General features: G+C 44.1%; 40 protein-coding genes and 1 other RNA gene. 18 read left to right on the top strand and 23 right to left on the bottom strand.

Annotated features, from left to right (window positions below):
* The 6 genes from PSI15_RS09125 to xseB form a co-directional block, all read right to left on the bottom strand.
* The coding region (locus PSI15_RS09125; RefSeq protein ID WP_273583260.1) for a helix-turn-helix domain-containing protein at positions 1–260 on the bottom strand (260 nt) is incomplete at its 3' end.
* Between the two features lie 84 nt (positions 261–344).
* Complete coding sequence (locus PSI15_RS09120) at positions 345–1571, bottom strand: MFS transporter (RefSeq protein WP_273583259.1); 1227 nt, start codon at positions 1569–1571, stop codon at positions 345–347.
* Positions 1572–1588: 17 nt separating this feature from the next.
* Positions 1589–1726, bottom strand: a complete 138-nt coding sequence (locus PSI15_RS09115) for a 2OG-Fe dioxygenase family protein (RefSeq protein WP_273583261.1) — start codon at positions 1724–1726, stop codon at positions 1589–1591.
* A gap of 189 nt (positions 1727–1915) precedes the next feature.
* Positions 1916–3781 (bottom strand): 1-deoxy-D-xylulose-5-phosphate synthase, encoded by a 1866-nt coding sequence (gene dxs, locus PSI15_RS09110; RefSeq protein WP_273583258.1) that lies wholly within the window; start codon positions 3779–3781, stop codon positions 1916–1918.
* Positions 3782–3857: 76 nt separating this feature from the next.
* Positions 3858–4790 (bottom strand): (2E,6E)-farnesyl diphosphate synthase, encoded by a 933-nt coding sequence (ispA, locus tag PSI15_RS09105; protein WP_273583257.1) that lies wholly within the window; start codon positions 4788–4790, stop codon positions 3858–3860.
* 4 nt (positions 4791–4794) lie between these two features.
* Positions 4795–5052 carry an exodeoxyribonuclease VII small subunit gene (gene xseB, locus PSI15_RS09100; protein WP_273583256.1) on the bottom strand — a complete coding sequence of 86 codons (258 nt, stop codon included), beginning with the start codon at positions 5050–5052 and terminating at the stop codon, positions 4795–4797.
* A gap of 242 nt (positions 5053–5294) precedes the next feature.
* Here xseB and thiI point away from each other — a divergent pair, with 242 nt between their 5' ends.
* Positions 5295–6743: a tRNA uracil 4-sulfurtransferase ThiI gene (thiI, locus tag PSI15_RS09095; RefSeq protein WP_273583255.1), complete on the top strand. Its 1449-nt coding sequence runs from the start codon at positions 5295–5297 to the stop codon at positions 6741–6743.
* A gap of 93 nt (positions 6744–6836) precedes the next feature.
* Here the strand turns inward: thiI and panE are convergent, their stop codons facing one another.
* Complete coding sequence (gene panE, locus PSI15_RS09090) at positions 6837–7751, bottom strand: 2-dehydropantoate 2-reductase (protein WP_273583254.1); 915 nt, start codon at positions 7749–7751, stop codon at positions 6837–6839.
* A 172-nt stretch (positions 7752–7923) separates the two neighbouring features.
* Between panE and PSI15_RS09085 the strand changes: the two genes are divergently transcribed.
* Positions 7924–8415 carry a YajQ family cyclic di-GMP-binding protein gene (locus tag PSI15_RS09085; protein WP_045968918.1) on the top strand — a complete coding sequence of 164 codons (492 nt, stop codon included), beginning with the start codon at positions 7924–7926 and terminating at the stop codon, positions 8413–8415.
* 71 nt (positions 8416–8486) lie between these two features.
* Here the strand turns inward: PSI15_RS09085 and PSI15_RS09080 are convergent, their stop codons facing one another.
* From PSI15_RS09080 to PSI15_RS09040, 9 genes are all read right to left on the bottom strand, one after another.
* Positions 8487–9854, bottom strand: a complete 1368-nt coding sequence (locus PSI15_RS09080; protein ID WP_273583253.1) for an MFS transporter — start codon at positions 9852–9854, stop codon at positions 8487–8489.
* 142 nt (positions 9855–9996) lie between these two features.
* The gene (gene cyoE / locus PSI15_RS09075) at positions 9997–10881 is read right to left on the bottom strand and encodes a heme o synthase (RefSeq protein WP_045968922.1); all 885 of its coding nucleotides are present in this window, start codon (positions 10879–10881) and stop codon (positions 9997–9999) included.
* Between the two features lie 12 nt (positions 10882–10893).
* Entirely contained in the window at positions 10894–11226 is a 333-nt protein-coding gene (locus PSI15_RS09070) for a cytochrome o ubiquinol oxidase subunit IV (RefSeq protein WP_045968924.1), read from the bottom strand.
* The gene (locus tag PSI15_RS09065; RefSeq protein WP_045968926.1) at positions 11226–11837 is read right to left on the bottom strand and encodes a cytochrome o ubiquinol oxidase subunit III; all 612 of its coding nucleotides are present in this window, start codon (positions 11835–11837) and stop codon (positions 11226–11228) included. Before PSI15_RS09065 ends, PSI15_RS09070 begins: the two co-directional genes overlap by 1 nt.
* The gene (cyoB, locus tag PSI15_RS09060) at positions 11837–13819 is read right to left on the bottom strand and encodes a cytochrome o ubiquinol oxidase subunit I (protein ID WP_045968928.1); all 1983 of its coding nucleotides are present in this window, start codon (positions 13817–13819) and stop codon (positions 11837–11839) included. Before cyoB ends, PSI15_RS09065 begins: the two co-directional genes overlap by 1 nt.
* Before the next feature lie 4 nt (positions 13820–13823).
* Complete coding sequence (gene cyoA, locus PSI15_RS09055; protein ID WP_273583252.1) at positions 13824–14789, bottom strand: cytochrome o ubiquinol oxidase subunit II; 966 nt, start codon at positions 14787–14789, stop codon at positions 13824–13826.
* 350 nt (positions 14790–15139) lie between these two features.
* Positions 15140–15907, bottom strand: coding sequence for a nucleoside-specific channel-forming Tsx family protein (locus tag PSI15_RS09050; RefSeq protein WP_273583251.1), 768 nt, complete (start codon positions 15905–15907; stop codon positions 15140–15142).
* A gap of 254 nt (positions 15908–16161) precedes the next feature.
* Entirely contained in the window at positions 16162–17691 is a 1530-nt protein-coding gene (ampG, locus tag PSI15_RS09045) for a muropeptide MFS transporter AmpG (RefSeq protein ID WP_273583250.1), read from the bottom strand.
* A gap of 65 nt (positions 17692–17756) precedes the next feature.
* Entirely contained in the window at positions 17757–18344 is a 588-nt protein-coding gene (locus PSI15_RS09040; protein WP_273583249.1) for a lipoprotein, read from the bottom strand.
* A 239-nt stretch (positions 18345–18583) separates the two neighbouring features.
* On the opposite strand from PSI15_RS09040, the gene bolA reads away from it, so the two are divergent.
* From bolA to PSI15_RS08995, 9 genes are all read left to right on the top strand, one after another.
* Positions 18584–18907 carry a transcriptional regulator BolA gene (gene bolA, locus PSI15_RS09035; protein ID WP_273583248.1) on the top strand — a complete coding sequence of 108 codons (324 nt, stop codon included), beginning with the start codon at positions 18584–18586 and terminating at the stop codon, positions 18905–18907.
* A 399-nt stretch (positions 18908–19306) separates the two neighbouring features.
* Positions 19307–20611 carry a trigger factor gene (gene tig, locus PSI15_RS09030; protein ID WP_273583247.1) on the top strand — a complete coding sequence of 435 codons (1305 nt, stop codon included), beginning with the start codon at positions 19307–19309 and terminating at the stop codon, positions 20609–20611.
* A 271-nt stretch (positions 20612–20882) separates the two neighbouring features.
* Positions 20883–21506 (top strand): ATP-dependent Clp endopeptidase proteolytic subunit ClpP, encoded by a 624-nt coding sequence (gene clpP / locus PSI15_RS09025; RefSeq protein WP_045968942.1) that lies wholly within the window; start codon positions 20883–20885, stop codon positions 21504–21506.
* Between the two features lie 150 nt (positions 21507–21656).
* Positions 21657–22928, top strand: coding sequence for an ATP-dependent protease ATP-binding subunit ClpX (clpX, locus tag PSI15_RS09020; RefSeq protein ID WP_273583246.1), 1272 nt, complete (start codon positions 21657–21659; stop codon positions 22926–22928).
* Between the two features lie 205 nt (positions 22929–23133).
* The gene (gene lon, locus PSI15_RS09015; RefSeq protein ID WP_273583245.1) at positions 23134–25488 is read left to right on the top strand and encodes an endopeptidase La; all 2355 of its coding nucleotides are present in this window, start codon (positions 23134–23136) and stop codon (positions 25486–25488) included.
* A gap of 257 nt (positions 25489–25745) precedes the next feature.
* Positions 25746–26021 carry a nucleoid-associated protein HU-beta gene (gene hupB, locus PSI15_RS09010; RefSeq protein ID WP_273583244.1) on the top strand — a complete coding sequence of 92 codons (276 nt, stop codon included), beginning with the start codon at positions 25746–25748 and terminating at the stop codon, positions 26019–26021.
* A gap of 174 nt (positions 26022–26195) precedes the next feature.
* A complete protein-coding gene (gene ppiD, locus PSI15_RS09005) occupies positions 26196–28076 on the top strand; it encodes a peptidylprolyl isomerase (protein ID WP_273583243.1) in 1881 nt (626 codons plus the stop codon).
* 148 nt (positions 28077–28224) lie between these two features.
* On the top strand, positions 28225–28611 hold the full coding sequence (locus PSI15_RS09000; RefSeq protein WP_273583242.1) for a ComEA family DNA-binding protein: 387 nt from the start codon (positions 28225–28227) through the stop codon (positions 28609–28611).
* Between the two features lie 148 nt (positions 28612–28759).
* Positions 28760–29167, top strand: coding sequence for an acyl-CoA thioesterase (locus PSI15_RS08995; RefSeq protein ID WP_273583241.1), 408 nt, complete (start codon positions 28760–28762; stop codon positions 29165–29167).
* 112 nt (positions 29168–29279) lie between these two features.
* Here the strand turns inward: PSI15_RS08995 and queC are convergent, their stop codons facing one another.
* Complete coding sequence (gene queC, locus PSI15_RS08990) at positions 29280–29978, bottom strand: 7-cyano-7-deazaguanine synthase QueC (RefSeq protein ID WP_273583240.1); 699 nt, start codon at positions 29976–29978, stop codon at positions 29280–29282.
* A 32-nt stretch (positions 29979–30010) separates the two neighbouring features.
* The gene (locus PSI15_RS08985; protein ID WP_273583239.1) at positions 30011–31063 is read right to left on the bottom strand and encodes a PLP-dependent cysteine synthase family protein; all 1053 of its coding nucleotides are present in this window, start codon (positions 31061–31063) and stop codon (positions 30011–30013) included.
* Positions 31064–31185: 122 nt separating this feature from the next.
* On the opposite strand from PSI15_RS08985, the gene PSI15_RS08980 reads away from it, so the two are divergent.
* The 5 genes from PSI15_RS08980 (at position 31186) to amtB (ending at position 37011) form a co-directional block, all read left to right on the top strand.
* Entirely contained in the window at positions 31186–31656 is a 471-nt protein-coding gene (locus PSI15_RS08980; protein WP_045968961.1) for an Lrp/AsnC family transcriptional regulator, read from the top strand.
* A 56-nt stretch (positions 31657–31712) separates the two neighbouring features.
* Positions 31713–33461 (top strand): SmdA family multidrug ABC transporter permease/ATP-binding protein, encoded by a 1749-nt coding sequence (locus PSI15_RS08975; protein WP_273583238.1) that lies wholly within the window; start codon positions 31713–31715, stop codon positions 33459–33461.
* The gene (locus PSI15_RS08970; RefSeq protein ID WP_273583237.1) at positions 33445–35223 is read left to right on the top strand and encodes a SmdB family multidrug efflux ABC transporter permease/ATP-binding protein; all 1779 of its coding nucleotides are present in this window, start codon (positions 33445–33447) and stop codon (positions 35221–35223) included. Before PSI15_RS08975 ends, PSI15_RS08970 begins: the two co-directional genes overlap by 17 nt.
* A 156-nt stretch (positions 35224–35379) precedes the next feature.
* The gene (glnK, locus tag PSI15_RS08965; RefSeq protein ID WP_045968966.1) at positions 35380–35718 is read left to right on the top strand and encodes a P-II family nitrogen regulator; all 339 of its coding nucleotides are present in this window, start codon (positions 35380–35382) and stop codon (positions 35716–35718) included.
* A 12-nt stretch (positions 35719–35730) separates the two neighbouring features.
* On the top strand, positions 35731–37011 hold the full coding sequence (amtB, locus tag PSI15_RS08960) for an ammonium transporter AmtB (protein WP_273583236.1): 1281 nt from the start codon (positions 35731–35733) through the stop codon (positions 37009–37011).
* Between the two features lie 78 nt (positions 37012–37089).
* On the opposite strand, the gene tesB is transcribed toward amtB, so the two are convergent.
* Entirely contained in the window at positions 37090–37947 is an 858-nt protein-coding gene (tesB, locus tag PSI15_RS08955; protein WP_273583235.1) for an acyl-CoA thioesterase II, read from the bottom strand.
* A 649-nt stretch (positions 37948–38596) separates the two neighbouring features.
* Between tesB and ffs the strand changes: the two genes are divergently transcribed.
* Positions 38597–38693: signal recognition particle sRNA small type (ffs, locus tag PSI15_RS08950), an RNA gene on the top strand.
* 88 nt (positions 38694–38781) lie between these two features.
* Here the strand turns inward: ffs and PSI15_RS08945 are convergent.
* The 4 genes from PSI15_RS08945 to PSI15_RS08930 form a co-directional block, all read right to left on the bottom strand.
* Positions 38782–38985 carry an HHA domain-containing protein gene (locus tag PSI15_RS08945; protein WP_045968972.1) on the bottom strand — a complete coding sequence of 68 codons (204 nt, stop codon included), beginning with the start codon at positions 38983–38985 and terminating at the stop codon, positions 38782–38784.
* Positions 38986–39032: 47 nt separating this feature from the next.
* Positions 39033–39401, bottom strand: coding sequence for an Hha toxicity modulator TomB (tomB, locus tag PSI15_RS08940; protein WP_045968974.1), 369 nt, complete (start codon positions 39399–39401; stop codon positions 39033–39035).
* Between the two features lie 629 nt (positions 39402–40030).
* Positions 40031–43180 carry an efflux RND transporter permease subunit gene (locus tag PSI15_RS08935; RefSeq protein ID WP_273583234.1) on the bottom strand — a complete coding sequence of 1050 codons (3150 nt, stop codon included), beginning with the start codon at positions 43178–43180 and terminating at the stop codon, positions 40031–40033.
* Between the two features lie 14 nt (positions 43181–43194).
* Positions 43195–44394, bottom strand: a complete 1200-nt coding sequence (locus PSI15_RS08930; RefSeq protein WP_273583233.1) for an efflux RND transporter periplasmic adaptor subunit — start codon at positions 44392–44394, stop codon at positions 43195–43197.
* 141 nt (positions 44395–44535) lie between these two features.
* Between PSI15_RS08930 and acrR the strand changes: the two genes are divergently transcribed.
* On the top strand, positions 44536–45183 hold the full coding sequence (gene acrR, locus PSI15_RS08925; protein ID WP_148886028.1) for a multidrug efflux transporter transcriptional repressor AcrR: 648 nt from the start codon (positions 44536–44538) through the stop codon (positions 45181–45183).
* Positions 45184–45387 lie beyond the last annotated feature (204 nt).

Raw genomic sequence — 45387 nt, 5'->3', positions numbered from 1 at the left:
GCCGGTGTCATGGCGGGATACCGGCCTCCGGCATGGCCACCCAACAGACCCGCGATACCGAGGTGATGCCAGGTGTGAACCCAGTTATAGACAACCCGGACACTGCACCCGGTCTCAGTGGCGATCTGGCGCGGTTTTAATCCTCTGCCCAGCATGAGCAAACCTGTTCCTCGCGTACGGACGTCCCGATGCTGATGATTCAAAGCAAGTTGTTGCAACGTAATTCGTTCAGGTTCAGAAAGCACTATCTTTGATTTCATGAGTAGAAGCAGTCAGTGGGTTTATTAGCATGTCCGTCATTATAACAAAAGTGCAAATTATTTCATTGGTTTACTTACCAAAAATTACATATTGTTTGTGGTTAAACTCCGTACCCACAATAAAACCAGCACTAATACCGTCAACGGCAAGCCGTGGAATATCAGGATTACGATGGAAGGCGGCAGCCAGACGTAAAAGGAAGCGACCAGCAGCATTCCTATCCCAAAGCCTGTCATTTGCAATAGCGTCAGCAAACTGAAAATCGGCAGACGTAAATTTTCTGGTTCGCTTTGTGCTCGTGATATCAGGCTGACTTCTGCGATCCCATCCCCGATTCCTGCCCAGACGGCAAACAGGAGTAACCAGAATACGCTGCTTTGTTGGAATGTGAGGATAAATCCGGTTGACATCAGAGCGACGCCGACAAAGAACAGTTTTTCCATCTTTAACAGATTGCGGCTGCGTAGCAAGTAGCTCGCCAATCGTGCACCGCTGAATTTCCCTATTGCCCATGTCGCCAGCAGTAATCCCATGGTAGTACTGGCATTATCAGGAGTAAGGAGTTTCGAAATGATGGGAAAACCGACGTTATGGGCGGCACTGCCCAGTGTGTCGGCCAGGCTGAGAAATAACATGCCCGCCAGCATGGGGGCACCGCGCAGGCCGTGGCGCAATTCACGCCATTCGTTACCAAGTTCTCTTGGTGTTTTTTGCTCAGGCAAAGAGAGGAAACGCAGGGGCATAATCAGGATCGCTGCCAGCAGGTAAGTCATGATATTGACGGTAAATACTGTTTCATAACCGCTGCTTGCGACCAGCAATCCCGATACCAGACTGCCGAATACTGCCCCCGTGGCCGCAACGGAGGTGAGCCAGGAGTTGGTTGATATGCGTTGTGAGGCGTGTACCCAATAGGGTAATTGGCTGTTTAGCCCGATAGCAAACATTGAATTGCCTAAACCAATACCGAAGGCGATTATCGGTAAGATCAGCAGTTGCTGCGATGTGGGGATCAGCAATAGTAGGGACAGCAAAATAACCCGCACCAGATCAAAAAAGACCAGCGGCCATCTTCCCGCAAATCGTCTGAAAAACGGCGTTCCGATCAAGCTGGCGATGATACCACCGGCAACACGGCAGGCGAGAAATAGACTGACGTGCATGACGCTGTTACTGAGCAGATAAACGTAGGTGGAGAGTGCCACCATATTCAGGAACGCGCCAAAATCAGAGACGAATCGGGCACTGACGATCAGTAAGCCATTAAGGCTGGACCAACGCAAATTCAAACTATTTTCCTGATTTGACATTATGATTAGCTCACTGGTTATTGCGGAAGTTGCCGGAAAGTGACCAGCAATAGATCCCGAAATGCCGCGTTTGTAGGAGATATTTGCCGAACATTGCTTGCTCGATGATAAAGTTGTTTATCATTTATTGCGAGTGTTTCAAGAAAGTGTTTCATCGCGGCATGTAACATTATAATTAGGAGTTCTACCCGATAAACTTCAAGTTGCAGATCGTAAAATGAAAGTTGCTTATTATCTCCCCGCGATGCGGAGAAATAATAAAAGCGTGTTGCAATACGACGAATATATTTGAAATAGAAAAAATAGATGAATGTTTCTATTAAACATTCATCCATGATTAAAGATTATTTAGCCAGATATTTTTCGATATGATGTTGAATACCCGCTGCATCGAGTCCGAGATCAGCATAAAGCTCTTGTTGTGTTCCTTGCGGGATAAAGTAATCGGGTAAACCCAAATTCAATACGGGAATGGATAACTTTTCCTGCATCAGCAATTCGTTAACGCCACTGCCGGCACCGCCCATGATGGCATTTTCTTCCAAAGTCACCAGTAAGTTATGGCTGGCGGCCATTTCCAGTACCCGTTCTTTATCCAGCGGTTTGACAAAACGCATATCCACAACTGTTGCATTCAGGGCTTCAGCCGCTTGCTGTGCATAAGGTAATAATGTGCCAAAGTTAAGGATTGCAATGCGTTCTCCCCGACGGCGGATCACACCCTTGCCGATGGGGAGCGTTTCCAGCGGTTGAAGTTCAGCGCCGGTGCCTGTTCCACGAGGATAACGGACAGCCGCCGGGCCTGCTTGGTAATGATATCCGGTATGCAGCATCTGGCGGCATTCGTTTTCATCGCTGGGCGCCATAATGACCATATTCGGGATACAACGCAGGAAAGAGAGATCGAATGCCCCTTGGTGGGTTTGACCATCTGCGCCGACGATGCCGCCACGGTCGATGGCAAACAAGACCGGCAGGTTTTGGATGGCGACATCGTGGATCACCTGATCATAAGCGCGTTGCAGGAAGGTGGAGTAAATGGCGACGACAGGCTTGTAACCGCCAATGGCCAGACCTGCGGCAAACGTGACGGAATGCTGTTCGGCAATCGCGACATCAAAGTATTGCTCAGGATACTCGCGGGAGAAACGCACCATGCCGGAACCTTCCCGCATGGCCGGAGTGATCGCCATCAATTTCTTATCATGCGCGGCTTGTTCACACAGCCAGTCACCGAAGATCTTGGAGAATGTCGGGCGAGTCTCTGCGCTTTTTGGCAAGGAACCAGTCGCGGGATCAAATTTGGGGACGGCATGCCAACTGATGGGATCTTTTTCCGCTGGCGCATAACCCCGGCCTTTTTTCGTCATGATATGCAGGAATTGTGGCCCTTTCAGTTCACGCATGTTTTTCAGCGTCTGGGTCAGCGCCAGTACGTCATGACCATCAACCGGCCCGATATAGTTGAAGCCAAGCTCTTCAAACAGCGTTCCGGGAACCACCATGCCTTTCAGGTGCTCTTCTGTTTTTTTCAATAACTCTTTGATTGGCGGCAGGTTGGAAAACACTTTTTTACCGCCTTCGCGTAGCGTTGTATACAGCTTGCCTGACAGAATTTGTGCCAGATGGTTATTCAATGCGCCGACGTTTTCAGAGATAGACATTTCATTATCATTGAGGATCACCAACATGTCAGGGTCGATAGCCCCGGCATGGTTCATGGCTTCAAACGCCATACCCGCGGTAATGGCGCCATCCCCGATGACACATACGGTCTTGCGGCCTTTGCCTTCGTGTTTGGCCGCAATCGCCATCCCTAAGCCCGCACTGATGGAAGTGGATGAGTGACCGACGCATAAGGTGTCGTATTCACTTTCTTCTCGCCAGGGGAAGGGATGAAGGCCATTTTTTTGGCGAATGGTATTAATGCGATCACGACGTCCGGTCAAAATTTTGTGTGGGTAGGCCTGATGACCCACATCCCAGACTAAATTATCAAAGGGCGTTTTATAAACATAATGGAGTGCGACGGTTAATTCGATAGCGCCAAGGCCGGAAGCAAAGTGACCACTGGAGCGGCTGACACTGTTCAGCAAAAATTGACGCAGTTCATCGCATAACTTTGGCAAGGTGTCTTTGGGTAGCAGGCGAAGCTCTTCTGGAGTTTCCGCCAATGCCAATGTTGGATATTTCGCTATATCAATGCTCATGCTATGCCTGTATAAAATGCTATACCCGTTAGAAATTGGTTGAGGGTGAATTCGGGAATTAATGTGACCGACTTTTTTAGCTGTTTCTCTCAATGATAAAACCAGCCAGTTTTTTTAAGATTGCGGTGTTATATGACAATTTTTCCAGTTCTGTCAGGGCGGCAAGCGCTTCTTCATACAGCTCCTGGGCTTTTTCCTGGGCTTGTTCCAACCCTAATAAAGCCGGGTAGGTATTTTTGCCGAGTTGCTGATCGTTGCCCTGACGTTTTCCAATCACTTCTGTATTGCCAATGACATCCAGAATATCATCATGTACCTGGAATGCCAGACCAATGGCTTGGGCGTATTGCTCCAGTAAAGGCAATACTTCACGGCCACGTTGCCCCGCACTGTAAGCGCCCAACCGGACGGCTGAACGTATTAATGCCCCGGTTTTATGCCTGTGGATCTGTTCCAGCGAGGCAAGGTCGATCTGTTTACCTTCGGCTTCCAAATCCAGTGATTGCCCACCACACATGCCGGCAAACCCGCTGGCGCTTGCCAATTCAGCGATCATGGAAAGGCGATCGGATAGGGCAACATTGGGCATGTCCTGTTTTGCCAGAATTTCAAAGGCCAGTGATTGTAAGGCATCACCGGCTAAAATAGCCTGACTTTCACCAAATTTGATATGGCAGGTAGGCTGCCCGCGACGTAAATCGTCGTTATCCATTGCAGGTAAATCATCATGGATCAATGAATAGGCATGGATGCACTCTACTGCGAGGGCGGCGGCGTCAAGACTCTGTTTGGGGAGGCCAAATATTTCCCCCACGCTGTAAACTAAAAATGGGCGCAGCCGCTTTCCACCCAGTACCGCACCATACTGCATGGCTGTGCCTAATGGGCTGTTTAAAAAAGGCAATGCAGAAAATGTTGCCAGCAGCTTGTCATTAATATGTTGCTGACAAGAGAGTAATCTTTCTGCAAAAGATTGCGCTTCCAAAGGCGTCTTATATTGTTCGGACATAAATTTACTCAGCATCGGAAGAAAATTCATCAAGTGGCGATTGTGCATCATGATTCAATAAAATTTGCACTCGTTGTTCCGCCTGTTGCAGCGTTTTCTGCCCCTGTCTTGCAAGTTGAATACCACGTTCAAATTCATTCAACGCATCTTCTAAAGGGAGTTCTCCGGATTCCAGCCGAATCACAATTTCTTCCAGCTCTTTGAGAGAGGTCTCGAATGTCGGCATTTGTTCAGTTGCTGATGTTTGATTTGCTTTAGACATAATGACTTAACTTATGGTTATTTAACGAATTACAGCAAAGCAAGTTCGTTACAGACTTGCCCAGTACCCTACTACACCAAGAAAAATAAATCATGCGTTACCGCTGTTTTTTTACGGGTGATTTTTTACGGGTGATATAGCGAGATGATGTTATACTCTGCGCCCTATCCAACTGAACATTTAAGAACAATCATTGATATTGTTTGTGATAGTTCAACATTGAATGACTACTATATCTTACTATGAAGTTTATCATTAAATTATTCCCAGAAATTACGATCAAGAGCCAGACCGTCCGGTTGCGTTTTATTAAAATTCTTGCCAGCAATATCCGCAATGTATTGAAAACATTTGGCGAAGGCATTGCTGTTGTTCGTCATTGGGATAATATCGAAGTACGGGTCAAGAATGATAACCTCGATGCCGAAATTTGTGACGCACTGACACGTATTCCCGGTATTCACCATATCCTGCAAGTAGAAGAGCGGGATTTTCGTGATCTACATCATATCTTTGAGCAAACCTACGAAACCTATGGCCATTTACTGCACGGTAAAACATTTTGTGTGCGCGCAAAACGCCGTGGTAAACACAGCTTTACCTCTAATGAAGTCGAGCGTTATGTCGGTGGCGGGCTGAACCAACATATCGAATCAGCCAAAGTGAAACTGACCAAGCCTGATGTGACGGTGAATCTGGAAATTGATCAGGACACGCTGATCCTGGTGAAAGCCCGTTATGAAGGAATTGGCGGTTTTCCTATCGGTACGCAGGAAGATGTGCTGTCATTGATCTCCGGTGGCTTTGATTCCGGTGTTTCCAGTTATATGTTGATGCGTCGTGGCTGCCGTGTGCACTACTGTTTCTTTAATCTTGGTGGTTCCGCTCATGAGATTGGCGTCAAGCAGGTTGCCCATTATTTGTGGAACCGGTTTGGCAGTTCACACAAAGTCCGCTTCGTTGCGGTCGATTTTGAACCAGTTGTTGCTGAAATTCTGGAAAAAGTGGATGACGGCCAGATGGGGGTTGTGCTGAAAAGAATGATGGTCAGGGCAGCGTCTCAAATTGCAGAGCGCTACGGGGTGCAGGCGATCGTCACCGGGGAAGCCTTGGGGCAGGTATCCAGCCAGACTTTGACTAACTTAAGGTTGATCGATAATGCCTCCGATACGCTGATCCTCCGTCCCCTGATTTCTCATGATAAAGAACACATTATTAAGCTGGCGCGTGAGATTGGCACCGAAGATTTTGCCCGCACGATGCCAGAATTTTGTGGTGTGATATCAAAAAGCCCGACCGTGAAAGCGGTTAAAGCCAAAATTGAAGCAGAAGAAAACCATTTTGACTTTGAGATTTTAGAGCGGGTCGTGCGTGAAGCCCAGAATCTGGATATTCGCCAGATTGCCGAGCAAACCAGTGAGCAAGTGGTAGAAGTGGAAATGGTATCGGCACTTTCCTCTGAGGACGTGTTGCTGGATATCCGTTCCCCTGATGAACAGGATGATCGTCCGTTAAATATAGAAGGTATTGAAATTCAGTCATTGCCTTTCTATAAACTGAGCACTCAGTTTGGCGATCTGCCGAAAGAAAAAACCTATCTGCTGTATTGTGAACGTGGTGTGATGAGCCGTTTACAGGCACTTTATCTGCGTGAACAAGGCTTCGATAACGTGAAGGTGTATCGGCCTTAATTTGTCTAATTTGTCATAAAGCATAGGGCTGCTTACGGAACCGATCCGGCAGGCAGCCTGTGTCCCTCTATCGTCGTGATGGCCTCAATGTCTTCACTGCCGTGAGCGGGGCAAATAAGGGCTGAGGTGCTTATATTCTTCCTCTTTGCGCTTAATGTAATGATAAACATTGATATTTTCTGTGATTGGCAAACCATGAACACGGGCCCGACGCATTAAAAAGCCAGTGATGTAGTCTATTTCTGTATGCCGCTGTGCCCGTATATCTTGCAGCATGGATGAGTAATTTTCAGCAGTTTGCTCAATGACGTTCATAACATAATCAACCAGCGTTTGTTGGGTGGTATGGATATTGTCATGCTTCATCACTTGATAAATTTCATCACAGAGTGCCTGAATTTGTGCATGATGATGCCGTAATTCACCGTTTTTGCAGTCATAGATGACGGTGAGTGGGTTAATGACACAGTTAACGGCAAGTTTCATCCAACTGACAGCCTGTATTTCATTGTGCCAGGCGACATCGGGCAAGGCGCAGTGTAAAACATCGGCCAGATTGCTGAATTTGTTAGCATTGGCAGTGATGGCTCCAATGTGAGTCATGCCTTGTGACTTATAGTGCACAATGCCGTTTTTTCGATAGGCACCATGGGTGGTCACACCCAGTAAAATCGGGTTGGGCAACGGCGCGAACTCTTCTTGGGTTCCCATTCCATTATGCAATAACAGGATTGGGCAATGAGGGGAAAGTTTGTCAGCAATATGATTAACCGCATCAGAAACTTGCCATGCTTTTAAACAAACGAGGAGTAATTTGCTTTCAGCAAGGTGTTTTTCGTTATTGGCGGGAAATTGTTGTTTAAAGACCTGTCCATTAAAGTTTTCGATCTGGACGGAAATAACAGGCTGTGGAACTCTTAACCATCCCTGAACATGATGATTTTGTTGGGATAGGGCGGCAAGCCACAGTTTACCTATCGCACCACAGCCAAGAACGGTTATTTTCATATTTCTTCCTTGAGGGACGCTTTCATGGGGAACCCCGATCGTCATTAACGCTAATTGATCCCGAAATAGGATAATTTCGAAAAGATCGCTGAGCTTCCCGAGTATAGAGCTTTTGCCAATAATAGAAAGCGGTTATCATGCCGATTTATTGATTAGCAGGAGGTGACGGGCAATGCCATCATTCGATATTGTTTCTGAAGTTGAGATGCCGGAAGTGCGTAATGCAGTAGAAAATGCACAGCGGGAGTTAAGCAGCCGTTGGGATTTCCGCAACGTCAATGCAAGTTTTGAATTAAATGAAAAGAATGAATCGATCAAAATTGCCAGTGAATCTGATTTTCAGGTGAACCAACTGGTCGATATTCTGCGTGAAAAATTTGCTAAACGTGGAATTGATGGTGCGGTACTCAATGTTTCTGAAAATATGGTTCATAGCGGCAAAACCTACAGTGTAGAAGCGACTTTGCTGCAAGGTATTGAGACGCCATTAGCGAAAAAAATTGTGAAGCTGATTAAAGACAGCAAGCTGAAAGTACAAGCCCAGATTCAGGGTGAGCAAGTGCGGGTAACTGGCAAGGCGCGCGATGATTTGCAAGGGGTTATTGCATTGATTCGCGGCGCAGAATTGGGGCAGCCCTTCCAATTTACGAATTTCCGCGATTAATCTATCAATAATAGTACGGTGTTTGCCAACACCGTACTTGTGACAACCGTACTTGTGACAAATAGCGCGGGCTATTTATGGGATAAGACAAGCTGTTCTAACTGCTCGCGATTGGTCAGTTTGGTATCGACTTTGATATAGGCACTGAGCTCTTCGGGTGCAATAACGACATCTTTTACCCCGGCTTGCGCCAATAGCTTTTTCGCTAAAATCTTAGGAGTGCTCAGTTGCTCCGGCAAAATGATCCTAATACTGCTGACATAGGGCGGTTGCCGTAATGTCAGACTGACAATAAACCAGAATGTCGTCAGCGCGATGCCTCCCATAAAGACGAAGGATGCGCCTTGCCATTCATAAAGCATTCCTCCAAGGCTGCCTCCCAAAGCAACGCCAAGGAATTGGCTGGTGGAGTAAACGCCCATCGCAGTGCCTTTATAACCCGCCGGTGCTTCTTTGCTGATCAGTGAAGGCAAAATAGCCTCCATAATATTAAACGCAAGGAAGAAAATTTGAATGCCGGCAAAGATCCCCCAAAGATGTGAACCCTGAGACCACAAAACGACTTCCGCAATGAATAGCAGTGCGATACACAGCAAAAATACCTGCTTCATGCGACGTTTTACTTCTGCATAAATAATGAAGGGCAGAACAGCGACAAAAGAGATCAGGGTGGTAATTAAATACACTTTCCAGTGTTGTTGTGGAGGAAAGCCCACTTTTTCCATAATCAGGGGAAGGGCAACAAAGCTCGACATCAATAAGGTATGCAGGCAGAGAATACCAAAATTGAGTTTTATGAGTTGAGGATCTGAAAGCACCCTTTTGAAGCTGCCGCGTGCGATACCTGATTCGCGATTGAGCAAATGTTTATGTGTACTCGGCACAGCAAACAGTGTGATAAAAATACCGCAACCGGCAAGGAGTGCAATGGCGCCAAACAGGCCATTTAAACCGATTTGGTGGGTAATAATCGGGCCGACAACAATCGCAAAAGCGAAGGTGATACCGAAGCTAATGCCGATAAATGCCATGGCTTTTGTTCGATTCTGCTCACGAGTCAGATCTGAAAGTAGTGCCATGATAGCGGCGGATATGGCACCTGTGCCTTGCAAGGCGCGGCCAATAATAATTCCCCAAATAGAGTCGCTTAAGGCGGCAATAAGACTGCCTAATACGAAAATGAGAAGCCCGCCGATGATTAAAGGCTTTCTGCCAATTTTGTCTGAAAGTAGCCCAAAGGGGATCTGGAATATTGCCTGTGTTAAGCCGTAAATACCGATGGCAATGCCGATAAGCGCTTCTGTCGCATCACGTAATTCTAAGCCATAGGTCGTCAGAACAGGCAGAACCATGAACATGCCTAACATGCGCAGAGAGAAAACGGAACCTAAGCCCCATGTCGCCCGAAGTTCAAGCGGAGTCATTTTATTATCGTTCACGGATACCTCAAAAAAATCTGATATGACATTTCAATTAAGTGAGAGGCAAACGGAAAAGCAGCGTTTGCAACCGAATAAGTTGTCATTGAATAGAGATAAAGGAAAGGAAAAAGATGGCAGGGTTTACCCTGCCATCTAAAGATTACCAGACGTAAGTCAGGAGGTTTTCTGGCGATGCTGCTGAATCTACAGACATCATGACGCTTAATGACATAATAGCGACGATAGAAAACAGAAATAGCTTACGGGCCCAAATACGGTCATTGGAGGTTTTATAACCTGATAATGCCATACCCAGCCACCAGATACTCACTGCGGTAGCGACGATAAGGTATTTATAACCGGCATAACCACTGATGGCCAGCATCAAGGTGGCAATCATAAAGGCCAGAATATACAGAGTGATATGGTTTTTCGCGACGGAAATACCTTTAATCACGGGTAATACTGGAATATTGGCCGCTTGATAATCTTTGAACCGAAAAATAGCAATGGCATAAGAATGGGGCATCTGCCACAAGCTGAAGATCAACAACAAGATCAACGCGCCTGTGTCAAAATGTCCCGCTACTGCACAGTAACCGATCACGGGAGGAGCTGCGCCTGACAAGCTACCAACCAGCGTGCCATAAACAGATTTTCTTTTCATGTAGAGGCTATACACCCCAACATAAATGATGAACCCAATGAGAGCTAACTGCATTGCTAAGGCATTGGCTGCTACATAGAGCAGCACGATGCCAGCAATACCTAACACTGAGGCGTAAATCAGGCTGATTTTCGGATCGATAAGCCCTTTCACAAGGACCCTTTCTTTTGTTCTTTCCATGATACGGTCAATATCGCGGTCGATATAGTTGTTGAATACACAACCTGATGCTACCACCAGCGATACCCCGACCATCGTTGCAAAGAACAAGGGGTAATCTATCACGCCCCTGGAAGCGAGTAGAAAACCACCAATCGCAGAAATTAGATTTCCGAAAATAATTCCTGGTTTGGTCACTTGCAGGTATTGCTTAATCATTCAAATCAACCCTTAATCAACCATCATATTGATGTTCAGGTTGTACATGATCCACAGGGAGCCAACAACAACGATAGCGATGACCAGTAATGTGAATAGTAAGGCAAGGAGATTCCAACGCTCTTCAGATGATGTATTCATATGCAGGAAGTAGATGAAATGAACAAAAACCTGAATAACAGCCATGGCAACGACTGTCACCAAAATTGTGCTGTGTGAAGCTGTACCTTCCATCACCATCCAGAATGGGATCACGGTCAGGATAACTGACAGTACAAAACCAATCATATAGGTTTTGAAACTACCGTGGCTGGCGCCGGAATGAGAAGTATTTGGATGACTCATTACATCGCTCCCATCAGATAAACGATAGTAAATACACAAATCCATACGACGTCAAGGAAGTGCCAGAACAGGCTCAGGCAGTTCAGACGCGTACGGTTCACGTCAGTCAGACCACGGCGTGAAACCTGAACCATCAGCGTGATGATCCAAATCAGGCCGAAGGTGACGTGTAGACCGTGAGTGGCAACCAGTGCAAAGAAGGAAGACAGGAATGCGCTGCGGTCAGGGCCATAGCCTTCAGTGATCAGTTTATGGAACTCGTAAACTTCCATTGAAACGAAGCCAAGGCCAAACAAGAAGGTAATGAACAGCCACAGGTTAACCTGACCCGCTTTACCTTTGTTCATGTTCAGCATGGCGAAACCATAGGTAATACTACTGAACAACAGCAGGAAGGTTTCGACCAGAACAAAATCCAGTTCAAAAATATCTTTACCGGATGGGCCACCGGCAGTGCCATTAACCAGCACTGCATAGGTCGCGAACAGACTTGCAAACAGAACCAAGTCACTCATCAAGTAGATCCAGAAGCCAAAGACTTTGTTAGCCCCTGTATCGTGGTGCCCATGAGCGTCATGGGCGGCTGTGTTGTTAAGGGTTTGAGTCGACATTATTTCACACCTGCCTTTCTCAGTTCTTCGTAACGCTGATTCTCAACTTTTTCGACTTCAGCGACAGGGACGTAGTAATCAACGTCTTCGTCAAAACTTTTCACGATGCAGCTGATGACGATACCTGCGAAACTTGCGATAGCCATCCACCAGATATGCCAGATCAAAGCAAAGCCTAATGTCAGACAAAATGCGCTGATGATCACGCCTGCACCTGTGTTTTTAGGCATATGAATTTCTTCATATTTAGCAGGGCGCTTATATTCAGTGCCTTTTTCTTTCATATCCCACCATGCATCACGAGTCTGGATGTGTGGAACTTCGGCAAAGTTATAGAACGGCGGTGGAGATGAAGTTGACCATTCCAGAGTACGGGCACCCCACGGATCGCCAGTCAGGTCGCGGTTTTGGTCACGGTCGCGGATACTGACGTAAAACTGGATAATCTGACACAGAATACCTAAGGCGATTAAGACAACGCCGCCTGCGGCAACAACCAGCAGTGGGTGGAATTCTGGGTTGATATCTTGGCTCAGGCGACGGGTCATTCCCATGAAGCCCAATGCGTACAGTGGCATAAAGGCAACGAAGAAACCGGTGATCCAGAACCAGAATGCACGGACGCCCCATTTTTCATTCAGCGTGAAGCCAAATGCTTTCGGGAACCAGTAAGTTGTACCTGCGAAGCAGCCGAATACCACACCACCAATGATCACGTTATGGAAGTGAGCGATCAGGAACAGACTGTTATGCAGAACGAAGTTAGCACCAGGAACTGCCAGCAGAACCCCTGTCATACCACCAATGGAGAAGGTAACCAGGAAGCCAACCGTCCACAGCATTGGGGTTTTGAATTCGATACGGCCACGGTACATGGTGAACAGCCAGTTGAAGATCTTAACCCCGGTTGGGATGGAGATAATCATCGTGGCGATACCAAAGAAGGCGTTGACGTTCGCGCCGGAACCCATGGTAAAGAAGTGGTGCAACCAGACAATGAACGACAGGATGGTAATCACGATTGTCGCCCACACCAGTGAGGTATAACCAAACAGGCGTTTTTTCGAGAAGGTTGCCGTGACTTCGGAGAAGATACCAAAGACAGGCAGCACCAGAATGTAAACTTCAGGATGGCCCCAAGCCCAAATCAGGTTGATGTACATCATCATGTTGCCGCCCATATCGTTGGTAAAGAAATGGGTGCCCAGATAACGATCCAGAGTGAGCAACGCGATGGTGACTGTCAGGATTGGGAACGCAGCAATAATAAGTACGTTGGTGCACAGTGAAGCCCAAGTGAAGACAGGGAGTTTCATCATGGACATGCCTGGTGCACGCATGCGCAGGATGGTCACGAAGAAGTTAACCCCTGTCAGCAAGGTACCGACACCGGAGAGCTGAAGACTCCATATCCAGTAATCGACCCCAACGCCGGGGTTATATTCCAGACCGGATAGCGGCGGATAAGCCAACCAACCCGTTTGTGCAAACTCACCCACCCCCAGAGAGATGTTGATCAGCGCGACGCCGACAACAAATAGCCAGAAGCTCAGAGAGTTCAGGAATGGGAATGCAACGTCGCGTGCGCCGATTTGCAGAGGAACAACAATGTTCATCAGGCCGACAACGAAAGGCATCGCCATAAAGAAGATCATGATAACGCCGTGAGCGGTGAAGATCTGATCATAATGGTGCGGGGGCAGGAAACCGGCTTCACCCGCGGAAGCCAAGGCTTGCTGTCCACGCATCATGATGGCGTCAGCGAAACCACGGAGCATCATCACCATGGCAACGACGATGTACATGACACCAATTTTTTTATGGTCAACGCTGGTTAACCATTCACTCCAGAGCCATTTCCATTTACGGAAATAAGTCAAGGAACCGACAACGACCAGTCCCCCAAGCAAGATCCCAAGCAATGTCACCACAATAATGGGTTCATGCAATGGGACAGCATCCAGTGTTAATTTTCCCCACATGCTTTTATTCCTCAACACCTGAATGAGCCAGCTGACTCATATTCATATTATGACCCGCAGCTTCACCATGTTCTGTTTTGCCATGACTTGCCATGCCATGCATACCGCCGTGGCCCATGTCACCCATGAATTTGGCGATAGTCTCTTGGAACAGTTTTGGTTTCACGCTTGAGAAGTATTCAACAGGGTTGTTTTGGCTAGGTTTAGCCAACGCATTGAATGCTTGCACGGTATCCAGGGTTTTAGGTGAGGCTTTAACTTTCTGCACCCACGCTTCAAAACCTGCGCGATCATCAGTTGCTGTTGCAGTGAATTTCATGCCAGAGAAGCCATGACCACTGTAACTTGCTGAGAACCCGTCGTATTTACCCGCTGAGTTAGCAATTAAGTGCAGTTTTGTCTGCATACCCGCCATTGCATAAATCTGACCACCCAACTGTGGGATGAAGAAAGAGTTCATCACAGAGTCTGAGGTGATTTTGAAATTAATTGGCACATCTTTCGGGAATACAATTTTGTTTACCGTTGCGATACCCTGTTCCGGATAGATAAATAGCCATTTCCAGTCAAGGGAAATCACTTCAATCGTCACCGGTTTCACATCACTGTCCAATGGCTTATATGGATCGAGCTCATGCGTCGTTTTCCATGTAATCGTCGCCAACGTGATGATAATCAGGATAGGCACTGTCCAAACGACAAGCTCAATTTTATTTGAGTGTGCCCAGTTTGGACGATAAGTTGCAGATTTATTGGCTTCCCGGTAACGTAAGGCAAAAATGATTGCCATTACAATAGCCGGAATAACAACGATCAGCATCAAGCCAAACGCTGTTAGTATCAGCGTTTTTTGTTCGACGCCGATCGCACCTTTGGGATTCATCAATACCATATCGCAACCACCTAACATTAAAGTGGCTGTGAGTAGTGACGATAACCCAATAATTTTTTTGTATTTCATAAGTCTCATTGAGCGACCCCAGATAACAAAAGCTTTATTGTCGTTTCATCAGTGTGGGCATTCTACGGTAAGGTTACCGGGGTGTAAACAATTGTAATAGAAGCAGGTTGGCTTGTAGGCTTTTTATGCTAGAGGGATCACATGTGATTCTAAATTTAACAAAACGTTAATTTCGGATGGTTATCTTAGCCAAAAAATCAAAATAGACAATTAATTTTATATAACTATCTGTTTTATAAATAAAAAATAGGATAAAAATAAAAAGGAAAATCCTGAAATACGCTTTTTTATCGATAGGATAACTATTATTTATTAGTTTTAATGAGCAGCATTAGGCTGCTCATTGATTAAACTAGTTATCAAAAGTTATATTTTACACTATAAACAATACCATCCTGCCAGAAATCTTCGCCCAGTTTGTTATCCGCATAGCGGTATTGAACGCCAGTGGTAAAAGAAGGATGTGGCGTCCACCATAATGCGATAGCGCCATTGATACCTTCGCGTCCGCCGTTGCCGTAACGTTGATTGCGGTTTAATTCAATTTCATTCCAGTTTGTCACACTGAATTTTTGTTCCCAAAGGTTGAAATCGTATCCGGCAACCCAGCCTACGACATAACCGTTGTTTCCTGAATAGAAAGGCTGGTCAACATAATGCAGTGCGACAAAAGGCTTGAACCACAGACCAGCAATATTAGCGTTATAGCCTAATCCATAAAGTGTATTGACTTCATGGAAGTTTCCACCGTTTGCTTTGCCGGGTAATGAGTAGGTTCCATAGACATGACCATAAAGGTTGAAACCCGTCTCACCCAGATAGAAACGGCCGGTTGTCTTGAACGTGTAACGTTGGTTATCACCCGGTTGGGCGGTTTTGCTGTTAAAAGGATTCTCTAAATCCGCGAAGCCATACAGTTCGCCCCAGCTAAATCCTGCCCCACCTTCCAGTTCCAGATAAGCAAAATCATCCTTATGTGAGGATTGTCCGGTTTTATGAGTGGTATGTTTGCTCCAGTCAAGGTAGTTCATGCTGACATTGCCAAACCCCCACTGGTATTCCGCGCTGGCTGAAGCAGAAACTAAGGCAGCGGCAATTGCGGTGAGTGTCAAAATACGTCTTTTCATAAATTCCCTTTATATGGTTTTAAGGTGGTTAACGATATTTCGAATAGTTCGAAATAATATGCGCTCAAATAATAATATTTGTTAGTTCAAATATAAATAATTTCACCTTGAAAAAGATGTAATTCAGGCCACAAAATTGAATTTTTTTACGCTTCTTGTGAAGTTTGTCACTGTAAACTGGCAACAGAAAACTGAACTTTGTCAGCCTTCTGTTGCAGGCAGAGATGAAAAAGGTATTGAGTGGAGAGAATTGACTAAGTGAGCTTACTTCTCTTTAAAGCCAAATAATCCAACATTCCTCCTAAAAGAAGACCTAAAATTCCAATGATGACACTCCAGGATAACAGTGGGGATATCCAATCACTGACTTTATGCAGATTGATAATATATTCTGGGGATAGCGTGCATATCAGAGAAATTAAATGAATGATGATAAACAAAACGCAGCTGATCATTAACCAAACGGTGAACATCAGGGTGGCCAATATCATGATAATAAAGGCGGATTTATACGCGTTCTTAAAGAGTGTGCGAGGCAGAAAACTATCATTTTTCTGAGTGTAATCCAGAGTCTTACGGCAGACGAGCAACAATGCAAGCCCGGGTAACCCAATAATTATAGAGAAGAGATAAAACGTTGGCCAACCATAGGCTTCTGCAAACCATCCCGCGACTGGGCCAACATAAACCCGGCCAACGGCTGATAATGCAGAAAGTAAAGCAAACTGTGTGGCTGAAAATGATTTATTACACAAGGTCATCAGGAGGGCGACAAACGCCGCGGTTCCCATACCACCACAGATATTTTCCAGAAAAATCGCCCCTCCCATGACATAGATATCCTTAGGGGTGACAGCAAGTATCCAGTAACCAAAATTTGAAACGGTTTGCAGGATGCCAAACATCATCAGGGCACGGAACAGACTCAGCCGATGCATCAAATAACCACCGTACAAGGCACCGACAATAGTGGCAGCAAGCCCGAGGGTTTTATTAATCATCCCGACTTCGACTGGATCGAAGCCCACGCCACGAATAAGGAAAGGTGTGCTGAGTGAGAGCGCAAAGGCATCTGCCAGTTTGTACAATACAATCAGTAGCAGGATAAGCCAGGCATTGTTGCGGCTGAAAAAATCAGATAATGGTTCGAATACCGCTTGATGCAAGGTTTTTGGCGGTGCGGCATTCAGTTTTGGCTCTTTGGCTGTGAGCGTGGAATAAACCCCAATCAACATGAGACTGGCCATAACCCAATACATATGTTGCCAGCCAATATAGCTGGCGAGCAGCAAGGCAAGTCCACCCGAAGTCAGCATCGCCAACCGATAGCCCAGTACAGAAATGGCGGCACCTGTTCCGCGCTCTTCCTTTGTCAACAGATCAGTTTTATAGGCATCAAAAATAATATCTTGGGAAGCGGAGAAGAATGCAACAGCCACAGCCAATGCCGCAAGCCACCATAAATGCTGAGAGGGTTGCAGAAATCCCATTGCTGCAATACTGACGATAAGTAACAGTTGAGTCATGAGCATCCACCCCCGCCTGCGGCCTAAAAAGGCGGGGGTATATCGATCCATTGTGGGTGCCCAGAGGAACTTAAACACATAAGCCTGACCAACCAAAGTGAAAAAACCGATAGTTCGGATATCGACATTTTCGACAGTCATCCAGGCTTGTAACGTTCCAGCCGTGAGCGCGAGAGGCAGACCTGAGGCAAAGCCCAGCAATAGAAGGGTACGGTAATTGCGTAATGCAGATAGGTTTAAATAACGATGGTTAGTCATGAGCCTCCCAAAACTTTCTGCATATCATCCTGTAGAATTAAGCAGAAAGTTTATTCATTATCCTGTTAACGGACGTTTTGCTTGATAAAGGTGCTGATTGACGCATCTTGAGCCATGTCTGCGATAACGTCAGATAAGACAGTATTGACTGCGTCAGCAATTTTTGCGTTTGTTGCCCCCAGTGGCCCCTGAACATTGTAGCTAGTACGGTAGGTTTTGGTTTGTTGACTACCGTCTTGAGCATAAGCAATGATAGAGATTTCAGCTTTTGCTGAAATATCGTGACGAAGGCTGCCTTCTTTCACATTGGCGTAGAGTTGATTCACAATGACCCGCAAATTGGCATTGGCAGGAGAACCAATCATATAGCCACGAGCCACCATTTGTTTTTCCAGAACTTCTTGCAACAGAAAACGCAAATCGCGGGAAGGAACCAATGTGACTAATCGTGCATCACGATTAATTTGGGCCAGGGCTTGAGATGGACGCTGGTCGACCCCACTAATAGTGACTGTAATCGCTTTCATGGTTGGATCGGCTGGCGGCAGGGTAATTTTGGGCGCAATGGCCAATGTATTGCCTGAGTCTGCGCAGCCAGATAATCCAGCTAAAAAGAAAAGTGTCAGTAATGGAATAAATATTTTCTTTAGCATTTGGGTTTTCTCAATTCAAGAGTCAGATATTCAAAATATTAATACTGGAAGAATAAACGCCGTAATCATAGCATCGCCATGGGTGGCGGCATATCCCTGATGATTGAAACATGGTTTAAACGTAGTGGGAAATACCTCATAAAGGGATTTAATGATTTTCCGATGTTATAAACCATGGGAAATAAACTAGAATCAATAATGTGGTTGATAAATAACCTTTGGTGATTTAGGAGAATGGGATGGTTCGTCAAGAAATAGAAACAAAGTTACAGGCGGCATTTAAGCCCTCTCATCTGGAAGTGATTGATGAAAGTTATCGTCACAATGTGCCCGCGGGTTCTGAAAGCCATTTTAAAATCATTCTCATAAGCAATGAATTTGCTGAACAAAGAATGCTGAGTCGCCACCGTTCCGTATACAGTGTCTTAGCGAAAGAGTTAGAGGAAGGCGTACATGCTTTGGCGCTTCATACTTATACGGAAAAGGAGTGGACAGGACTAGAAGATACGGTTCTGGTTTCTCCGGCATGTCGTGGTGGAAGTACAACGACGTCAAATTTGTGATTTTTCAGGGTAATCAAATCGCTTGTTTATCTTTATTTGATTCATCCCAGTTTAATTTTAGCCAGCAGCCTTTGGGCTGTATTTTTGTTTATATATATGCATATTGCATAAACAATATCATCATAAACGATATCGTGATGTAGTCATTGAGCAACGTTTATCATAGTAAGTCAACGAATCATGCATGCTTTTGTCTGCAATTCTCGACTCATACCGTCTGCGTCGCTATAATGCTGCGTCTAAATTTTTAGAATGGTTTCGGGACGCTTCTGATCACAGGGATTCTCGGTTTTTTAATGCGACCGCCCCGGTTCTTAAAGAGTACTGTAATTAGCTTGTGATAAGCATTACAGTCATTCTGAAGTTGACCGAGCACTATGATTTTTTTGAGGTAACAAGATGCAAGTTTCTGTTGAAACCACTCAAGGCCTTGGGCGTCGTGTGTCAATCACCGTTCCTGCTGCCGATATCGAAAAAGCAGTTAACAGTGAACTGGTTAATGTAGCAAAGAAAGTCCGTATCGACGGCTTTCGTAAGGGTAAAGTGCCAATGAAGATCGTTAAGCAGCGTTACGGCGCTTCTGTTCTTCAGGATGTTCTGGGTGATCTGATGCAGCGCAATTTCATCAATGCGATCATTGAGCAGAAAATCAATCCAGCAGGCGCACCAAGCTACAAACCTGAACAGTTTAAAGAAGGCGAAGACTTCACTTACGCTGTTGAATTTGAAGTCTATCCAGAAATTGAACTGAAAGGTCTGGAAGAAATCGAAGTCGAAAAACCGGTTGTTGAAGTTAAAGATGCAGATGTTGACAACATGCTGGACACACTGCGCAAACAGCAGGCAACTTGGAAAGAAACCGATGAAGCAGCGACTGCGGAAGATCGCGTCACTGTTGATTTCACGGGTTCCATTGATGGTGAAGAGTTCGAAGGCGGTAAATCAACCGATTTCGTTCTGGCAATGGGCCAGGGTCGTATGATCCCAGGTTTTGAAGACGGTGTTGTTGGCCACAAAGCCGGTGAAGAATTTACTATCGATGTGACTTTCCCGGAAGATTACCATGCAGAAAATCTGAAAGGCAAAGCGGCGAAGTTCGTGATCAACCTGAAAAAAGTTGAACAGCGTGAACTGCCAGAGCTGACTGAAGAGTTCATCAAGCGTTTTGGTATTTCTGATAGTACTGTTGAAGGTTTGCGTGCCGAAGTTCGTAAGAATATGGAACGTGAACTGAAAAATGCGGTTCGTAACAACATCAAAACTCAGGTTCTTGACGGTCTGGTTAAGGCTAACGAAATTGAAGTGCCTGCGGCAGTGGTTGATGGTGAAATCGATGTACTGCGCCGTCAGGCTGCCCAACGTTTTGGCGGCAACGAAAAACAGGCTCTCGAACTGCCACGTGAACTGTTTGAAGAGCAGGCAAAACGCCGCGTTGTTGTTGGCTTGCTGTTAGGCGAAGTTATCAGCAGCAATGAGCTGAAAGTCGAAGAAGATCGCGTGACTACGTTGATCGAAGAAATGGCGGCAGCTTATGAAGATCCAAAAGAAGTTGTTGAATACTACAGTAAAAACAAAGAAATGATGGACAGCGTTCGCAACATTGCTCTGGAAGAGCAGGCTGTTGAACTTGTTCTGAGCAAAGCTAAAGTTTCTGAAAAAGAAACTGGCTTCAATGATCTTATGAACCAAAATCAATGGGCATAAGTTTCATTTATTGATTGCCTGAGATGATGAAACCTCGCACTCAATGAAGCAAACCGAAGTAAACCCGCAGGCTATGCTTGCGGGTTTTTTTATTGTTCTTGAAAAAAACAGATTTAACCTCATATCCTTTCTTACTATTATGTAAGAGCTTACTACTTTTTAGAAGGGGGAGGCTCCCTTGTTAGTTAACTTTGGATCATGGTCATCATCGCTTATCTCAAGTAGAATCAGTTATGAATGGCACCAGCGTGAGTTCTATTAGGAGACGGAAATGTCATACAGTGGCAAGCAAGATCAATATGCACCTAACATGTCTTTGGTGCCGATGGTGGTTGAACAAACAGCACGTGGAGAGCGTGCATTTGATATCTACTCCCGCTTATTGAAAGAGCGTATTATTTTTCTAACTGGGCCTGTTGAAGATCATATGGCGAACTTGATCGTTGCCCAAATGTTATTCTTGGAAGCAGAAAACCCAGAAAAAGATATTCATTTATATATCAACTCACCAGGTGGGGTTATTACGGCAGGTATGTCTATTTATGACACGATGCAGTTTATCAAACCTGATGTGAGTACTATTTGTATGGGACAGGCCTGTTCAATGGGAGCATTCCTGCTGACCGCTGGCGCACAAGGGAAGCGTTTTTGTCTGCCAAATTCCAGAGTTATGATTCACCAGCCACTGGGTGGTTTCCAGGGACAGGCGACTGATATTGAAATTCATGCGCAGGAAATACTCAAAGTTAAAGCTCGTATGAACGAATTGATGGCAAAACATACCGGACAATCACTTGAGAAAATCATTGGAGATACAGAACGCGATCGTTTCTTGTCAGCCGAGGAAGCTGTAGGATACGGATTGGTTGATAGTATTTTCACTCAACGTAACTAATTATTAATAATTACTTTATTACTCCGATGCTAGCCTTTCTCTAAGCGTTTCTTGATGTTGACGCTAAACGAATCGGAGTGGAGTAATGACAGCGTTTTTTCTGTTATGCCAGACAAACTGGGATAACAGTTCATAAAGTGAGGTTGACTGATGACAGATAAGCGCAAAGACGGTTCAGGAAAGCTGCTGTATTGCTCTTTCTGCGGGAAAAGCCAACATGAAGTACGGAAATTAATCGCTGGCCCGTCAGTGTATATCTGCGATGAATGTGTCGATTTATGTAATGATATCATTCGCGAAGAAATTAAGGAGCTAGTACCACATCGTGAGCGTAGCGCATTGCCTACTCCTCATGAAATTCGCCAACACTTGGATGATTATGTTATCGGCCAGGAAACAGCGAAAAAGGTGTTAGCAGTTGCGGTTTATAACCATTACAAGAGACTACGTAATGGTGACGCCACTAACGGTGTGGAACTCGGCAAAAGTAATATTCTGTTGATTGGCCCGACAGGTAGCGGTAAGACGTTGTTGGCCGAGACATTAGCTCGCTATTTAGACGTTCCGTTTACGATGGCTGACGCCACGACATTGACCGAAGCAGGTTATGTTGGGGAAGATGTAGAAAATATTATCCAGAAACTTCTGCAAAAATGTGACTACGACGTGCAGAAAGCACAACGTGGTATCGTGTATATTGATGAAATAGATAAAATTTCCCGTAAGTCTGATAACCCTTCAATTACTCGTGATGTCTCGGGAGAAGGGGTTCAACAGGCCCTGTTGAAACTGATTGAGGGCACTGTGGCGGCGGTTCCACCTCAAGGTGGCCGTAAACACCCACAACAGGAATTTTTGCAAGTTGATACTTCCAAGATCCTGTTTATCTGTGGCGGTGCGTTTGCTGGTTTGGATAAAGTTGTCAGCCAGCGTTTGAATATCAGTTCAGGTATTGGTTTTAGTGCTAAAGTTAGTGGTGAATCGGAGAAAGCAACAGAAGGTGAATTGCTGTCTCAGGTTGAACCGGAAGATTTGATCAAATTTGGGTTAATTCCTGAATTCATCGGCCGTCTGCCCGTTGTAGCAACGCTGACTGAACTTAATGAAGAAGCATTGATTCAAATCCTACAGGAACCAAAAAATGCGCTGACGAAACAGTATCAGGCCCTGTTTAACCTTGAGGGTGTTGAACTGGAGTTCAGAAAAGAAGCACTGACTGCCATAGCGAAAAAAGCCATGGCGCGTAAAACGGGTGCTCGTGGTCTTCGTTCAATTGTTGAAGGTGTTTTGCTGGATACAATGTACGATCTGCCATCGATGGAACATGTAGAGAAAGTTGTTGTTGATGAAACGGTTGTCGAAGATAACTCCACACCATTATTGATATATAGCAAGCCGGATGCCCAAGTTTCTGGTGAGTGAAGAAATGGGGTAGGAAGTGCTGATTATCAAGACGCATTGAAAAAACAAATGAGGGGTTCTCCCTCATTTTGTTTTTTGCAGACATAGGCTATTGAATGTCAGATTCCTGTCCCCATATATTTTGTATTCTTTGAAGTGAAACTCGTGAAAACCGTGTTTCACGAGATTCCTAAAACTGGCGAAAGCTAAACGAAGAGAGAGCTCTATGAATCCTGAGCGTTCCGAACGCATAGAAATCCCTGTATTGCCTTTGCGCGATGTAGTGGTTTACCCACATATGGTGATCCCTCTGTTTGTTGGGCGTGAGAAGTCGATTCATTGCCTGGAAGCAGCAATGGAGCATGACAAACAAATCATGTTGGTCGCGCAAAAAGAAGCATCTACTGATGAACCGGGAGTCAATGATCTTTTCTCCGTAGGGACAGTGGCTTCTGTGTTACAGATGTTAAAATTGCCAGATGGCACAGTAAAAGTTCTGGTTGAAGGCTTGCAGCGCGCTCGTATTACCACGTTGACGGATAATGGCGAATATTTTTATGCGCAAGTTGAGTATCCTGAATCCTCTGACGTTGATGAACGTGAGCAAGAAGTTCTGATAAGAACAGCGATTAATCAGTTTGAAGGTTATGTCAAGCTGAATAAAAAAATCCCACCGGAAGTATTGACATCGTTGCACAGTATTGAAGATGCGGCAAAATTGGCAGATACCATCGCTGCACATATGCCTTTGAAAATAAACGATAAACAGGCAGTTTTAGAAATGTCTGATATTGTTGAACGCATCGAATATCTGATCGCCATGATGGAATCAGAAATCGATCTGCTACAGGTAGAAAAACGTATCCGCAATCGCGTTAAAAAACAGATGGAAAAAAGCCAGCGCGAGTACTACCTGAACGAGCAAATGAAAGCGATTCAGAAAGAATTGGGTGAGATGGATGATGCACCTGATGAATATGAGACGCTGAAACGCAAGATCGAAGACGCGAAGATGCCAAAAGAGGCGCATGAAAAAGCCGAAGCTGAGTTGCAGAAATTAAAAATGATGTCTCCGATGTCAGCCGAAGCAACGGTTGTTCGTAGTTACATTGATTGGATGGTGCAAGTTCCTTGGGTTGCACGTAGCAAGGTAAAAAAAGATTTAGTCAAAGCTCAGGAAGTGTTGGATATCGACCATTATGGTTTGGAACGCGTCAAAGAACGTATTCTTGAATATCTTGCGGTACAGAGCCGTATTAGCAAGCTCAAGGGGCCAATACTCTGCTTGGTAGGGCCTCCTGGTGTGGGCAAAACCTCATTGGGTCGTTCTATCGCCCGTGCAACTGGGCGTAAATATGTGCGTATGGCATTGGGTGGCGTACGTGATGAAGCGGAAATCCGTGGTCATCGTCGTACCTATATTGGTTCAATGCCAGGCAAATTAATCCAGAAAATGTCCAAAATAGGGGTTAAAAATCCACTGTTCTTATTGGATGAAATTGACAAAATGTCATCCGATATGCGTGGTGATCCCGCTTCGGCATTGTTAGAAGTGCTTGATCCTGAACAAAACGTCGCATTTAACGATCATTACCTTGAAGTTGATTACGATCTCTCCGATGTCATGTTCGTGGCAACATCTAACTCCATGAATATCCCTGCACCATTGTTGGATCGTATGGAGGTTATTCGTCTATCGGGCTATACCGAAGATGAAAAATTGAATATTGCCAAACGTCATCTGTTGCCGAAACAAATTGAGCGTAACGCCCTGAAAAGAGGCGAACTGACTATAGATGATGGTGCAATCATTGGCATTATCCGTTACTACACTCGTGAAGCTGGCGTTCGTAGTTTGGAGCGTGAAATCTCTAAATTGTGTCGTAAGGCGGTCAAAGGATTACTGATGGATAAGAAACTTAAGCACATCGAAATCAATGCGGATAATTTGAAAGAGTATCTGGGTGTGCAGCGAGTGGATTATGGCCGTGCTGATACCGAAAATCGAGTTGGACAGGTAACAGGTCTGGCGTGGACAGAAGTTGGTGGTGATTTGCTGACAATTGAAACAGCCAGTGTACCGGGTAAAGGTAAATTAACTTATACCGGCTCATTGGGCGAAGTAATGCAGGAATCGATCCAGGCAGCATTGACCGTCGTTCGGGCTCGTGCGGATAAGCTGGGCATCAGCGCTGATTTCCATGAAAAACGTGATATCCATGTTCATGTTCCGGAAGGGGCAACACCCAAAGATGGCCCAAGTGCAGGGATTGCAATGTGTACTGCACTGGTTTCCTGTCTGACGGGTAATCCTGTTCGTGCTGATGTGGCCATGACGGGGGAAATTACTTTGCGTGGCTTAGTTCTGCCAATCGGTGGCCTGAAAGAGAAATTACTGGCGGCGCACCGTGGGGGAATAAAAACGGTTGTAATCCCGGATGACAATAAACGAGATCTGGAAGAAATCCCACAGAATGTGATCCAAGACTTAGAGATCCATCCCGTTAAGCGTATAGAAGATGTTTTATCTATTGCGTTGCAGGAACCCGCATTTGGCGCAGAAGTTGTATCGCTAAAGTAATATCAGCAAGATAGTGCAAAAATAGTGAACTAACTCAAGAACTGTACATAAAATTCAGGTTGGTGAGTCAATTCAGACTTGCCAGCCTTTTTTTGTGTCATTAAGTTAGATTAGTCTAATTATCTGATTAAATATTTTGCTGTTCTAGGATTTCTTGCTAATACTGGAAAGGGTTGATATGACGGCATAACTGTCGTGTTATCTGTCATAAATCAGTTTCCGTTACGATAGTAAAACTAAAATGGGGATGAATAAGAGTGAATAAATCACAACTGATCGACAAAATTGCTGCTGATGTCAACATTTCTAAGGCAGCAGCAGGACGTGTAGTAGATGCATTCATTTCTTCAGTATCTGGTGCATTGAAAGGCGGCGATGATATCGCTTTAGTGGGGTTCGGCACGTTTACTGTGCGTGAGCGAGCTGCACGTACAGGGCGCAACCCTCAGACAGGTAAGGAAATCAAGATTGCAGCAGCAAAAGTACCTGCTTTCCGGGCTGGAAAGGGTTTAAAAGATGCCGTTAATGGTTAATGAACAGGAAACAGGCTCTGGTTCTTGTTATAGCGATAAACTTCAACTGACTAGCCCATATTGATCGGCTAGAATATAAGCGCATCAATTGATTGGTGCGCTTTTTTTCTCTTAACGTTTGAATTAGCGTAATATGACAGTTTCTTTTTCACTAAAGCGGAGTTTTACGTCTTTATGATGGACAACCTACGCACGGCGGCGAACGGTCCTGTGCTCAAAATTGTGTTGGCTCTAATTATCCTGACTTTTTTGCTGACAGGTGTAACTGGTTACCTGTCCAGCGAAAGTGGTAGTTATGCTGCCAAAGTGAATGGCCAAACCATTAGTCGTGCTCAACTGGAGCAGGCATTTTTGCAAGAAAAAAATGCTCAACAGGAGAAGCTGGGTGATGAATTTTCAACTTTGTTAAGCGATGAACAAAGGCTACAACAGCTTCGGCACCAATCATTGGAGAAACTTATCAATGTGACCTTGATTGAACAATATGCCCGTAAGCTGGGTTTATCAGCGAGCGATAATCAGGTTGCACAAGAGATACGTAATCTCCCGTTTCTCCAGACTGACGGCCAATTTGATAACAAAAAGTATCAGGAATATTTAAACTGGCTTGCCCAATCAAACGTCAGCCTTGATAGTCTGGCAGAGCAGATTCGCCAGGAGCTGATTAATCGTCAATTGCAGCAAGCTGTTATCGGTGCGGAAATTGCGTTACCGACAGAAATAAAACAGCAAGCAGCCTTACTTTTTCAAGAAAGAACAGTGCGTTTTGCCACTCTTGAATTGAAATCAATTGAAGAGAAGCAAACAGTGACTGATGAAGAGCTGAAAAACTATTATGACGCGAATAGTCAGCATTTCACTGTGCCGGAAAGAGTGAAAGTCAGTTATATCAAAATGGATGCAGAGAATGAACTGAATCATGTCACTGTATCTGACGCTGATATTGAAAAGTATTATAAAAATAATCTGGCAAAATACACTAAACCTGAACAGAAGAAGTATAGCCTTATTCAACAGGATTCAGACGCTGCCGCTAAATCGGTTTTGGATGAGTTAAAAAAAGGAGCTGACTTTAGTCAATTGGCATCAGAAAAATCGACCGACAAATTTTCTGCTCAAAAGGGCGGTGATCTGGGTTGGATGGAAGAAAGCGCTCTGCCGAATGAGCTTAAATCAGCGAATTTGACCCAGAAAGGGCAACTTTCAGAAGTGATCAAATTATCTAATGGATATGCCATTTTCCGTTTGGATGATATTAAACCTCAGGAAGTCAAGCCACTGGCGGATGTGCGTTCGGAAATAGAACAAATTGTTAAGCAGGAAAAAGCAGTTGATGCATTTTATGTATTACAGCGAAAAGTCAGTGATGCCGCCGCGAATGACAATGAATCGTTGGCAGCAGCAGAAAAAGCGGCAGGTTATCAGGCCGTGACCACTGACTGGTTTGATCGCGATCATGTTCCGGCTGACATTAATTTCAATCAAGTTGTTCAGGCGATTTTCTCTGGCAATTTGATTGATGGTAAAGGGGCGACAGGCGTTAACTCTGATGTCATTTCGGTTGAAGGTGACAGAGCCTTTATTCTGCGTGTTGATGATGTTAAACCGGAGACTATTCAAACGCTTGAACAGGCTAAATCTGAGGTGACTGAGTTGGTGAAACGCCAAAAAGCGGAAAAACAGCTTCAGATTGAAAGTGAAAAACTACTGGCTGATCTGAAAGAAGGTAAAGGTGAACAGGCACTGAAATCAGCAGGAATTCAGTTCGAGCAGCCTACTGTGATAAAACATCTGTCACAAACTAATCAGGCTATCGATGTGGCATTCACTTTACCGCATCCTAAAGAGGGTAAGCCTGTCTATGGATTAGCCCAAGATGAATTGGGTAACGCTGTGCTTATCCAATTGGATAAAGTTGTTCCGGGATTGGTTACAGATGATCAGCTCAAGCAATATATGATGGGTTATCAATACCAGACAGGTAATATTATGTTGGAATCACTCATCATGAATTTACGTGATGATGCGGATATTAAGTTTGGTCAACTTGAATAAAATTGTGAAGCTGCTCGCATCTATTTTTGCAAAATCGTAATTGAAAAAGGCCACTTTCGTGGCCTTTCGCATATCTGAATCTTGCCTGTTGCTCAGAAATATTGTTGTGGCAATCTTTCCTTCACCAACAAAACATGGAGAGATTTACATGAAATATTTAAGGATATTATTCAATTCATTTGTTATGGCATGGTTTTTTAGCATACCGCTATCCCATGCAGCTACAGCTAATGAACCTACTGATAAAATAGTGAAACAACCTGTTGGTCAATATAAAGACAAAGCCACTATTGAAAACGGTCAGGTAAAAGAGGGAGGGGAACCGCAGATACAGGGCAAGGAGCTTGTTAATATTAATACTGCAAATGCCGAACAGTTAGCGAAGGAACTCAATGGAGTGGGAGTGAAAAAAGCACAGGCGATTATTGAATATCGTGAGAAATATGGCCCTTTTACCGCAATAGATCAATTACAGGAAGTTCAAGGTATTGGACCTATGTTTATAGAAAAAAATCGGGATAAATTAACTTACTAAGTGTTAGGCCCTCTTGTGAATTCGCAGCAGTTTTATCAAGGGGGCTGTGATATTGATCAAGAATTATTCATTAAACCTTATTGTAATTAAATTGTTTTGCTATTGTTGTTTTTTGTCTGGTCGGATGAGCGTAAGGAAAGAAATAGCAATGAGCACAATGATCAAAGTCAGGGGCTATCATATTGATATTTTTCAGCATGTGAACAACGCCCGCTATTTGGAATTTATGGAAGCAGCCCGTTGGGATTTACTGACTGAAAATAACCTGTTGGCATGGTTAAATCGTAAAAATATTGGTTTTGTTGTGGTGAATATTAATATTAATTATCGTCATCCAGCCGTGATTGCGGATGAGCTGGAAGTGAAATCTTCGATACAGGAATTACGCAACAAAAGCGGGACATTTTTTCAGGAAATCATACGCAGGAGTGATAATCAAATTATTGCAGATGCTTTAACGACATTTGCCTGTATTGACTTAAAAACGCAAAAAGCATTAGCTTTAGAAGGTGAGTTACGAGAAAGAATGGAACCATATAAGAACAAGGCCGGATAACTATACCTGCCGTACTTAAGATATTTATTATCGCCCCGCGGCGCGGGGTGATAATAAGCGCCTTTTGTCCTGCGAGCCGCACTTGAAGTTTATAGGGTATAAAACGTTCTGACTAACTGAGATGTGTTTTGGATTTCATGTCTGACATAATAGTTTGGGCATTGCTTAAATAATGAGTTAACCCTTTAGCCCTGAGATGGCAGGCAGCGCATTCACCGCATCCATCACCCTGAATACCGTTATAACAAGTCAGGGTTTGATTGCGGACAAAATCCAATTTTTGATAATAATCTGCCAGTGCCCAAGTTTCCGCTTTGTTTAACCACATTAGAGGAGTTTCGAAACGAATATTGCGGGCAATGCCAAGGTTGACAGCTTTGTTGAGAGCCTTGACAAATTCATCACGGCAATCCGGATAGCCTGAAAAATCGGTTTCACAAACGCCGGTAATAACGGCTTCAGCCTCAACTTGATAGGCATGAATTGCCGCCAGAGTTAAAAATAAAATATTACGGCCGGGCACAAACGTACTTGGGAGGCCACTTTTTTCACTTTCACTGAAATCGGGTACGGGAATATTGTCCCTTGTCAGGCTACTGATTGCGAGCTCATTTAATAAAGTCACATCAAGTACTTTGTGGGCAGCGGCGCCCAATTCTTTGCTTATATGACAAGCCACATCAATTTCAGCACGGTGGCGCTGTCCATAATCAAAGGTGACACAGTGAACTTCGTCATATTGGCGAAGTGCCTGAATTAAACAAGTGGTGGAATCCTGCCCACCACTGAATACAACAACGGCTCGTTTCATGATACCTGCCTCTGTAAATTGAAGGAGATATGTTACTCATAACCGTTTAACTTGGGTAGTTGTGTGAGATATTGAGAGATGTCACCGATATTATTGCGAACCCACTCTGGGTTGTAATAAGTATCAAGGTAACGCTCTCCACTATCACAGAGTAATGTCACAACTGCCCCTTGTTGGTTGTTATCGTGCATTTGCCTGGCGAGTTGTAAAGCTCCCCAGACGTTAGTTCCCGTTGATGCTCCGGTTTTTCTGCCAATTAGTTTTTCAAGCCAATAAATGGTAGCAATAGTGGCAAGATCAGGAACTTGGATCATGTCATCGATAACCGAGGGAATAAAAGACGGTTCTGCGCGTGGGCGGCCAATGCCTTCTATTTTGCTGCCAATACTTCCGTAAATATCACGGCGATTCTGGTGGTAGCAATCGTAGAAGACGGAGTTTTCTGGATCGACAACAATAAGTTTAGTGTTATATCCCTTATAGCGGATATAACGGCCGAGTGTCGCCGATGTGCCACCGGTTCCTGCACTCATCACAATGTAAGTGGGTTCAGGAAAAGGCTCTAGCTGCATCTGGCGGAAAATACTTTCTGCAATATTGTTGTTTCCTCGCCAGTCAGTTGCTCGTTCGGCGTAGGTAAATTGATCCATATAATGGCCATTCAGCTCTTTTGCCAGACGCTCTGATTCTTGATAAATCAAGGCAGAATGCTCTACAAAATGGCATTGACCGCCATAGAACTCAATTTCTTGAATTTTGCGTTTAGCGGTGCAGGAGGGCATGACCGCAATAAAAGGTAAACCCAGTAAGCGGGCAAAATAAGCCTCCGAAACAGCAGTGCTGCCAGATGAGGCTTCAATAATAGGGGTTCCTTCCTTAATCCAGCCATTAGTGAGTGCATACAGGAACAGGGAACGGGCAAGCCGATGTTTAAGGCTACCCGTGGGGTGGGTGCTCTCATCTTTTAGATAGAGGTGAATACCCGGAAACATAGGAAGGTTAAGACGAATGAGATGTGTATCAGCACTGCGTTGATAATCAGCTTGGATAGCTTTTATGGCATTTGTAGCCCATAAAGACGACATAAATTGACCCTGAATAATAATACCGTAGTGGTATATAGATTACCCTTACATTCAGAGAAATAGATTGTTATTTTTCTGAGATTATCCGTTATATTTGGGAAATATTTCTACAGGATTTAGATATGCTAGACAAAATAGACCGTAAGCTACTGGAACTGCTGCAACAGGACTGTAGTCTATCCCTGAATGCACTGGCTGAAGCCGTGAATTTAACTTCGACACCTTGCTGGAAGCGTCTCAAGCGACTTGAAGATGAAGGTTATATTGTGGGCAAAGTTGCCTTGTTAAATGGGGTAAAACTTGGCCTGAGTTTGACAGTGATAGTGATGATTAAAACTCAGCAACACAACAGTGAATGGTATGAACAGTTTGTCTCCTTTATAAAAGAGATGCCAGAAGTCTTAACATTTTATCGCATGGCAGGTGAATATGATTACCTCATGCATGTAGAAGTTGTTGATATGAAAAGTTATGATCGTTTCTACAAGCGTATGGTAAATGGGGTTTCTGGTTTGATTGATGTCACCTCTAACTTTGCTATGGAAAAGATAAAATATACAACGGCGCTGCCAATCCCAGATTCAGTAACATAAAGATCTTTTTGGTCGGTAGGTGCTAACTCTTTCATTTTTATCTCAGGAATAGGTGTGTGAGATTATTTTCACAATTAAGCTGGTATTTTATTAGGGAATGGCGGCGTTATTTGGGTGCTGTTATTTTCCTCGTTTTGATTGCAGTGCTGCAACTCATTCCTCCCCGTTTGGTCGGGGTTATCGTTGATGGCATTAGTACAAAAACCATGACGTTGAGTCAACTCACCATGTGGCTGGGGTTAATGCTATTTATTGCGTTGGCAATCTATGGCTTGCGCTATGTTTGGCGTGTATGGTTGTTCGGTGCTTCTTATCGGCTGGCTGTTAAGCTGCGTAGTGACTTCTATTGGCGTTTGAGTAGCCAGAATCCTGAATTTTATTTGCGCCATAGGACAGGTGATCTTATGGCTCGCGCAACAAATGATGTTGACAGGGTTGTTTTTGCAGCAGGTGAGGGAGTGCTTACTCTAGTTGATGCTTTAGTCATGGGATGCGCTGTCCTCATTGTAATGAGTGTGGAGATCAGTTGGCAATTAACCTTGTTATCACTGTTGCCCATGCCCATTATGGCCTTGGCAATTAAACATTATGGTAATCAGCTTCATCATCGTTTCAAATCTGCGCAAGGCGCATTCTCTGTCCTGAATAATCATGCGCAGGAAAGTTTGACAAGTATCCGTATGATAAAAGCGTTTGGACTGGAGAAGTTGCAATCTAATCAGTTTGAAGAAGTTGCCATTGATGCCGGGCGTAAAAATATGCATGTCGCACGTGTAGATGCACGTTTTGATCCCACCATTTTTATCACTGTCGCGGTTGCAAACCTGTTGGCTGTCGGTGGTGGGAGTTGGATGGTGGTGCATGGGATCATGACTCTTGGTGAACTGACCAGTTTTGTGATGTATCTGGGATTGATGATCTGGCCGATGTTGGCACTGGCATGGATGTTTAACATCGTTGAGAGAGGGAGCGCTGCTTATACGCGTATCCGCAGCTTGTTGGAGGAGCCACTGGTCACTGAAGATGGAACATTGTCTTTGTTTTCCAATCGGGGAAGTTTGCAGGTAAATATCAACACCTTTACTTATCCCCAAAGTGATCGTCCTGTTTTGCAGGGTATCCATTTCCAGCTAGAGCCTGGGCAGTTATTGGGGCTTTGCGGACCAACGGGGGCAGGGAAAAGTACGCTATTAGCTTTGTTGCAACGGCAATTTGATGTCACTGATGGAGGCATTCTTTTTCAGTCAAAAAATATCTCTACTCTCCGAATGGAAGAGTGGCGTTCGCGATTAGCTATTGTTAACCAGACACCTTTTCTGTTTTCAGATACGGTAGCAGGTAACATTGCTTTAGGTCGGCCCGATGCAACCCAAGAACAAATAGAAGAAGTCGCGCGTTTAGCTAGTGTACATGATGATATTTTGCGCTTGCCTCAGGGGTATCAAACGGAAGTAGGAGAGCGCGGTGTGATGCTTTCTGGCGGGCAAAAACAGCGTATATCCATTGCCAGGGCCTTGTTGCTGAATACGGAAATTTTAATCCTTGATGATGCGCTGTCTGCCGTTGATGGGCACACGGAGCACCAGATTATGAAAAATCTCAGTCAATGGCGGCAACAGCGCACGGTTATTATCAGTGCACATCGGCTATCGGCATTAACGGAAGCAGATAATGTTTTGGTTATGCAACATGGCACGATTGCACAGCAGGGCCAGCATAAGCAGCTTATTGCTCAATCAGGTTGGTATTCAGATATGTACCATTACCAACAATTAGAAGCGGCATTGGATGGGGAAAATGACTAAAACTCATATCAATAAGCTATGGCCATCATTAAAGCGCCTGCTTGCTTACAGTAAAAATTACCGCAAACCAATGCTAATTGCTGTATTGATGTTATGGGTTGCTGCATTGGCAGAAGTGAGCGGACCTCTGCTTGTGAGTTATTTTATCGACAATATGGTAGCAACGGGGAATTTACCGCTTGATATTGTTGGTGGGCTTGCCGTCGTATTCTTGGTTTTGCAGCTTATTTCTGCTGTCTTACATTATTATCAAACATTATTTTTTAATCAGGCATCTGTGGCCGTGGTGCAGAAACTTCGTACTGATGTGATGAACTCAGCATTACGTCAGCCATTAAGTGCTTTTGATAATCAACCTGTTGGACAACTGATATCCCGCGTAACAAATGATACTGAGGTTATTAAGGATCTGTTTGTTAATGTGATCCCGGCTGTGTTTCGCTGTGTTGCACTGATTGGTGCCATGCTGATAGCCATGTTTGTTTTGAATTGGCGTATGGCATGTGTTGCGATCATGATATTTCCAGCGGTCTTGCTTGTCATGGTGATCTATCAACGTCTTAGCACCCCGATAGTTAGGCGGGTTCGCGGTTATCTGGCTGATATTAACGATGGTTTCAACGAAGTCATTAATGGCATGACGGTGATTCAGCAGTTTCGTCAGCAAGCCCGTTTTGGTGAGAAAATGTTGGCGACCAACCGAGCACATTATCAGGCCCGTATGCAGGCTTTACGGTTAGATGGCATTTTGTTGCGGCCATTATTGAGCTTCTTTTCTGCCGCAATATTGTGTGGTTTGCTCTTATTATTTGGCATCAAAGGCACTGAGGTGATTGGTGTGGGTGTCCTGTACGCCTTTATTAACTATCTTGGCAGGCTGAATGAGCCACTGATTGAGTTGACTTCACAGCAATCAATATTGCAGCAAGCCGTGGTTTCAGGAGAACGGGTTTTTGAACTGATGGATAGCCCGCAGCAGCAATATGGCAATGATTTGCGGGCATTAGAGAGTGGTAGCATTGAGATTGAAAACTTAAATTTTGCTTATCGCAGTAACAAACTTGTCCTGAGTGATATTAACCTGCATGTTCCTCCACATGGATTTGTGGCTTTAGTTGGGCATACCGGAAGTGGGAAAAGCACGCTGGCCAATTTGATTATGGGGTACTATCCGTGGCAAGACGGTGAGATTTATCTTGATGGGCGCCCTATTTCTTCGCTTTCTCATGCAGTGTTACGTAATGGGGTGGCGATGGTGCAGCAAGATCCTGTCGTTCTGGCAGCTTCATTCCTTAACAACATCGCGCTAGGGCGGGATATCAGTGAAGAGAAAATATGGGAAGTGCTGGAATTGGTTCAATTGGCTGAATTTGTTCGTGATTTGCCGGATGGTTTGAATTCTGTCTTGGGGGAACAAGGGAATACACTTTCCGCAGGCCAAAAACAGCTTTTGGCAATGGCCAGGGTTTTAGTTCAAACGCCACAGATCCTTATTTTGGATGAGGCAACCGCGAATATTGACTCTGGAACAGAGCGAGCAGTACAGAAAGCGCTGGGAATGATCCGCAAACAGACGACATTGGTAGTGATCGCCCATCGCCTTTCAACCATAACTGAAGCTGATTCCATAGTAGTGCTACATCGTGGTGCAATTGTCGAGCAAGGCCAGCATCAACAGCTACTGGAAAAGCACGGGCGCTATTATCAAATGTATCAACTCCAGCAAGTTGGAGAGACTTTGAATGAATCGGTGCACGCTTAGTGTGCATATAAGGGGACTGAAGTCTTTTCTGTTCCCTTTTTTATCCCTTCTTTAGAAATATTTTTCGATAACAACTTGATTACCTATTATTTTTAACTTCTGGCATATCCCTTGCAAATATCCCCTTGTGCAAACGTCGCAAAAAACGGGGGAAATATGAAACTCATCACCATTATCATAAAGCCATTTAAACTGGAGGAAGTTCGGGAAGCACTTGCTGATATAGGGATACAAGGTATGACTATAACCGAAGTAAAGGGATTTGGCCGCCAAAAAGGCCATTCTGAACTTTATCGTGGCGCTGAATACAACGTTAATTTTTTGCCCAAAGTCAAAATTGATATTGCTACCCATGATGAAAAAGTTGAAGAAATTATCCATATTGTTCAGCAGACTGCTTTCACTGGGAAAATGGGGGATGGAAAGATTTTTCTCTTTGAATTACAGCATGCGGTTCGGATCAGGACGGGTGAAACGAATGATGCTGCACTGTAAGTGGAGGAAAAAATGAAGAAGAAATTTTTATTCTTAGCGTGTATTGCGGCCAGTTTTCCTTCATTTGCTTTTGCCGTGGAAAATAATCTCAATAAAGCAGACACCGTATTTATGTTGGTTAATACAGTACTTGTCCTTTTTATGACAATACCCGGCATCGCTCTGTTTTATGGGGGATTACTACGCAGCAAAAATGTTTTGTCATTGATGTCACAGGTGATTGTCAGTTTTTCATTGGTTTGTGTGCTTTGGATTATGTATGGGTACAGCATGACCTTTGAGACAGGCAACTCTTTTTGGGGCGGTTTTGGTCAGGTAATGTTGAAAAACATATCCATAACTGATCTAAATGGTAGTTTCTATCAGTTAATTCACGTTGTTTTCCAGGGCGCATTTGCATGTATTACTGTTGCCTTAGTGGTGGGTGCTTTATGTGAAAGAGTTCGTTTTTCCGCACTGCTGATTTTTAGTGCACTATGGCTGACTGCATCTTATATCCCTATGGCGCATATGGTGTGGGGCGGCGGCTGGCTGGCTAAGGATGGCGCTTTGGATTTTGCTGGTGGGACGGTTGTTCATATTAATGCGGCAGCGGCAGGATTGGTTGGTGCTCATTTACTTGGCAAGCGTTCTGGTTTCGGACGGGAAGCCTTTAAACCTCATAACTTACCCATGACTTTTATTGGCACAGCGATCCTTTATATTGGATGGTTTGGTTTTAATGTGGGCTCCGCGGGTGAAGTAAATGCTATCGCAGCGCTGGCACTGGTGAATACGATGGTAGCAACGGCAGGAGCAGTGTTGTCATGGGTTTTCTGTGAGTGGTTATTTCGCCAGAAACCTTCACTTTTAGGGGCATGTTCTGGGTGTATTTCGGGCTTGGTGGTCATTACACCTGCTGCTGCAACAGTGGGTATTGGTGGCGCATTAGTGATGGGATTGATTGCAGGTATTGCAGGCCTATGGGGGGTAGTCATACTGAAGAGATGGTTACGGGTTGATGATGTTTGTGATGTGTTTGGGGTACATGGCGTATGTGGCATCGTCGGTTGTGTATTGACCAGTGTTTTTACTGCATCCACTTTAGGGGGAACAGGGTTTTCTGAAGGTATGACAATGTTAAGGCAGCTTGGTATTCAGGTGATGAGTATCTTGGTCTGTATCGTTTGGTCATCAATCGCGGCTTATATCTCGTTTAAGATCGCTGATAAGTTGGTTGGACTACGCATGAGTATCGAATCAGAAAGGGAAGGACTTGATATTACTTCACATGGCGAAAGCGCTTATAACTGAGCACTGTTATAAGCGTGAAGATAGGTGTTCCGTGCCGTAGTAACTTTCTGTTATTACGGCATACAGTATTGATTCAATTCATGACAGTTTGCGGATGACGCCTTCCTGAACCGCAGAAGCGATAAGCACGCCTGCACGATTATAGATATGCCCACGAACAAAACCACGGGCACCTGATGCTGACGGGCTTTCGATTGAATAGAGTAACCAATCATCCATATTGAAAGGGCGGTGATACCACATTGAGTGGTCAATGGTTGCTATTTGCATATTTTTTTCCATGAATTTTACGCCATGGGGCTGTAATGCCGTGGGCAGGAAGTTGAAATCTGAGGCATAACCCAACAAACAATGATGAATAAGTGGATCATCCGGCATTTTTCCGTTGCTACGGAACCAAACATAGCGCACAGGGACTTGGGATGAATGGTTGGGTAGATTTTGCAGAGGAACGAGTTTCATCTCCAAGGGAGGGACAGAAAAAACTTTTTTTAATTTTGTCGGGAGTGAGTTAGCCATTTTTTTTATAATTTCCTCTTGAGATTCTAACTCTTCGGGAGGGGGAACCAGAGGCATAGTATTTTGATGTTCAAAACTCTCTTCATGTCCTTGAAAGGATGCTGTCATGTAGAAAATAGGATGACCATTTTGTATTGCGCTGACGCGGCGGGCACTGAAACTTTTCCCATCACGTAATATTTCAACATCATAAACAATGGGCTTATGGCTATCCCCTGGACGTAGAAAATAGCTATGAAAGGAATGGATCATTCTGTCATTCACGACAGTTTGTTTTGTTGCATATAGCGCTTGGCCTATGACTTGCCCGCCGAAAACCTGAGGGAATCCTAAGTCTTCACTTTGTCCCCGGTAAATGCCTTCTTCTATTTTTTCCAGATGTATCAAGTTAATTAAGTTTTGTAATGTCTGGCTCATAACATGCCTTTACTTTTAAGCGTGTTTAAATAAATTCCCATAATAGTGAGAGGTTGCGATCTTGTTCCGCGCGCCGCGCGGGATAAGATTTACGCCTATCATTTTGAAATGCTATTTAAAAAGTATGAACGAAAGATTATGGATAATAAGTTTTTATTTATTTGAAAATAAATGGATTAAGTTGTAAATAAAATTATCTTTGGTTTTTATTTTAGATGTGAATTATCACTGTTAATTTTATCAAGGCTTATCAAATAATGCGAATGTATTGTCTTTTGGTTATTTATTGATTTATATGGTTATTTTTATTTTGAATGATAAAGGATGGGAAGGTTAGTATTTTGCTTAAGTTGAAACTGTAAAATTGTGTGGTGTTTATATGATATGGCAATGATTCATTAATATTGTTAAATATATTTATTATTGCATCTGTTTACTGCTTATTTACTATATGATATGAGCGATAACTTGAAAAAGTTGAAAATAACCCGGAGATTGGAAAAATATTAGATTTGACACCATTTTTGATGTTTTTTGCCACATTGTGGGTAATAAAGCAGCATTCAGATGAAGTTGCCTTGCTATTTTATTATGTTTGAAAGATAATAACCCCCGCTTCGAAATTTGAAGCTAACGTCAATGGGGGCTCTGCTGGTTCTCCCGCAACGCTAACTTGTTAACTTGGTCAGGTCTGGAAAGAAGCAGCCATAGCAAGGGATGTGTGTGCCGGGATGTCGCTGGTAGAGCCCTCACCAATTTCAAGCTTATCAGTAGCTTATGCTGTCAGCCGATAATAGCTACCGGCTTAGTCACTTTCTATCTGAACTCTACAGTTTAGCGGACAAATTTCCAAACAGATGATGGGATTTTATCATAGAGTTTATTCATAGTCAGTTCAGCTAAACGGTGATCAGCTGCGGAGTAGAACAATTCAAGTTCATCAGCCGAAAGCTCATATTTATTTTTTTCAATTACACGTTCCAGTGTCTCAATAGAAGTGCATTTTCTCAAACGCATCAGATAGTCAGTTTTAGTCATGGTCGCCTTATCTTATTTAGTATAAAAAATAGTTAGAAATATATTTATCAGATTTTGCTTAGAGCAGCGTTCAAATCATGTAACAGAATGTTAGTTAAGTGTTCGTTTGTTTTTTGCCATTTTGTAAGTTCAAGAAAGCTTATCTTATCACTTCCAAATAAATTATATGTTTCATCTAGATAGTTATCAATTAAGGTACTCAGCGTGTAGTTATCTGAGTATTTAATTTTAAAGCTCCAGACAAAAGCTGCAATGTGTTCAATCAATTCGTTTAGTTTTAAACTTTTCTCGGAGGTCAGGTCGTGAATCCAATGATTATCAGTGCGATTCAGGACTGAAAACGCCTCATGAATTAAATTTTCACATAAGTACTTTAATTCAGCAACATCATGCCTTCTTGGTGAATATTCATCCATAATCACCTCCGTAAACGACAACAGTTTATTTGAACTAAGGCTTTATACATGCTAATTATTATAGTCATTCTTTTAGAATAGAGCTTATCAAAACATGATTATTATTTATTAATATTAAAGCCCTATTTTGCGTATCTGCCAACTGGGTTTTTTAACAATGGCTATTTTACGCTTGGTTATGACTAAAACGCTTAGTTCTGGCAAGTGCTAGCATTCTACTGTGAAACTGTGGAGAGTAGCGATATCTACATATGCTGTAAATATATTAAGTTACACTAATACAGTAAAGGCTGTAGCAATAGCACAGAAGTCATTATAGGCGATTGTATTGCGACTTTCAAAATCAATGTGGCGCCATTATTACATATGTCACCATCGAGATGGAACACTTTTTACCATTAAAGGTGTAATCCAGAGAAAAACAAGGAAAGTTACCAAGTTATCTTCTGCTTATTATAAAAAAACAGGAAGATGTTACCTTTTAAACTTAACCTGTCTTTCATAAGTATTTATTTTAATTAGACTATGTTCGAATTTTAATGCAGGCATTGTAACTTGTAATTTACTGTTTGAAGTGTTTTTACCCATTTAAAAAGGCCACATAAGTGGCCTTTTTAGTATAGTTGAATTTAGTGAGGTGTTGAAATGTGTTCAAGCTCCTCATTTTTTTTCGTAAACCGCCGCTTAATGACAACGAAAAATACAGGAACGAAATAAATTGCCAACGATGTAGCGGCAATCATACCCCCCAGTACCCCTGTTCCTACGGCATTTTGCGCACCTGAACCTGCGCCATTACTCAATACCAAAGGCATAACCCCAAGCATAAAGGCTAAAGAAGTCATTAGGATTGGGCGTAAACGCATCCTGGCCGCCTCAAGAGTCGCTTCTATTAATCCCTTGCCCTCTTTTTCTATCAAATCCTTAGCAAACTCTACGATCAGGATAGCGTTTTTCGCTGACAGCCCGATGGTCGTCAATAAGCCAACCTTAAAGTAAACGTCGTTATCCAGCCCACGTATTGATGTTGCCAGCAAGGCACCAATAACGCCCAGAGGAACGACCAGCATGACTGAGAACGGAACAGACCAGCTTTCATATAACGCTGCCAGACAAAGGAACACAACAATCAATGACAGTGCATATAGCGCTGGAGCTTGATTGCCAGACAGACGTTCTTGATAAGACATGCCGGTCCAGTCATAGCCAATGCCAGCAGGTAACTGTGATGCCAGTTGCTCCATCAGGGCCATTGCGTCACCCGTACTTTGCCCAGGAGCGGCTTCGCCCACAATTTCCATGGAAGGGAGACCGTTATAGCGTTCCAGACGTGGTGAACCATAAACCCACGGCTCTTTTGAGGCATCGATGAACGCAGAAAACGGCACCATTTGCCCATGATAGTTACGAACATACAAGTTACTGATATTGCTTGGCAACATACGGTAAGGGGCATCAGCTTGAATATACACTTTTTTGACCCTGCCACGGTCGATAAAGTCATTGACGTAAGCACCGCCAAACATCGTGCTCAGGGTTGAGTTGATATTTGTTGTGGACACGGCCAGCGCTTCTGCTTTTTCCTTATCGATATGCACACGATATTGTTGGGTATCATTTTGCCCATTGGGGCGGACACTCGTCAGCATATCGGGATGTTGTGCAACCATACCCAGCAATTGGTTGCGTGCTTCTGTCAGTGCTGCATGTCCCAGGTTTCCTTTGTCAATCAACTGGAAGTCAAAACCGCTGGAAGAACCCAATTCGACAATTGAAGGAATATTAAATGCAAAGACGAGACCTTCCTTGATTTGGGCAAAACTCGTATTTGCCCGACCAACAATGGCCGGAACCTTGTCTTTGGGATCTTTGCGTTGATCCCAATCTTTTAAGCTGATAAATGCCAGACCCGTATTTTGCCCCAGACCACTAAAACCAAAGCCATTCACTGTGAATACAGCTTTAACAACGTCTTTCTCTTTGGTATAGAAGTAGTCATTGATGTGGTTCAATACCTTTTGTGTCTGTTCCTGAGTTGAACCAGGTGGCAATTGAACCATGGCCAGTAAAACCCCTTGATCTTCTTCTGGCAGGAAGGAGGAGGGCAGATTATTAAATATCCAGGCCATGCCAGAGAGCAACATGACATAGATCACCAAGTAACGTCCTGTACCCCGTAACATTCGACCGATGCTATCAGTATAATGATGTGTGCATTTTTCAAACAGATGGTTAAACCAACCAAAGATTCCGGTTTGAGCTCCGTGGCTGCCTTTGGCTACAGGTTTGAGCATTGTGGCACACAGAGCAGGGGTCAGGATTAAGGCTACCAGTACAGACAGGATCATTGCTGAAACGATTGTGACTGAGAATTGGCGGTAAATTGCACCTGTTGCACCGCCGAAGAAGGCCATGGGTACAAATACAGCCGAAAGTACCAGCGCGATACCGACCAGCGCTCCTTGGATTTGCCCCATCGATTTCTTGGTGGCTTCTTTCGGTGAAAGCCCTTCTTCCTGCATGACGCGTTCGACGTTTTCCACCACAACAATAGCATCATCCACGAGCAGACCGATGGCAAGTACCATAGCAAACATGGTTAATGTATTGATGGAGTAGCCAAACGCGGCAAGAATGGCAAACGTACCCAGCAGGACAACCGGAACCGCAATCGTTGGGATAAGCGTGGCGCGGAAGTTTTGCAGGAACAGGTACATGACGATAAACACCAACAGAATGGCTTCTGCTAATGTTTTCACCACTTCGAAAATAGAAATTTTAACGAATGGTGTGGTGTCATAGGGATAGACAACCGTCAGCCCATGCGGGAAGAAAGGCTGCATTTCAGCCAGTGCTTCTTTGACAGCTTTGGAGGTATTCAATGCGTTGGCACCCGTTGCCAGTTTGATCCCAATCCCTGCTGCCGGTTTACCATTGAAGCGCCCAATGATACTGTAATCTTCAGCACCCAATTGAACGGTAGCGACATCATGCAAGCGAATTTGTGAACCATCGGGGTTCATGCGCAGCAAAATGTTGCCAAATTCCTCCGCTGAATTCAGGCGGGTTTGTGCGATGATCGACGCATTTAAACGCTGCCCCGGAACCGGAGGCGTTCCGCCTAATTGCCCGGCGGCAACCTGATTGTTCTGTGCCTTGATTGCACTAATAACATCCTGAGTGGTGATTTTATAGTTGAGCAGTTTGTCCGGATTGAGCCAGATACGCATGGCATACTGTGTACCGAAGAGCGTTGCTTCACCCACTCCAGTCACACGACTCAATTTATCTTTGACACTGGCACCGACATAGTCGGCGATGTCATCTTGAGTCATGGAACCATCCTGAGAGATGAAGCCGGCCACCATCAAAAACGAGCTGGTGGTTTTATCAACAGTCACACCTTGCTGCTGGACTTCTTGAGGCAGTAGTGACATTGCCAATTGCAGTTTATTTTGTACCTGAACTTGCGCGGTATCCGGATCGGTGTTCGCTTCAAAGGTCAGCATGATATTCATACGACCCGCAGAGTCACTGCTGGAAGACATATACACCAGATTATCGATGCCGTTCATGTTCTGTTCAATAACCTGTGTTACAGTATTTTGTACAGTTGTTGCATCAGCTCCTGGGTAAACTGCTGAAATGGAAATGGCGGGTGGAGCAATTGCAGGGTATTGCTCCACGGGTAATTTCATGATTGCCAGCAGGCCAGATAGCATGGTGATAATGGCTATTACCCACGCAAAAATTGGCCGTTCGATAAAAAACTTAGGCATGAATCACCGACTCCTTATTGAGGCTTTTTTACGGACTCAGCTTGATTAGCCGTAGGACTGGCATTCAGATCTGTTTCCGTTGGCTTGACCGTTATTCCTGGTGCTATTTTCTGCAACCCGGTGACGATGACTTTATCTCCGGTTTTCAGTCCGTCTGTCACCAACCACTTATTACCAATTGCCTGAGTAGCGTTGATATTGCGCAATTCTACTTTGTTATCTTTATCGACAATCAGTAGGGTTGCCTGACCGCGAGGTGTTCTGGTCACGGCTTGCTGAGGAACCAAAATTGCATTTTTGCGTACACCTTCTTCTAACTTGGTGCGTACAAACATACCCGGAAGTAATTCTTCATTCGGGTTTGGGAACACAGCACGCATAGTGATAGAACCTGTTGTTTCGTCAACCGTCACGTCAGAAAACTCAAGATAACCTTCTTGACTGTATTCTTGGCCGCTATCTGTTATAAGACGGATTTTGGTTTTTTTGCTCTCTTTTTGAACAGTTCCTTTGGCAATTTCATTTTTGAAGCGCAGATAGTCTTCGCTTGATTGAGTGATATCAACATAGATAGGATCTAATTGCTGAACAATCGTGAGAGCTGTTGGCTGACCAGCAGAAACCAGGGCGCCTTCTGTGACGGTGGACTTACCTGCACGCCCAGAAATAGGGGATGTCACTTTGGTGTATGCCAAGTTGATTCTGGCATTTTCCAATGCAGCCTGAGAGGACTGAACATCTGCTTTTGCCTGCGCATATTCTGAATTTGCTTTATCAAATTCCTGCTTACTCACATATTGTGTGCCTAGCAAGGATTGATAACGTTCAACGGTTAAGCGGGAAACATTCTCGTTGGCTTGCGATCTGGCCAGACTTGCTTTGGCTTTACTGTATTCTGCTTGATAAGTTGCTGGATCTATTTGGTATAACGACTCTCCGGCAACAACATCACTTCCTTCTTTGTAGTTACGTTTCAGTATGATGCCGCCGACTTGGGGACGAACCTCGGCAACACGATAAGCTGATGTACGGCCGGGTAATTCAGTGATAACCGTGAGAGGTTCTGTTTTCAGCGTTACGATACCCACTTCCGGAACAGGCTGGCCAGCCGCCCCTTGCTGTGTATTTTTATTGTCATTACATCCTGAAAGAATGAAACTGCCTGAAATCACCAGTAATGTGGCCAGAGGCAAAACTCCCCTGTTCTTTCGCATAAGTAAACCTCAATTTTTCAATATTGATTCTCTAATCTAACAAGTGAAATCATTACTTCATTGATTAAGGATGCTATAGTACAAACATACATGAATGTATGTAAATCAGCCTCAGTCAAAAACAAAGTTTATGGCACTAAAATGGCACGAAAAACTAAACAACAAGCAAATCAAACTCGTCAGCAAATCATAGATGCTGCAATAAAGACTTTTTCTGAGCGCGGTGTTTCTGCTACCTCACTCTCTGATATCGCAACGGCCGCAGGTGTAACGCGCGGAGCCATTTACTGGCACTTTAAAAATAAAACCGATCTACTTTCTGTTATTTGTAGAATGCCAGAGCATAAAATAGACGAGCTAGAGAAAGAGTATCAATCAAAATATCCTGATAATCCACTTATTACATTGAGATATTTATTAATTTCTACGTTACAAATGATGATTGATGATTCTCAGATTCGTCAATTAATAGAAATTTTTTTCCATAAATGTGAGTTTGTTGGAGAAATATCTCCATTAATAGCGGAAATTAGGGAGAAATGTATTTCTGATGATCAGAAGATTGAAAAAATGTTGAAGGCTTGTATTCAATCTGGGGAGCTGCCCTGCAATCTCGATTTCAAACGTTCTGCTATCATGTTGAGAGCATTGATGACAGGAACACTGGAAAACTGGTCATTCTCACCAGACAGTTTTAATATTCAAGAGCAGGCCGTTCACTTGGTGGATAGTTTCATTGATACACTCAAATACAGCCACCATTTGCGCAATAGCGAAAAAAACGAATAGTGATGAGTAGATGAGTTCATGGTTTCAGTTAACCGATACTTGATGGTTTTACTCAATAAGGGGAGTTTGTCTAACAAATTCTCTACGATATTGTTTTTTCGCTTTGTGTTGATGGTAGGTTTGGTTTTTCTCCTGTCCCCGGTCTTTTTTTCTGCCAATGCGGCTGCCAGTGGTGATGTTCCAACCCGTAATGATATTCAAAAC

It is taken from the genome of Xenorhabdus sp. PR6a (genome assembly GCF_028599065.1).
In the GTDB taxonomy this organism is placed as follows: domain Bacteria; phylum Pseudomonadota; class Gammaproteobacteria; order Enterobacterales; family Enterobacteriaceae; genus Xenorhabdus; species Xenorhabdus doucetiae.
The sequence above is the reverse complement of the archived record's forward strand: the minus strand, read 5'-3'. Positions and strand labels throughout refer to the sequence as shown.

Bases quoted from the DNA above. Each gene is read 5' to 3' on its own strand.
- PSI15_RS09120 (WP_273583259.1), bottom strand. From the start codon at position 1,571: ATGTCAAATCAGGAAAATAGTTTGAATTTGCGTTGGTCCAGCCTTAAT.
- PSI15_RS09115 (WP_273583261.1), bottom strand. From the start codon at position 1,726: ATGAAACACTTTCTTGAAACACTCGCAATAAATGATAAACAACTTTAT.
- dxs (WP_273583258.1), bottom strand. From the start codon at position 3,781: ATGAGCATTGATATAGCGAAATATCCAACATTGGCATTGGCGGAAACT.
- ispA (WP_273583257.1), bottom strand. From the start codon at position 4,790: ATGTCCGAACAATATAAGACGCCTTTGGAAGCGCAATCTTTTGCAGAA.
- xseB (WP_273583256.1), bottom strand. From the start codon at position 5,052: ATGTCTAAAGCAAATCAAACATCAGCAACTGAACAAATGCCGACATTC.
- thiI (WP_273583255.1), top strand. From the start codon at position 5,295: ATGAAGTTTATCATTAAATTATTCCCAGAAATTACGATCAAGAGCCAG.
- panE (WP_273583254.1), bottom strand. From the start codon at position 7,751: ATGAAAATAACCGTTCTTGGCTGTGGTGCGATAGGTAAACTGTGGCTT.
- PSI15_RS09085 (WP_045968918.1), top strand. From the start codon at position 7,924: ATGCCATCATTCGATATTGTTTCTGAAGTTGAGATGCCGGAAGTGCGT.
- cyoE (WP_045968922.1), bottom strand. From the start codon at position 10,881: ATGATTAAGCAATACCTGCAAGTGACCAAACCAGGAATTATTTTCGGA.
- PSI15_RS09070 (WP_045968924.1), bottom strand. From the start codon at position 11,226: ATGAGTCATCCAAATACTTCTCATTCCGGCGCCAGCCACGGTAGTTTC.
- PSI15_RS09065 (WP_045968926.1), bottom strand. From the start codon at position 11,837: ATGTCGACTCAAACCCTTAACAACACAGCCGCCCATGACGCTCATGGG.
- cyoB (WP_045968928.1), bottom strand. From the start codon at position 13,819: ATGTGGGGAAAATTAACACTGGATGCTGTCCCATTGCATGAACCCATT.
- cyoA (WP_273583252.1), bottom strand. From the start codon at position 14,789: ATGAGACTTATGAAATACAAAAAAATTATTGGGTTATCGTCACTACTC.
- PSI15_RS09050 (WP_273583251.1), bottom strand. From the start codon at position 15,907: ATGAAAAGACGTATTTTGACACTCACCGCAATTGCCGCTGCCTTAGTT.
- ampG (WP_273583250.1), bottom strand. From the start codon at position 17,691: ATGACTAACCATCGTTATTTAAACCTATCTGCATTACGCAATTACCGT.
- PSI15_RS09040 (WP_273583249.1), bottom strand. From the start codon at position 18,344: ATGCTAAAGAAAATATTTATTCCATTACTGACACTTTTCTTTTTAGCT.
- bolA (WP_273583248.1), top strand. From the start codon at position 18,584: ATGGTTCGTCAAGAAATAGAAACAAAGTTACAGGCGGCATTTAAGCCC.
- tig (WP_273583247.1), top strand. From the start codon at position 19,307: ATGCAAGTTTCTGTTGAAACCACTCAAGGCCTTGGGCGTCGTGTGTCA.
- clpP (WP_045968942.1), top strand. From the start codon at position 20,883: ATGTCATACAGTGGCAAGCAAGATCAATATGCACCTAACATGTCTTTG.
- clpX (WP_273583246.1), top strand. From the start codon at position 21,657: ATGACAGATAAGCGCAAAGACGGTTCAGGAAAGCTGCTGTATTGCTCT.
- lon (WP_273583245.1), top strand. From the start codon at position 23,134: ATGAATCCTGAGCGTTCCGAACGCATAGAAATCCCTGTATTGCCTTTG.
- ppiD (WP_273583243.1), top strand. From the start codon at position 26,196: ATGATGGACAACCTACGCACGGCGGCGAACGGTCCTGTGCTCAAAATT.
- PSI15_RS09000 (WP_273583242.1), top strand. From the start codon at position 28,225: ATGAAATATTTAAGGATATTATTCAATTCATTTGTTATGGCATGGTTT.
- PSI15_RS08995 (WP_273583241.1), top strand. From the start codon at position 28,760: ATGAGCACAATGATCAAAGTCAGGGGCTATCATATTGATATTTTTCAG.
- queC (WP_273583240.1), bottom strand. From the start codon at position 29,978: ATGAAACGAGCCGTTGTTGTATTCAGTGGTGGGCAGGATTCCACCACT.
- PSI15_RS08985 (WP_273583239.1), bottom strand. From the start codon at position 31,063: ATGTCGTCTTTATGGGCTACAAATGCCATAAAAGCTATCCAAGCTGAT.
- PSI15_RS08980 (WP_045968961.1), top strand. From the start codon at position 31,186: ATGCTAGACAAAATAGACCGTAAGCTACTGGAACTGCTGCAACAGGAC.
- PSI15_RS08970 (WP_273583237.1), top strand. From the start codon at position 33,445: ATGGGGAAAATGACTAAAACTCATATCAATAAGCTATGGCCATCATTA.
- glnK (WP_045968966.1), top strand. From the start codon at position 35,380: ATGAAACTCATCACCATTATCATAAAGCCATTTAAACTGGAGGAAGTT.
- amtB (WP_273583236.1), top strand. From the start codon at position 35,731: ATGAAGAAGAAATTTTTATTCTTAGCGTGTATTGCGGCCAGTTTTCCT.
- tesB (WP_273583235.1), bottom strand. From the start codon at position 37,947: ATGAGCCAGACATTACAAAACTTAATTAACTTGATACATCTGGAAAAA.
- PSI15_RS08945 (WP_045968972.1), bottom strand. From the start codon at position 38,985: ATGACTAAAACTGACTATCTGATGCGTTTGAGAAAATGCACTTCTATT.
- tomB (WP_045968974.1), bottom strand. From the start codon at position 39,401: ATGGATGAATATTCACCAAGAAGGCATGATGTTGCTGAATTAAAGTAC.
- PSI15_RS08935 (WP_273583234.1), bottom strand. From the start codon at position 43,180: ATGCCTAAGTTTTTTATCGAACGGCCAATTTTTGCGTGGGTAATAGCC.
- PSI15_RS08930 (WP_273583233.1), bottom strand. From the start codon at position 44,394: ATGCGAAAGAACAGGGGAGTTTTGCCTCTGGCCACATTACTGGTGATT.
- acrR (WP_148886028.1), top strand. From the start codon at position 44,536: ATGGCACGAAAAACTAAACAACAAGCAAATCAAACTCGTCAGCAAATC.